This is a genomic window from Rhizobium sp. AP16 (assembly GCF_000281735.1).
Lineage (GTDB): Bacteria > Pseudomonadota > Alphaproteobacteria > Rhizobiales > Rhizobiaceae > Rhizobium > Rhizobium rhizogenes.
In genome coordinates this window covers 286,189-342,110 of sequence record NZ_AJVM01000001.1, presented here as the reverse complement: position 1 = coordinate 342,110, position 55,922 = coordinate 286,189, and the positions used below count along the sequence as shown (strand labels likewise).

At 59.8% G+C, this 55,922-nt stretch carries 57 protein-coding genes (1 of these 57 running past the window's edge); 25 read left to right on the top strand and 32 right to left on the bottom strand.

The features are described from left to right. Positions 1-25: 25 nt before the first annotated feature. The 3 genes from PMI03_RS01565 to PMI03_RS01555 form a co-directional block, all read right to left on the bottom strand. Positions 26-319, bottom strand: a complete 294-nt coding sequence (locus PMI03_RS01565; RefSeq protein ID WP_007689177.1) for a BON domain-containing protein — start codon at positions 317-319, stop codon at positions 26-28. Between the two features lie 51 nt (positions 320-370). Further along, complete coding sequence (locus PMI03_RS01560; protein WP_007689176.1) at positions 371-550, bottom strand: CsbD family protein; 180 nt, start codon at positions 548-550, stop codon at positions 371-373. Between the two features lie 202 nt (positions 551-752). Beyond that, complete coding sequence (locus PMI03_RS01555; protein ID WP_007689175.1) at positions 753-2,255, bottom strand: helix-turn-helix transcriptional regulator; 1,503 nt, start codon at positions 2,253-2,255, stop codon at positions 753-755. 251 nt (positions 2,256-2,506) lie between these two features. Here PMI03_RS01555 and PMI03_RS01550 point away from each other — a divergent pair, with 251 nt between their 5' ends. After that, complete coding sequence (locus PMI03_RS01550; protein ID WP_007689174.1) at positions 2,507-2,875, top strand: response regulator; 369 nt, start codon at positions 2,507-2,509, stop codon at positions 2,873-2,875. A 124-nt stretch (positions 2,876-2,999) separates the two neighbouring features. Here the strand turns inward: PMI03_RS01550 and PMI03_RS01545 are convergent, their stop codons facing one another. The 9 genes from PMI03_RS01545 to PMI03_RS01505 all read right to left on the bottom strand — a co-directional run bounded on the left by PMI03_RS01545 (position 3,000) and on the right by PMI03_RS01505 (position 14,861). Then, the gene (locus PMI03_RS01545; RefSeq protein WP_007689173.1) at positions 3,000-4,052 is read right to left on the bottom strand and encodes a dipeptidase; all 1,053 of its coding nucleotides are present in this window, start codon (positions 4,050-4,052) and stop codon (positions 3,000-3,002) included. 224 nt (positions 4,053-4,276) lie between these two features. Next, positions 4,277-5,815, bottom strand: coding sequence for a hydantoinase/oxoprolinase N-terminal domain-containing protein (locus tag PMI03_RS01540; RefSeq protein WP_007689172.1), 1,539 nt, complete (start codon positions 5,813-5,815; stop codon positions 4,277-4,279). Next, positions 5,812-6,888, bottom strand: a complete 1,077-nt coding sequence (locus PMI03_RS01535) for a DUF917 domain-containing protein (protein WP_007689170.1) — start codon at positions 6,886-6,888, stop codon at positions 5,812-5,814. Before PMI03_RS01535 ends, PMI03_RS01540 begins: the two co-directional genes overlap by 4 nt. Positions 6,889-6,957: 69 nt before the next feature. Continuing rightward, a complete protein-coding gene (locus PMI03_RS01530) occupies positions 6,958-8,553 on the bottom strand; it encodes an ABC transporter substrate-binding protein (RefSeq protein ID WP_007689169.1) in 1,596 nt (531 codons plus the stop codon). A gap of 47 nt (positions 8,554-8,600) precedes the next feature. Further along, positions 8,601-9,734 (bottom strand): DUF917 domain-containing protein, encoded by a 1,134-nt coding sequence (locus PMI03_RS01525; protein ID WP_007689168.1) that lies wholly within the window; start codon positions 9,732-9,734, stop codon positions 8,601-8,603. Then, a complete protein-coding gene (locus PMI03_RS01520; RefSeq protein WP_007689167.1) occupies positions 9,727-11,283 on the bottom strand; it encodes a hydantoinase/oxoprolinase N-terminal domain-containing protein in 1,557 nt (518 codons plus the stop codon). Before PMI03_RS01520 ends, PMI03_RS01525 begins: the two co-directional genes overlap by 8 nt. Before the next feature lie 17 nt (positions 11,284-11,300). Then, positions 11,301-12,947: an ABC transporter ATP-binding protein gene (locus PMI03_RS01515; protein ID WP_007689166.1), complete on the bottom strand. Its 1,647-nt coding sequence runs from the start codon at positions 12,945-12,947 to the stop codon at positions 11,301-11,303. 4 nt (positions 12,948-12,951) lie between these two features. Further along, positions 12,952-13,833 (bottom strand): ABC transporter permease, encoded by an 882-nt coding sequence (locus PMI03_RS01510; protein WP_007689165.1) that lies wholly within the window; start codon positions 13,831-13,833, stop codon positions 12,952-12,954. Beyond that, positions 13,833-14,861, bottom strand: a complete 1,029-nt coding sequence (locus PMI03_RS01505; protein WP_007689164.1) for an ABC transporter permease — start codon at positions 14,859-14,861, stop codon at positions 13,833-13,835. Before PMI03_RS01505 ends, PMI03_RS01510 begins: the two co-directional genes overlap by 1 nt. 137 nt (positions 14,862-14,998) lie before the next feature. On the opposite strand from PMI03_RS01505, the gene PMI03_RS01500 reads away from it, so the two are divergent. Then, entirely contained in the window at positions 14,999-17,353 is a 2,355-nt protein-coding gene (locus PMI03_RS01500) for a LuxR C-terminal-related transcriptional regulator (protein WP_007689163.1), read from the top strand. 20 nt (positions 17,354-17,373) lie between these two features. Here the strand turns inward: PMI03_RS01500 and PMI03_RS01495 are convergent, their stop codons facing one another. After that, entirely contained in the window at positions 17,374-18,129 is a 756-nt protein-coding gene (locus tag PMI03_RS01495; RefSeq protein ID WP_007689162.1) for an SDR family NAD(P)-dependent oxidoreductase, read from the bottom strand. A 198-nt stretch (positions 18,130-18,327) separates the two neighbouring features. Here PMI03_RS01495 and PMI03_RS01490 point away from each other — a divergent pair, with 198 nt between their 5' ends. From PMI03_RS01490 to PMI03_RS01450, 9 genes are all read left to right on the top strand, one after another. Beyond that, positions 18,328-18,834, top strand: a complete 507-nt coding sequence (locus tag PMI03_RS01490) for a flavin reductase family protein (protein ID WP_007689161.1) — start codon at positions 18,328-18,330, stop codon at positions 18,832-18,834. A 27-nt stretch (positions 18,835-18,861) separates the two neighbouring features. Beyond that, entirely contained in the window at positions 18,862-19,953 is a 1,092-nt protein-coding gene (locus PMI03_RS01485) for an LLM class flavin-dependent oxidoreductase (RefSeq protein WP_007689160.1), read from the top strand. Between the two features lie 93 nt (positions 19,954-20,046). After that, a complete protein-coding gene (locus PMI03_RS01480) occupies positions 20,047-20,874 on the top strand; it encodes a transporter substrate-binding domain-containing protein (protein ID WP_007689159.1) in 828 nt (275 codons plus the stop codon). Between the two features lie 56 nt (positions 20,875-20,930). Then, positions 20,931-21,596: an amino acid ABC transporter permease gene (locus PMI03_RS01475; RefSeq protein WP_007689158.1), complete on the top strand. Its 666-nt coding sequence runs from the start codon at positions 20,931-20,933 to the stop codon at positions 21,594-21,596. Beyond that, complete coding sequence (locus PMI03_RS01470; RefSeq protein ID WP_007689157.1) at positions 21,596-22,252, top strand: amino acid ABC transporter permease; 657 nt, start codon at positions 21,596-21,598, stop codon at positions 22,250-22,252. Before PMI03_RS01475 ends, PMI03_RS01470 begins: the two co-directional genes overlap by 1 nt. After that, the gene (locus tag PMI03_RS01465; RefSeq protein ID WP_007689156.1) at positions 22,249-23,010 is read left to right on the top strand and encodes an amino acid ABC transporter ATP-binding protein; all 762 of its coding nucleotides are present in this window, start codon (positions 22,249-22,251) and stop codon (positions 23,008-23,010) included. The genes PMI03_RS01470 and PMI03_RS01465 overlap by 4 nt, the downstream gene beginning before the upstream one ends. A gap of 45 nt (positions 23,011-23,055) precedes the next feature. Further along, on the top strand, positions 23,056-23,817 hold the full coding sequence (locus tag PMI03_RS01460; protein WP_007689154.1) for an SDR family NAD(P)-dependent oxidoreductase: 762 nt from the start codon (positions 23,056-23,058) through the stop codon (positions 23,815-23,817). Positions 23,818-23,947: 130 nt separating this feature from the next. Continuing rightward, positions 23,948-24,373 carry a RidA family protein gene (locus PMI03_RS01455; protein WP_007689152.1) on the top strand — a complete coding sequence of 142 codons (426 nt, stop codon included), beginning with the start codon at positions 23,948-23,950 and terminating at the stop codon, positions 24,371-24,373. Between the two features lie 93 nt (positions 24,374-24,466). Next, positions 24,467-25,189, top strand: a complete 723-nt coding sequence (locus PMI03_RS01450) for a GntR family transcriptional regulator (protein WP_007689150.1) — start codon at positions 24,467-24,469, stop codon at positions 25,187-25,189. Positions 25,190-25,296: 107 nt separating this feature from the next. Here PMI03_RS01450 and PMI03_RS01445 read toward each other — a convergent pair whose 3' ends face one another. The 6 genes from PMI03_RS01445 to PMI03_RS01420 all read right to left on the bottom strand — a co-directional run bounded on the left by PMI03_RS01445 (position 25,297) and on the right by PMI03_RS01420 (position 30,560). Then, complete coding sequence (locus PMI03_RS01445; RefSeq protein ID WP_007689148.1) at positions 25,297-26,091, bottom strand: aspartate/glutamate racemase family protein; 795 nt, start codon at positions 26,089-26,091, stop codon at positions 25,297-25,299. A gap of 44 nt (positions 26,092-26,135) precedes the next feature. Continuing rightward, positions 26,136-26,858 carry an ABC transporter ATP-binding protein gene (locus tag PMI03_RS01440; protein WP_007689147.1) on the bottom strand — a complete coding sequence of 241 codons (723 nt, stop codon included), beginning with the start codon at positions 26,856-26,858 and terminating at the stop codon, positions 26,136-26,138. After that, entirely contained in the window at positions 26,855-27,613 is a 759-nt protein-coding gene (locus tag PMI03_RS01435) for an ABC transporter ATP-binding protein (protein WP_007689145.1), read from the bottom strand. The genes PMI03_RS01440 and PMI03_RS01435 overlap by 4 nt, the downstream gene beginning before the upstream one ends. Continuing rightward, positions 27,606-28,499, bottom strand: a complete 894-nt coding sequence (locus tag PMI03_RS01430; protein ID WP_007689143.1) for a branched-chain amino acid ABC transporter permease — start codon at positions 28,497-28,499, stop codon at positions 27,606-27,608. Before PMI03_RS01430 ends, PMI03_RS01435 begins: the two co-directional genes overlap by 8 nt. Next, positions 28,492-29,385 (bottom strand): branched-chain amino acid ABC transporter permease, encoded by an 894-nt coding sequence (locus PMI03_RS01425; RefSeq protein ID WP_007689141.1) that lies wholly within the window; start codon positions 29,383-29,385, stop codon positions 28,492-28,494. The genes PMI03_RS01430 and PMI03_RS01425 overlap by 8 nt, the downstream gene beginning before the upstream one ends. An 83-nt stretch (positions 29,386-29,468) precedes the next feature. Next, positions 29,469-30,560 (bottom strand): ABC transporter substrate-binding protein, encoded by a 1,092-nt coding sequence (locus PMI03_RS01420; protein WP_007689139.1) that lies wholly within the window; start codon positions 30,558-30,560, stop codon positions 29,469-29,471. Between the two features lie 276 nt (positions 30,561-30,836). Here PMI03_RS01420 and PMI03_RS01415 point away from each other — a divergent pair, with 276 nt between their 5' ends. The 4 genes from PMI03_RS01415 (at position 30,837) to PMI03_RS01400 (ending at position 34,288) form a co-directional block, all read left to right on the top strand. Next, positions 30,837-32,126 carry a D-amino acid dehydrogenase gene (locus PMI03_RS01415; protein WP_007689132.1) on the top strand — a complete coding sequence of 430 codons (1,290 nt, stop codon included), beginning with the start codon at positions 30,837-30,839 and terminating at the stop codon, positions 32,124-32,126. Positions 32,127-32,137: 11 nt separating this feature from the next. Next, positions 32,138-32,491 (top strand): RidA family protein, encoded by a 354-nt coding sequence (locus tag PMI03_RS01410; protein ID WP_007689131.1) that lies wholly within the window; start codon positions 32,138-32,140, stop codon positions 32,489-32,491. A 68-nt stretch (positions 32,492-32,559) separates the two neighbouring features. Beyond that, entirely contained in the window at positions 32,560-33,282 is a 723-nt protein-coding gene (locus tag PMI03_RS01405) for a GntR family transcriptional regulator (RefSeq protein ID WP_007689130.1), read from the top strand. Positions 33,283-33,289: 7 nt separating this feature from the next. Further along, positions 33,290-34,288, top strand: a complete 999-nt coding sequence (locus PMI03_RS01400; protein WP_007689129.1) for a DMT family transporter — start codon at positions 33,290-33,292, stop codon at positions 34,286-34,288. A gap of 40 nt (positions 34,289-34,328) precedes the next feature. Here PMI03_RS01400 and PMI03_RS01395 read toward each other — a convergent pair whose 3' ends face one another. The 3 genes from PMI03_RS01395 to PMI03_RS01385 all read right to left on the bottom strand — a co-directional run bounded on the left by PMI03_RS01395 (position 34,329) and on the right by PMI03_RS01385 (position 38,452). Further along, positions 34,329-35,528, bottom strand: coding sequence for an adenylate/guanylate cyclase domain-containing protein (locus PMI03_RS01395; RefSeq protein ID WP_007689128.1), 1,200 nt, complete (start codon positions 35,526-35,528; stop codon positions 34,329-34,331). A 35-nt stretch (positions 35,529-35,563) separates the two neighbouring features. Continuing rightward, on the bottom strand, positions 35,564-37,183 hold the full coding sequence (locus tag PMI03_RS01390) for an MDR family MFS transporter (RefSeq protein WP_007689127.1): 1,620 nt from the start codon (positions 37,181-37,183) through the stop codon (positions 35,564-35,566). 105 nt (positions 37,184-37,288) lie between these two features. Beyond that, on the bottom strand, positions 37,289-38,452 hold the full coding sequence (locus tag PMI03_RS01385; protein ID WP_007689126.1) for an HlyD family secretion protein: 1,164 nt from the start codon (positions 38,450-38,452) through the stop codon (positions 37,289-37,291). A 146-nt stretch (positions 38,453-38,598) separates the two neighbouring features. On the opposite strand from PMI03_RS01385, the gene PMI03_RS01380 reads away from it, so the two are divergent. Next, positions 38,599-39,501 carry a LysR family transcriptional regulator gene (locus PMI03_RS01380; RefSeq protein ID WP_007689125.1) on the top strand — a complete coding sequence of 301 codons (903 nt, stop codon included), beginning with the start codon at positions 38,599-38,601 and terminating at the stop codon, positions 39,499-39,501. A 47-nt stretch (positions 39,502-39,548) separates the two neighbouring features. On the opposite strand, the gene PMI03_RS01375 is transcribed toward PMI03_RS01380, so the two are convergent. Beyond that, on the bottom strand, positions 39,549-40,454 hold the full coding sequence (locus PMI03_RS01375; RefSeq protein ID WP_012649222.1) for a LysR family transcriptional regulator: 906 nt from the start codon (positions 40,452-40,454) through the stop codon (positions 39,549-39,551). Between the two features lie 112 nt (positions 40,455-40,566). On the opposite strand from PMI03_RS01375, the gene PMI03_RS01370 reads away from it, so the two are divergent. The 3 genes from PMI03_RS01370 (at position 40,567) to PMI03_RS01360 (ending at position 42,911) form a co-directional block, all read left to right on the top strand. Then, a complete protein-coding gene (locus PMI03_RS01370; protein WP_007689121.1) occupies positions 40,567-41,157 on the top strand; it encodes an isochorismatase family protein in 591 nt (196 codons plus the stop codon). Between the two features lie 37 nt (positions 41,158-41,194). Next, on the top strand, positions 41,195-41,959 hold the full coding sequence (locus PMI03_RS01365) for a pirin family protein (RefSeq protein ID WP_007689120.1): 765 nt from the start codon (positions 41,195-41,197) through the stop codon (positions 41,957-41,959). Positions 41,960-42,179: 220 nt separating this feature from the next. Further along, a complete protein-coding gene (locus tag PMI03_RS01360) occupies positions 42,180-42,911 on the top strand; it encodes an SDR family NAD(P)-dependent oxidoreductase (protein WP_007689119.1) in 732 nt (243 codons plus the stop codon). Between the two features lie 62 nt (positions 42,912-42,973). Here the strand turns inward: PMI03_RS01360 and PMI03_RS01355 are convergent, their stop codons facing one another. Further along, the gene (locus PMI03_RS01355; RefSeq protein ID WP_007689118.1) at positions 42,974-43,843 is read right to left on the bottom strand and encodes a LysR family transcriptional regulator; all 870 of its coding nucleotides are present in this window, start codon (positions 43,841-43,843) and stop codon (positions 42,974-42,976) included. A 588-nt stretch (positions 43,844-44,431) separates the two neighbouring features. Between PMI03_RS01355 and PMI03_RS01345 the strand changes: the two genes are divergently transcribed. From PMI03_RS01345 to PMI03_RS01320, 6 genes are all read left to right on the top strand, one after another. Continuing rightward, positions 44,432-45,196, top strand: a complete 765-nt coding sequence (locus tag PMI03_RS01345; protein ID WP_007689116.1) for an SDR family NAD(P)-dependent oxidoreductase — start codon at positions 44,432-44,434, stop codon at positions 45,194-45,196. 18 nt (positions 45,197-45,214) lie between these two features. Continuing rightward, complete coding sequence (locus tag PMI03_RS01340) at positions 45,215-45,670, top strand: SRPBCC family protein (RefSeq protein WP_007689114.1); 456 nt, start codon at positions 45,215-45,217, stop codon at positions 45,668-45,670. Further along, on the top strand, positions 45,667-46,098 hold the full coding sequence (locus PMI03_RS01335) for a nuclear transport factor 2 family protein (RefSeq protein WP_007689112.1): 432 nt from the start codon (positions 45,667-45,669) through the stop codon (positions 46,096-46,098). The genes PMI03_RS01340 and PMI03_RS01335 overlap by 4 nt, the downstream gene beginning before the upstream one ends. Position 46,099: 1 nt before the next feature. Continuing rightward, positions 46,100-46,870, top strand: a complete 771-nt coding sequence (locus PMI03_RS01330) for an SDR family NAD(P)-dependent oxidoreductase (protein ID WP_007689110.1) — start codon at positions 46,100-46,102, stop codon at positions 46,868-46,870. Between the two features lie 160 nt (positions 46,871-47,030). Further along, the gene (locus PMI03_RS01325) at positions 47,031-47,891 is read left to right on the top strand and encodes an alpha/beta fold hydrolase (protein ID WP_007689106.1); all 861 of its coding nucleotides are present in this window, start codon (positions 47,031-47,033) and stop codon (positions 47,889-47,891) included. 94 nt (positions 47,892-47,985) lie between these two features. After that, positions 47,986-48,870: a sugar phosphate isomerase/epimerase gene (locus PMI03_RS01320; protein WP_007689104.1), complete on the top strand. Its 885-nt coding sequence runs from the start codon at positions 47,986-47,988 to the stop codon at positions 48,868-48,870. Between the two features lie 134 nt (positions 48,871-49,004). Here PMI03_RS01320 and PMI03_RS01315 read toward each other — a convergent pair whose 3' ends face one another. From PMI03_RS01315 to PMI03_RS01280, 8 genes are all read right to left on the bottom strand, one after another. Continuing rightward, entirely contained in the window at positions 49,005-50,306 is a 1,302-nt protein-coding gene (locus tag PMI03_RS01315; protein ID WP_007689102.1) for an MFS transporter, read from the bottom strand. Continuing rightward, on the bottom strand, positions 50,303-51,031 hold the full coding sequence (locus tag PMI03_RS01310) for a class II aldolase/adducin family protein (RefSeq protein ID WP_007689099.1): 729 nt from the start codon (positions 51,029-51,031) through the stop codon (positions 50,303-50,305). The genes PMI03_RS01315 and PMI03_RS01310 overlap by 4 nt, the downstream gene beginning before the upstream one ends. Then, entirely contained in the window at positions 51,028-51,882 is an 855-nt protein-coding gene (locus tag PMI03_RS01305) for a VOC family protein (RefSeq protein WP_007689098.1), read from the bottom strand. The genes PMI03_RS01310 and PMI03_RS01305 overlap by 4 nt, the downstream gene beginning before the upstream one ends. A gap of 90 nt (positions 51,883-51,972) precedes the next feature. Continuing rightward, positions 51,973-52,827, bottom strand: coding sequence for a VOC family protein (locus tag PMI03_RS01300; protein ID WP_007689096.1), 855 nt, complete (start codon positions 52,825-52,827; stop codon positions 51,973-51,975). Beyond that, a complete protein-coding gene (locus PMI03_RS31980) occupies positions 52,824-53,051 on the bottom strand; it encodes a 2-hydroxymuconate tautomerase (protein WP_007689094.1) in 228 nt (75 codons plus the stop codon). Before PMI03_RS31980 ends, PMI03_RS01300 begins: the two co-directional genes overlap by 4 nt. Beyond that, complete coding sequence (locus PMI03_RS01290; protein ID WP_007689092.1) at positions 53,051-53,818, bottom strand: 2-keto-4-pentenoate hydratase; 768 nt, start codon at positions 53,816-53,818, stop codon at positions 53,051-53,053. Before PMI03_RS01290 ends, PMI03_RS31980 begins: the two co-directional genes overlap by 1 nt. Position 53,819: 1 nt before the next feature. Further along, positions 53,820-54,626, bottom strand: coding sequence for a 2-keto-4-pentenoate hydratase (locus PMI03_RS01285; RefSeq protein ID WP_007689090.1), 807 nt, complete (start codon positions 54,624-54,626; stop codon positions 53,820-53,822). A gap of 15 nt (positions 54,627-54,641) precedes the next feature. Beyond that, positions 54,642-55,922, bottom strand: the 3' portion of a protein-coding gene (locus tag PMI03_RS01280) for a 2-hydroxymuconic semialdehyde dehydrogenase (protein WP_007689088.1). The gene runs 216 nt beyond the window's last position; only the last 1,281 of its 1,497 coding nucleotides appear in the window; the start codon falls outside the window, past its right edge; its stop codon occupies positions 54,642-54,644.

The window sequence follows — 55,922 nt, the reverse complement described above, 5'->3', positions numbered from 1 at the left end:
GTGTATTTGTTCGCACGACCGTTGCTCATCGGCCGTCACGGCAGATATGGCAGGCCGGAAGACCGGCAATATCTGCCTGCGTGGCGATATTATTGACGACGCGATTGCCGGCATATTCGCCGGCAATCGCAATTGCTGTCTCACGCGCCTGATCGCTCGTCGCGACGCCCGAGAGTACGATAGTGCCTTCTGTCGCGGTCACGTCGATCCTTGAACCCTCGAGCCCATCGGCATAGGCAATCAGGCAGCGGATAGCTGCACAGGTCGCACACCTATCTGACCCGGTCGTGAGCGATGAAAGCTTGGCCAGAAAGAGCATCGAAGGTGCCTCCGTGAGATCGCATGATCGGGAATTCAGGCGGCTATCACCTCATCGAAGAATGTCTTTGACGGCATCCTTGGCCTTGCCAACTTCACTCTGGATCTTTCCTTCGGTCTTCTCGGCGGCACCCTCTGCCTTAAGCCGATCATTGCCGGTCAACTTCCCGGCCGTCTCCTTGATCGATCCCGCTGCTTCCTTGGCTGCGCCTTTGATACGGTTCTTATCCATCGTCTCTTCTCCTTGGGTTGGGTCTAGAACGAAGCGGCGTCGGGCTTTCGACCGAAGCCATGCCCCAAGAATTAGAGCCTCAGAACGACAGTTTGCAGATCAGAAAATACTAGGCAGGCTAGTAGGAAATAGCCTTTTCTCACTCCATCCGCTTCATTTCGCGAATGCAGGCCTTATCGAGCCTGGCGCAAGCATCGAGCCGTCACTTTGACTTAAGGCCCTTGGACGATGCCGAGGCGCCTGTGAAACCACGCTCCCTGGCCCAGATGACAGCGGCGGCTCGCCGGTTTACGCCAATCTTTATGTAAAGCGACGCAACATGGTTGCGGATGGTGTTCTTGGACAGATGAAGCGTCTCACTCATCTCCGCATCGCTTTGACCGCGACATATCAGGGCAAGAATTTCCTTCTCGCGATCGCTGAGATCGAGCAGCTGCGCCGAGGGAGCCTTGCCGCTCGACACCTGCCGCAATGTGGCGAGACGATCGACAACCGAGCGGCTGAACCACGAGGTATCGGCCATGACGCTCTCGATGGCTTCGACCAATTCCGCTTCGCTGCGCTTGCGTTCAGTGATGTCCTGCAACGACCAGATCACGCATTGCTGATCGCCGATTTCGACGCGCTCGGCGGATACGAGACAATCCGCTGTCCCACCGTCCTTTTGCTTCATACGCATCGCTTCATCGCGAACTGCTATGGTGTCCGCAAGCTTCTTTTCCACGGCGCGCCGGGCGGCGATATTGTCCCATAGGCGCAATTCACTTGCCGTCTTTCCAACGATCTCCTCGAGGCTGTAGCCCGAGAGCTGGACGAAAGCATCGTTGACCTCCGTGAAAACGAAATCGTCGAGACGGGAGATCGCCGCGGCAGCAGGCGAGAGCCTGAATGACTTCGAGAACCGCTCTTCGCTCTGGCGAAGTGCGTTCTGTGCCTTTCGCCGCGCATCAAGATCCGCGAATGTGAACAACATGCATGGCTCTTCGCCGACGGCAATCGGTTCGCCGGCAACGATCACCAGGCAATCGCCACCGCCCGGAAGAGGAAGCAGGGCCTCCCGCTGCCGGATCATCTTTCCTTCCATAAGCTTCGCCGTGGCGTCCTCGCCCGTATCACAATTGGCAAAGAGGCCGATCTGATCGACGGTCTTTCCGATGATCTCTTCCCGGGTATAGTTCGTCATCTCCACGAAGCCCGGGTTGACGCGGATGAAACAAAGATCCTCAAGGCGACAAATCAGGCCAGGCGCAGGATTGGCATTAAAGGCGCGTTCGAAGCGCTCTTCCGCCTCGAATAGCGGCGTCTCGTCCCGGATCACGAGCGCGAGTACGTTCGGTCGGTCACCGGCATCAGCGATGATCAGACTGCGGACTGTGTGAACCCAGACGAGATCCGGGGCGCAGGCTGGCGATATTTCGACGGTCACCTCATCGACCGTCTCGCCATCGAGCAGCCGCTCGATCGGATATTGGCCTTCCTCCAGCGGATGGTTGTTACGGTATCTGAGTGCAAATGCTTTCCGGTAGCCTTCAACATCGCCGCCAAGCTCTTCGATTGCGGAGACCCTGTGCATTTGAAGCGCGGCACCGTTTGCCCAGGAAATCCCTCCTTCAGGGTCAAGCAGGACAATGCCATCGCTCAACCCAGCAACGAGTTCCCGTAGTATAGTTCCGTTTACATTTGGCGGCTGCAGCCCGTCGGTCATGCAAATCCTTACATCGCTTCTCTCCGGTTAAATAGAGACGTGTTGCGATAAAGGAAGCGTCGGCAATGCATCGGCTTGCCTGAATCCTCCGATGGTCACTGTGCGCTTACCGTCAATATAATTGAAAGGCACGGATCAATTCCGAGGCACGCCGCGTTACCCATGCTCTGACGCTTGTCTTGAACCGCGCCGATTCATACCTGCTGTCACCAGCTTCACAGGCGGGGTGACCAAAGAGAATTGAGACTGCAATGACCAATGCCCACATTACCGTTCTCGTGGTCGAGGACGAACCACTAATGAGAATGGACATTTCCGATGCACTGGAGGATGGCGGGTTCCTGGTCTTGGAGGCTGCAAACGCCGACGAAGCCATTGTTATCCTGGTAGAACACACGGAAATACAGGCCCTGTTCACCGACATCGACATGCCCGGCAGCATGGACGGGCTCATGCTGGCGATCGCTGTTCGCGATCGCTGGCCGCCCATCAAGATCATCGTAACCTCCGGCCACCAATCCATTCGAGAAGAGAATCTTCCGGTCGATGGGCGGTTTTTCAGCAAACCCTACGATCCCGAGAAAATCGTCAGCACAATACGGGAAATGGTGGCGGCCTGAGCACGGGCGATACTCTGAGGAGACACAATGACGCCGCGGCACTCCTTGGAGCGTCAGCGTTGACGGCTGTCGCCCAGACACGCCTTTTATCCTTCTTTCCAGACATTGGCGCCCATGACATCTACTATGCGGCTTCATCACCCCAGGTGCGTTCCAGCAGTGAAAGCCAGTTGGAATGCGCGATCTTCGTCAGCGCCTCATTGTCGTAACCGGCCGCTTGCAGCGCGCTGAGCAGGCGCGGCAGGCCGGTGACGTCCCCGATCTTGTTCGAGATTAATGTGCCGTCGAAATCTGATCCCAAGGCGACATGATCGATGCCCACCCGTTCGACCAGATAGTCGATGTGGCGCACCATCACCGAAATATCCGTCCCGCTGTCAGCCTTGCCCTCGGGGTGGAGGAACTTGACACCAAAATTCAACCCGATGAGGCCGCCCGTCTCGCGGATCGCATCGAGCTGCCTGTCGGTCGCGTTGCGGCTGTGGGGGCAAATCGCAAAGGCGTTCGAATGCGAGGCGACGAGCGGCGCATCCGAGATTTCCGCGACATCCCAGAACCCGGCATCGTTCATATGCGAAAGGTCGATCATGATCTTCAGCCGGTTGCACAGCCGGATCAGGTCGCGGCCGGCTTCGGTCAATCCGGGGCCGATATCGGGACCATGGCCGAAGCGGAAGGGCACACCATGCGCGAAGATGTTCGGACGACTCCAGACCGGACCAAGCGTCCGCAGGCCCGCCGCGTGGAGCACATGGAGAAGATCGAGATCCGGTCCGACGGCTTCAATCCCCTCGATATGGAAGACTGCGGCGAAACTGCCATACTCGATTGCCGTATGGATTTCCGCGACCGACGTGCAGACCGTGAAAGCGCCTTCCGACTGCGCCTCGATCCGACGCAGGAGAGCGGCTTGCGCGATCGTGTGATCCAGTGCGCTCTGACGATCGACCTGCGGCAGATCGCCGTTGGCATCCGGCACCCTGCCGGTTCCGGGGACATAGACAGCGCAAAGCCCGCCGACGAGGCCGCCTTGCCTTGCCCGGGGAAGGTCGATGTGTACGCCCTCCTGCCCGTTCAGGAAGCGTGTCTCTGCGCCCAGCCGCCCCTCGCTCATCAGGCGCGACAGGATGTCGTTATGCCCATCGAATACGGGGATATGGATCGGATTTTCGCTCATTCTTGCCTCCGTCACAGCGTGACCTCGTAGATTGTCCGTGGGTAGCGACGACCTCGCCGGCGGCATCGATCGCCACCAGCCCCGATGTGATAGGGCGCGAGATCACCATTGACAACACCATCCGCAGCGCTGGCGAGATCCTGCTTCAGATAGGCCAGGCGGGGCGCAATGCCCAACCATATAGCGGATGAAAAACGCGCTCCTGCGGGGCCAGGCTATTTGCGTCAATTGAACGCGATGTCGCCGATCACCCGCACACGCACGCGCCGCGCACCGCCTGGCAGGTAAGCGATCGGGATATCCTCGACCTCGAGGGTCTTGAGGCTTGCACGGCTCGCGCCAGAAGCGACGGCGGCATCTCGCGCCCCTTCCTCGGCTTTTGCGAGCGCCTCATCGCGGCTCAGCCCCGAGAACACCTGATCGACTTCACCGGAGACCTGCGCCATCGCAGCACCCAGCGCGTTCGCCACACCCGCGTTCTCGACGCGAAGAACGTCGGAAGCTCCGGCGATCTTATCCGGGATCAGGAAGGCCCCGCCACCGACCGCAATCAGTGGCACGTCTTCCGCCGAGGTCTTCATCTGATCGAAGCTGTCTGTCACCATATCGCGGATACGGCCGAGGCTTGTCCTGACGAAGGTCGGATCGAGATCTTTCACGCGGTCCCTGTCACCCATCTCGATCAGCCCTGCTGCGACCGCAATATCCGACGTGGTCAACGTGTTGCCGCCGAAGACGCGTGCTTCGGTCAATATGCGATAGCCGACCGAACGCGGGCCTATCTTGCCGGTTTCCGGATCGATGATCGTTCCGCCGCCAAGCGCAATCGGCAGGAGGTCGGGCATGCGGAACAGCGTGCGTACCCCGCCAATATGGACAATATTGTTCGCCTCGCGCGGAAAACCGCCGACAAGGCAGCCGATATCCGAGGTGGTGCCACCGACATCGACGACCATGGAATCCATGAGCCCGGTCAGGAAAGCTGCGCCACGCATCGAGTTCGTCGGTCCGGAGGCGAAACTATGGACCGGGTTTGCCGCCGCCACATCGGCAAGCGCCACCGTGCCGTCATTCTGCGTCAGATAGAAAGGCGCGGCCAAGCCCGCCTCTCGCAGTGCATCCGAAAAAGCCTGCACCGTTGTCTTACCGAGGGATTGCAGCGCCGCATTCAAAAGCGCGACGTTCTCGCGCTCCAGAAGCCCGATCCGGCCGAGCGTGTGCGACAACGTGATCCGCGCATCCGGGATCACCGAACGGACGATCTCGGCCGCCCTGACCTCGCATTCGGTCGTCAGCGGCGAGAAGGTGGCCGAGATCGCGATCGAGGTAATGCCCGCGTCGCGGATCTTCATCGCCGCTTCGCGGATCTCGTCGGGGATCATCGGCACCAGCAAGCTGCCGTCATATTCGTGGCCGCCATGCACCATGAAGACCAGCGGATCGACCGCAGCACGCAGATCCTCCGGCCAGTCGCACATCGGCGGCAGCGATGCGCCGGTGGGCAAGGCGATGCGGATCGCCGCGACGCGCTCCAGGCGCGCACGCTCGACGACGGCGTTCGTGAAATGGGTCGTGCCGATCATCACCGCGTCGATGGGACGGCCGCTTCCTCCGGCATAGCCAGCGACGTGACTCAAAGCCGCCTTCACGCCCGACATCACGTCCTGCGTCGTGGGAACCTTGATCGAGGCGATGATGTTTTCGCCGTCGATCAAGACGGCATCCGTGTTGGTGCCGCCAACGTCAATACCGATGCGCTTCATGCGAATACCGATCTGAAATCAATGTCATAACCAAAGGCACGAGGCCCAACGGCTGCGATCCCCGCGGGTGTCGTCAGAAGTTTCGGGGCAGGCAGAGCCACGACCGTCACGCGCTGGCCGTAGCGCACCGATTCAGTCCCGATCGCGCCGCCCGAAATCGTGTCGAGAAGGCACAGCAGATCCGGCGTCATTGCAACGGGCTCGCCGTCACGGAACGCGACCGCCCATTCGTTCTGGAAGGCCAGCTCCATGCGCGCACCCTTGTCCGCGTCGATGCCTTCAATCACCGTGCGGCCTCGCAGGAAGCCGCCGGTGGTCTCGCGCGCGACGTCGATCACCTTGCCGCGGAACAGCTGCTTGCCGCCCTCGTGGTCGAGGACCGCCTTCACCGGATCGTCGTGGCGCGCACGCGCCTCGATCACGGCCCCGCCGAGTTCGGTTGCCTTGGTGATCGTATAGTGAATGCCCCATTCCTTGACCTCTCGGCCGGTGCGGGGCGCTTTGCAGGTGGCGGCGGTCGAGCCGACCTCGGTGCAGATCTTGCGCGATATCCGCTCCATCCATTTCCACGACGCCGCTCGGGTGACGATGACTTCATTTTCGCGCACGTCGACCAGCGAAAGCGGGAACATCGGCAGATTGCCGATGGCAAAGGAGGTCATCTGCGCCTCCGGATAGGCGCGGCCCATCGCATCGGCGTTGACGACCGGGCGGCCGAGCATGGCGGCGGCGAGGAAGGAGGACAGCGCATTCGAACCGCCAATCTCGACGCTCATGATCGCGCGGAAAGGCTTGCCAAGGTAATCCTCCATGACCTCGACCGCGCGGGCAAGATGAACGGGATCGCCCAGCCGCTCCTGGCCGACCAGCGGCGCGCCCATCTTCGAGACGACGGCAACCATGTCGTCGTCGTCGAGCGCCATCGGGTCCATCACCTGAACACGCCGGCCCTCGGCATAGAGCCGGCGGAGGTTCAGCGTCGAGATATAGGGATTGCCGCCGCCCCCGGTCCCCAGAATCCAGGCACCCGTTGCAAGCGGCTCGATGTCGTCTTCGGAAAATTCCTGAAGCATGTGTCACCTTCGGCAATAGCGTTCCCGACCCCAAAACGGGGCCGGGTCTGCTTGTCTGGAATGCGAGGATCAGTTCGCCTTGCAGTCCCAATGGAAGTTCGAGAAATTCAGGTCCCAGCTTTGCATCGGGATGAACTCGTAGCCCTGCAAGCATTTGTTCGCGGCATAACGGCGGTTCGGCGACACGGCCCAAACGTCTGGCTGCAGATCGACGAGCTTCGCCTGAAGCTCCTTATAGGCCGCATTCTGTTCCTTGACGTCGGTGGTCGCCCGCGCCTTGTCGATCAGCGCATCGACCTCCGGATTCTGCAGCCATTCCATCGACATCCAGGTACCTGAAGCCTTGGAGTGATACTGGTTGTAGAATATCGCATCCGGCGAGGGATAATTGGGCGAGATGTTGACCTGCGTCGAAGCCGGCGTCGTTTCCGGTTTGGAGGAAAGTTCGACGATGCGGTTCCACGGCTCGGGCTTGATGTCGAGCGTGATGCCGATCTGTTCAAGATTTGCCTGCATCAGCAGCGCCACATCCGCCTCGAAGGCAAGCGAGGCGACATAGCTGTTGACCAGCGTGATCTTCTGGCCAGCATACTTCGACTTGGCAAGCTCTTCCTTGGCCTTTTCGAGGTCGAAGACGCCGGGCTGGATATCGTCGCTATGGGCGTCCTTGAACGCGGTCGAAAGCGGGCCGGTCATGTCGAAGCCCGGATAGATCGCCTCCTGAATGGTCTTGTAATCGGTCGCATAGGCGATCGCACGCCGTACATGGACATCATCCGTCGGATAGACCTTGGAGTTCAGCTTGATGACGAAGCCGCCGGCCGTGCCGGTCTGGATCAGCTTGTAGTTCGGCATCTTGCCGATTGTTTCATAGGTGTCGTTGCCCATGCCGTGCGAGGAAAGGCCGAGATCGCCCTTTTCGGCCAGGGCCTTCACCGTGGCATCGTCGCTCGTCTGAATGAAGCGCACCTCGTCGATCGGCGTGCCCTTGGTCCAGCCGAGGAAATAGTCAGCGTTACGCGCTATAACCATGTCGGCCGAACGGTTGTAGCTGACGAGCTTATAAGGGCCGGAGCCCGCCGAATGTTCTCCGACATAGGCTTCGCCCCATTTATCGTCCGGCTTCGTATTGGCCTCGATCAGCTTTTCGTTGAGCGCCATCATCAGTGGCGTCACCGCCATGAAGGGCGAGAACTGACGGTCGAGCTTGATGACAACAGTGGTATCGTCGGGCGCGGTGATGTTTTCGGGCTTCACAAGGCCGACGACAAGGTTCGACGGCCCCTTGTTGATGCCGAGCAGACGCCGGATCGACCAGACAAAGTCCGAAGCCTTGAGCGGCGTGCCGTCCTGGAATTTGGCATCATCACGCAGATGGAAGGTGTAGGTCAGCCCGTCCGGCGCGATGTCCCATGATTTTGCCAGATGGGGGACGATGTCGCCCGAAGGGCTTACCGTCGTCAGGCCGTCATACATGTTCACGATGGCCATGTAGCCGGTATAGTCGGTGACCTTCGCCGGGTCGAGCGAGCTAAAGATCTGCATTGTATTGACGGCAATCGACACCTTGTCGGCCGCCGAAGCCGCAACCGAGGTCAGCGGCAGCGCCATGGCCGTGCCGAGGAACAGCGCTGCGAGGCGCAAACTATTGGAACCCATCTTCATTCACGTTCTCCTCTTGGATGCGGGAACTGGAACTGCCCCGCTTATGGTTATGCCGCCGTCCCCGCGGGAGTAGGCAGTGGCAGGTAAGTGATGTCGCGATAGCCGAAAGCCGCCGGGCCGACGACATCGAGCGCGCGCGCACTGCGCAGCAGCTCTTGACAGGGGATGGCGATCACGGCGACGCGCTGGCCGTAGCGCAGCATTTCGGTGGTGATCGGATAACCCGTATCGACATCGAGCAGGACGATCAGATCGGGCACGCAGACCTCGACCTCGCCGTCCCGGCGGAAGATCAGAAATTCGTTCTGGATCGCCACGCTCGCCGTCTGACCGACGCAATCGTCAAAGCCCGCAAGCTCCATGTCACCAACGGCAAAGCCGCCACGCAAATGGCGCTTCAGATCGGTGATCTTGCCGTTGAAGATGCGTCGCCCGCCCTCAAGCGCACAGACCGCCGCGATCGGATCTTCCTGCGCTTTGCGCGCGCGGATCACCGCTTCGCCGAGCGCGATCGCCTTGGTATAGCTTTTCGGAATGCCGTATTGGTGGACGTAGTGCGCCTGCATCGGCGCCGTCGCCAGCATGGCGCCGCCGCCCTGGGCCACGACGCAGGCGCGCGCCATGCGCTCGTGCCAGACCTCGGACACGGCATGGCTGAAGATCACGGCGTTGCCATGCAGATCGCACATCACCGAGGGTGTCGAGCTGTGGCCATAGATCGAGAATGTCGTCATCTGCATTTCGGGAAAGGCCCGGCCCATGCCGTCGCAATCCAGGACGGGCAACCCACCAAGCGCCGCCGTGACCAGAGGGTTCATCGCATTCGAGCCGCCGATTTCCTCGCAGACGATGGCATCGATCGGCGTGCGGATCAGCTCTTCCATCGCGCGCAGGCAGCGAAGCCCCTCGCGCCCCTCGCGGATGCGTTCCACGCCGACAACAGGTGCCCCGATGCCGCCGATGGACATGCACAGCGCGTCCGGCTCGATACTGTCGGTCGCGAGAACCTTCATCTCGTAACCGGCCTTCATCGCCTCAAGCGCGAGAAGCTTGCCCTGATACGGATTGCCGCCGCCGCCGGTGCCGAGAATGCCGGCGCCGATCTCCAGCGCGTCGAGGTCTTCCGGCGTCAGCGTGCGCAGGACGGCTTCGTCATATTTCAGCTTGCGCGTCTCAGGCATGCTCGCCTCCCATTTCTCCGACGACTTTGACGTGAATGCGCGTGGCGTTGCCCGGCAGATAGGCAAGCGGCATGTCCTCTCGCTCGATGACTTCGAGCGTTTCGGCCAGCGCGCCGGCAGCGATCGCTTTCTCACGCGCTTCCGCTTCCGCTTCCGCGAGCGCACTTTCGCGCGTGCGTCCGTCGATCAACGAGAAGACGCGGTCCGTCTCGCCGCTGATCTGCGCGATGGCGGCGCCGACGGCATTTGCCACGGCGAAATTCTCAGGCCGGATCACCTCCAATTCACCGATACGGTCGGGCATGAGGATGGACCCGCCACCGACCGCTATCACCGGTACAGGCGTCGACGAGATGCGGCTGCGCTCGACGCAGGCTTCGAGCATCGCATCGATCTTCGCGACGGCCGCATCGACCAGCACCTTGTCGAGGTTTTCGACCAGCGCCCTGTCACCCACATCGGCCTTGCCAGAGGCGACGGCGATATCGGTCGCGGTCAGCGTCGTGCCGCCGAAGCACAGGGCTTCCTTGCGAACGCGGTAGCCCACCGACTTTGGTCCCACGGTCAGGCCAGCATCACCTCTGACGACCAGCGAGCCGCCGCCCAGGCCAATGGAAAACACATCGGGCATTCGGAAATTCGTACGCACGCCGCCGATATCGACCGTGGTCGAGGCTTGGCGCGGGAAGCCGTGCGAAAGGGAGCCGACATCCGAGGTGGTGCCGCCGACATCGACGACAACGGCATCCTTGATGCCGGTCAGGAATGCCGCGCCCCGCATCGAGTTGGTCGGGCCGGAGGCGAAGGTCAGGACAGGGAAGGAGCGCACGACATCGGCGGCCATCAGAGTGCCGTCGTTCTGGGTGATATAGAACGGGCATGGTATCCCGGCAGCCGTCAGGGCCTTGCCGAATGCCGCAACGGTGCGATCCGCCAGAGACAAGAGGCTGGCGTTCATGATCGTCGCACTCTCGCGGGCAATCAGGCCATGGCGACCGATGTCCTTCGACATCACGACCGGCAGACCCGGGCAATGCTGTTGCAAAATCTCCTTGGCGCGGAGTTCCATGGCGTCGTTGATGCCACTGAAGACACAGGTGACCGCCGCTGCCTTCAGCCCCTTGGCGCGGATGTCGCCCGCGATCCGGACGATGGCGTCCTCATCGAGCGGCGAGAGTTCGCGCCCGTCGAATTCATAGCCGCCCTTTACCTGATACCCATGATTTCCGACGATCTCGCGAAGGTCGTCGGGCCAGTCGACCATCGGCGGCAGGCCAGCGCCCGACGGCAGGCTCAGGCGGATCGCCGCGACTTCGTCCATGTGACGCCGCTCGATCACCGCATTGGTAAAATGCGTCGTGCCGATCATGACAGCCGCGATCCGCGCCCGGTCGATGCCGGACGCTTCGATCACCTTTTCGAGTGCTTCGATCACGCCCGACGTCACGTCTTCGGTCGTCGAGGCCTTAACCCCCGCCAGCACGGTCTTTCCATTCAGTACGACAGCGTCCGTATTGGTGCCGCCGACGTCAATTCCAACGCGGTACACGTCAGGCTCCTCTTCGATCAATCTATGGTTTTCACGAGGAAGCGCATGCGCTCTTCCTGGGTCACGACGGGTTTCAGGCGCTCCTCCTCGTCGGTGACGACGGGGATCGCGGCGATCAACGCGCGGGTGTAGGGATGGTTGGGCTCAGCAAAGACCTCGGGCGTCGGCCCCTCTTCGACGATCTCGCCACGCAGCATGATCGCAATGCGCGAGCAGAAATTCCGCATCAGCGAAAGATCATGCGAGATCATCAGGTAGGTGAGACCGAGATCCCGGCGCAATTGCAGGAGCAGTTCGATCACCGTCTTCTGCACCGAGACATCAAGGGCGGCGGTGGGCTCGTCCAGGATCAGGATCTTCGGCTCGGCCGCAAGCGCACGGGCGATGGCCACGCGCTGCTTCTGGCCGCCTGAAAGTTCGTGCGGATACTTCGCAAGATAGGATTGCGGCAGACGGACGAGATCCATCAGCTCGCTCATTCGCGCCTCCCGCGTCGGCCCATCCATGCCGATGGATTTCAGCGGCAGGGCAAGCGTTTGCTTCACCGTTCGCTTCGGGTTCAGCGAGGTGCCGGGGTTCTGATAGACGATCTGGGTCAGTCGCTTGCCATGCCCCGGCGCGGGGGCATCAATGGTGACGCTTCCCGAGGTCGGGCGCGACAGGCCCATGATGATGCGAGCCACCGAGGTTTTGCCCGAACCGGACTCGCCGGCAAGTCCGAAAATCTCGCCCTTACGTAATGTCAGGTTCACGTCGCGCACGGCATGGAAGCCGGGCCGCCTGCCATAGACCTTGTTCAATGCCTCGACCTTGACGATGGGAGCGCGATCGCTTTGCGGCAGGTCGGTGACGCGCCGGCCATAAAGCGGCGGCACCGCCTCGAGGAGCGCCTTGGTATAGGGCTGCTTCGGCCTGTGCAGAATCTCGGTGCAAGGACCGGCCTCGATGATATCACCATGATGCATGACCACGACCCGGTCCGCGACCTTGCGCACGACGCCGAGATTATGAGTGATCATCAGGAGAGCCATGTTCTCTTCGACGACCAGCTGGTTGATAAGGTTCAGGATCTCGTCCTGTGTCGTCACGTCGAGCGCCGTGCCGGGTTCGTCGGCGATCAAGAGCGTCGGCTGATGCAGCAGCGCAAGCCCGATCAGCACGCGCTGACGCATACCGCCCGACAGTTCCGACGGATAGGCGTTCATCACGCGCTCGACATCAGCAAGTTGAACCCGACGCAGCACCGCCGCAATGCGCCGGCGGCGATCCGCCCTGGACGAGACCACGCCATCGCGCTTGTCTGCAAAGCGCATGACGTCATCGAGATGCGTGCCGATCTTGAACACGGGATTGAACGACGAAAGCGGGTCCTGCATGATCAGCGAGAAAGCCGTGCCCTTTAGCGCTTCGCGCTCGGTTCGAGGCATGGTGAGTACGTTACGCCCCGCAACCGCGATCGTGCCCGAGCCGATCGTCGCATTCTTCGGCAGAGTGCCGATGATCGCCTTCGCCGTCACCGACTTGCCCGATCCGGTTTCGCCGATCAGCGCGACGCGCTCTCCGGCGGCCACGGTGAAGCCCACATCGCGCAGCACCCGCCGGGTGCGGCCGTAGGTCGTGAAAGAGACATTAAGGGCCTCGACCTTCAGAAGCGGTTCGGCCATGGGCTCAGCTCTCCACATCGAACATGTCGCGCAAGCCGTCGCCGAGGAGGTTGAACCCGAGCGTCACGTAAAATACGGCCGCGCCTGGGCAGAGCACCTCCCACCAGTAATCGGGCATGAACTGCCGCCCGTCGGCGACCATGGAGCCAAGGTCGGGTGTCGGTGGCTTGACGCCGAAACCGAGGAAGCTGAGCGTCGCGCCGAACAGGATCACGAAGGCCGCATCCAGCGTCGTCTTCACCGAAATCACCGCGACGCAATTCGGCAGGATCTCGCGAAACAGGATGTGCATCGGACCGGCGCCGGCAAGCCGGGCGGCCTCGATGAAGTCCTCGGAGGCAACCGATTTGGAGACCGAATAGATCAGCCGCGCGTGCCAGGTCCACCACAGAAGCGTGATTGCGATCATCGCGTTCATCAGCGTTGGCTCGAGCAGGTTCGACACGGCAAGCGCCATCACGAGAGGCGGCATCGCCAACATCACATTTGTTAGCCCGGTGATGATCTTCTCGACCCAGCTGCCGAAATAGCCCGCGATCAGGCCGAGTACCGTGCCCACCGGCACCGAAATACCAAGCACGCCGATCACGAGAAGAAGCGAGACGCGCAGGCCAAAGACCGTCCGCGAGAAGATATCGCGGCCCGCCTTGTCCGTGCCGAACCAATGCGTCAGGTCCGGCGGCATATGCCGCGCACGGAAATCGACGACCGCACCCACATGCTTCGGATAGGGCGTCAGCCACGGCGCGAAAACCGCCAGTATGACGACCGAAATCAGCATCAACGTGCCGATCACCGCAGCCGGATTGCGGCTGAAGCGATACCACATCATGTAACCGTCGCTCAGTCCCCGATCGGAAGCGTCGAGCATATTCATATCGGCCATCAGCGTGCCTCCTTGCGGCGCAGGCGCGGATCAATGATCGAGATCAGGACGTCAACGATCAGGTTCGCAACGATGAAAAACAGCCCGGCCACCAGCACCACGGCGGTGATGGCATTGAGATCCTTCTGCAGGATCGCGGTCAGCCCATAGGAGGCAAAGCCACCCCAGGCGAAAACCATTTCGATGACGAAGGCATTGCCGATCAGCGATGCGAATTCGAGGCCCATGATCGTCAGCGGCGCAATGGAGGAGAGCTTGAGCAAATAGCGAAAGATGATGACGCGTTCCGGCACGCCGAAGCTTTGCAGCGTCAGGACGTGATCCTTGCGCTGGTTCTCGATCATCGAGGACCGGGTGATCCGGGTGATCTGCCCGATACCCGCCATGGAGAGCGCGAAGGCCGGCAGCACCAGGTGTTGCAGCGCGTTCAGCATGACATCGAAACGTCCCGCCAGCAGCCCGTCAAGCAACAGGAAACCCGTGGGACCGCCTTGCCAGTTCAACGCATGATCGATCCTGCCGATGATCGGCCAACCGGGAAGGTAGCGCGCCGCCAGCAGTTGCAGGCTGATCGCAAACAGAAAACTTGGAATCGTCACGCCCGTCAGGGACAGGACCCGCCCGATATGATCCCAGGCGCGATCGCGGTAATGCGCGGTGATGACACCCAGCGGAATGGCGACCACAAACATGAAGATCACGGAGACAAGCACCAGCTCCACGGTTGCCGGAACAGTCTGGGCGAGGTCTGTCGTGACCGGACGCTGCGAAACGAGCGACATTCCGAGATCGCCGTGCAGGGCGTTGCGCACATAGTCGAGATATTGCAGCACCATCGGCTGATCGAGGCCCATCTGAAGACGCAGCGTATCGACCTGTTCCTGCGTCGCTGCCGGGCCGAGTGCCATACGCGCGGGATCGCCTGGCACGACGCGCGCCAGCAGAAAGATCATGATGGACAGGGCGATCATGACCAGCACGAACGTGCCGATCCGGGTGAGGATCGCGACCAACGGATGTTGCTGCATCGCTAGGGGTGCCTTGTTGACCAGCTGCGTAGGGACACAAACATTTCCCTCAACGTCTCTGTAGGCAATCTCACAAAGGTATAGTTTCTTGGCAGATTGGTATAGGTTTTTGCGTGACTGTGATCTATCGGACCATCATGAGCCTATTTCTGCCGCGCCCTCATCTCTGCAGCCGTATTGCCGGTGAAACCGCGGGCGTGATCTTCCTGCGCGCGCCCGCCGGTGCCGGAAAAACAGTCCTGTTGCGCATGGTTGCGGAGATGTTGGGCAAGCACGTCTGCACATTGCAGCAGCCTCGGCTGGATGACGTCGAGGACGGATGGCTTTTCTGGGATGTGCCGGTCTCCACGCGATCGGCACGGCTTTCCGCTCAGGTTCTGGACGCTGCCCAATCCGTCGTGATCGCATGCCGTCCGGATCAGCGCATCAGTGGGTTGGCGCGGCAGATCCTCTACCGCCGCTCCGCAACATTCGGTGCGACCGACCTGACTTTAACCGAGGACGAATTGCGCGCGCTGCCTTCAGAGCAGGCAAGCCTCATGCGCGACGGATATGCGGGTTGGCCCGCCTTTCTGCCTCTGGCATCCGCCTCAAATGAAAGACTGTGTATCGACTACCTGCGAGAGACCTTTCTCAGCCACCTATCGCCCGGGCAGACGACCACCCTATCGATCTGGCTTGAGGCCCCCTTGCCCACCCCGACCGGAGACTGGACCGAGATGCTGTCGCCGTTTCTGACGGCGGACCCGGAAAGACATCCGGACCTTTTGCGGCTTCTTACCATCGCCGTGCACGAACGCCTGGCGACATTCGAGACCCAGGGAGCGGTGACAGAGATCGCATCGGCATATGAGCGGGCGGGACGATCGCTTGCGGCCATGGCGCTCCTCATCGACCACGGGCGCGAGGCCCACGCGGCGCAGATCCTCGAACGCGCTCACGGCCGGGACCTGATCTACCGCAGCAGCCTGAACAGGTTTCAGGACATTGTCCTGCGCTTCTCACAGGAGATGATCGCAACCAACGAGACGGTGCTCTTCGCCGTCACGCGCACGCTTCTGAAACAAGGCGAGTTGCAACGCGTGCGCCATCTGCTGAGCCGGCATCTCGGCTCTGATTATATGGACCCCTTGAAGGTTCTGGCACGCGGATCACGATTTTCCTTCGCCGCCCGGACATTCAGGCTCAATCTGATGATTACCGAGGACCTGACGCCGAGCGATGCGATGATCAGCCGTCTTGGTGAATTCATGGCGGATTATCCGATGGGCGACCACGGCAAATGGGCGGCATATTACAATGCGCTTCTCGAGTTCGAGATCCGCCGCCGCAACTTCCGCGAGGCCGAGGCCGCAGCCGCCCGCGCCCTGATCTATCTGCGCCAACCAAGTGGGCAGCCGCTGCTCGAATTCTTCATTCATCTGCATCAGATCGTGCTGCGCCTGATGAGCGGCGACGCATTGTTCGCCAGGCAAGCCGCACGGGAAGCGCGGAGCAAGCTGGAACAGGTTCCACATGAAGCGGAAGCGGAATTCCGTATGCTACGTCTGGCGGAAGCCTGCGTCGCCTATGAAGCAGGGCGCCCGCGCGATCTTCTGGATTTTGTCCAGACGGAATTCGAACAGTTCGCCGTCGCGGAGATATGGCCGAGCCTGATGCAGTTTGCACTTCACTACGCCTCGCAGGTTCTCGCCGATCACTTCCCGATGGCGATCCGGCCGGGCTTCTTGGACGGGCTATGGATCCATCTGTCGGAGGGGCTGCAGTTTCACGCGATGATGGAGATCCGCACCGCCATCGCCTATCAGAACGTCAATCGCTGGGGCGATGCGGCGGCCACGCTTTCAGCCGTACGCATGCGGATCGGGCGCAACTGGGTCGAAAGCGCGACCGAGGAACTGACACGCCTGAGCCGGCGCGATGAGATTTCCTATGCCATGGCGTGGTTACGTGACGCCGTGCGCCTCTCAACACCCCGCGCCTATCTCTCGCGCCAGATCGACGCTCTTATCGCCAACCCGCAGGTTACGAACCGGGAAAAAGTGGCGCTGCAGCTGTGGCGGAGTTACGCCGCCCACCAGCGCCGCGACAACGCCGCGGCGCGCGCGCATATCCTGTCTGCGCTCGAAAGTGCCACCCGGCTTGGATGCAACGGCGTATTGTCCGAGGAGCGGATCTTCCTGGCGCCTCTTTTGAAAAACCGGCGCATCCGAAGCTTCATCGAAACCTCCTCCGATGTCCGAACCGCACTTTCGATCTTCTCTGCCTCGGTGAATTCACCACAGGCCCGCGCATTGCAGGGCGGCCTGTCGCAGCGCGAGGCGCAGATGCTGCAACTGATCGCGGGTGGACTGTCGAACAAACGCATCGCCCAAACGCTCAACATTTCCGAGGTGACGGTGAAATTCCATCTCGGCAATCTTTTCAGAAAGCTGGGGTGCAACCGTCGCGCCGAAGCGCTTCGCGCTGCGACCGCTCTTGGCTGGCTTTAAGGTTCTTGGCTATCCGCCGATCACCGTGCCGTGTATCCGCCGTCAACCATCAGAATCTGACCGGTGACAAATGAGCTCGCGGAACCGGAGAGATAGACGATCGCATCCGCAATCTCTTCGGGCTCGGCCCATCGTCCAAGCGGATGCGCCGATTTGATATCCGCTTCGCCGGCGGCTGGATCCTCCAGACCTTGCAGATATTTCGTCAGGAACGGGGTGTTGATCGAGCCGGGACCGACGGCATTGATCCTGATGCCTGCGGAGGCATAGTCGACAGCCATTTGCCGAACCAGCTGCAGCAGGGCACCCTTGCTGGCGCAATAGGCTGCCTGCGAGGGAAGTCCTACGACGCTGGAAATTGATCCGGTCGCGACGATCGTCCCGGCGCGACGCTCCATCATCGATGGCAGGGCTCGCTTGGCCATCAGAAAGAAGGACTTGGCGTTTGCGTTCATGACGCTGTCCCACTCGTCCTCGGAGGTTTCGTGGACGGACTTCGAAATGATGAAACCTGCATTGCTGACAAGGCCGTCGACAGGCCCCAATTTGCTTTCCGCAAATTCATAAATGGCGTTCACATGATCCGATTTCGTGACATCGCCAACGATCGAAACCACTTTGCCCGCGCAGTTTGCGGCGAGCTCCAGAACGCTGGGCGTCAGATCCGTTGCACAGACGCGCGCGCCCATAGCCGCAAGCTTACCAACGACTGAGCGGCCCACACCGCCGGCAGCGCCCGAGACGATGATTGTCCTACCAACTAGATCTAACGACATGATGCCTCCATCTCCCACTTAGATGCCTATGCTTTGCCACGGCCAGTCGCCGCGGATCGAAGCTGCCATATTGCAGATCATCTACAATTTATCAATCCCACTCTTGTCACCTCGAGCAAACTGACAATCGGAAAAATGACGATTGACAGATTGTAGATAATCCGCAATCATCCAGCCATCAAATTGGAGATGGCTTTGATGAGCGACCAGCACGAAGAGAATTTCCGGCAATCCATGCGGCGTCTCGCAGCAACGGTCTGCGTCATTTCATGCCGGCACGAAGGCGTTCGTTTTGGCATCACGGTGACGTCGGTCACCTCGCTGTGCTTCAAGCCGCTGTCGATCTTGGCGTGCATCAACAACGGCACGTCGATCATCCATCCGCTGCTTGCGGAGGGCCGGTATTGCATCAACGTTCTGCAAAAATCGCAGGTCGAAATCTCGAAGCGCTTCAGCGGCGGCGTGCCGCCAAGCGAACGGTTTCTGGTCGGCGGCTGGGCGGAAGATGCCCAAGGTATTCCCTACCTGCCGGATGCCCAAGCCAACCTCTTTTGTGAGGTCGATCAGACCGTTGCCTATTCCACCCATCAAATCGTGATCGGGCGCGCCATCGCCTCAGGCTTTGCCGAGCGCGTCGATCCGTTGATTTACCAAAACGGCGGTTACGTGGCGTGTGCGCCATTGCTGCTGAATGACGCCGCTTAGGCGCTACAGATAGCCAGGAGAATTGTAATGCAGCTCGGTCTGTTCAACTTGATGACGTTGCGGGATCATCCCGATGGCGCACTCGGCGTCATGCGTGACACCAGAAAAATGGTCGAAACCGCCGAAGAGCTCGATTTCGACATTGCGTGGTTCGCCGAACATCATTTCGCAAACTATTCGAGCTCCCCCTCGCCCCTGATGATGTGCTCCTACGCCGCGGGCTGGACAAAGAAGATCAAGCTCGGGCCTGGCGTCATCGTTCTTCCGCTCTACAACCCGCTCAGGGTTGCCCAGGAGATCGCCGTCGCGGATACGCAATCAGGCGGGCGTTTGGTGATCGGGATGGGAACCGGATACCAGCAGTACGAATTCGACCGCTACAGTGTCGTCCTCGACGACAAGGTCGATATCTTTCTCGAATATTGGGACATTATCGAGCAGGCCCTCGTCAACGGAACGGTGGAATACAACGGCAAATTCATCTCGGTTCCCAAGACATCCTTTGCGATCAAGACCGAACAAAAGCCATTACCGTCGATCTTCGTGACGTCCTCCCATCCCAAGCTTCTCAGCCGCTTCAAGAAATGGGGCGCTACCCCTTTCATCGCCGCAAGCACGCTTGGATCGCCGGCTCTCTACAAGATGGGCGACGGGCTGAACAAGGCCTGGGAATCAATCGGGGACGATCCTGCGACAAAGCCTCTGGCCATCATGCAGTATGTCAACATCACCGACAGTCGAGCCGAAGCGCTGGAGGCCGGTGAGCGTGCCCGTTACGTCGGGCGCATGGCACATTTTCTGCGCCAGCCGGAGCTGCCGTTGGATCAAGCCGGATTTATCCGCAACGAGCCCTATCCCGGCGAATTCACGCTTGAGCAATATGCCGACAACATGGTCGTCGGTGATCCGCACACGGTCGCCGAGAAAATCGTCGACAACATCAAGCGCCTCAATCCGTCCAACTACACCTGCAACTTTTCCTTTGGCTGCATGCCGTTGGAACGGGCGCAAAAGTCGATCTACCGCTTCAAGAAGGAAGTTCTTCCGCTGGTCGAGCAAGCGGTCGGCCCGATCGCGAACATCGGTGCTCAAGAGATAGCTCAACGCAAAGCCGGTTGAGCTCGGGGGAATCGGCCCTCAAAGGGAGTGGGCCGGAGGCTTATAAAAGTCGAAAACTAAGCAGCTAATATACAATATCAAAAGGGGAATGACATGAAGAACACCATACTCAAGACTGCAATGATTGCTACGGCTTTCAGCCTGACGCTGTCGGCACATTCCTACGCACAGTCCGCGCTCGACACGATTGTTCAGAGCAAGAAACTGCGCTGCGGCATTATGTTGGACAGCCCTCCCGCCGGCTTTCGCAATACGAATAACGAGCCGGAGGGCTTCGACGTGGTCTATTGCAAGGACATGGCCGCAGCTCTCGGAGCGGAGCCTGAGATCGTCGAAACTCCCTCGCCGGATCGCATTCCAGCGCTGGTATCCAATCGTATCGACGTGTTGATTGCATCGACGACGCCGACGCCGAAGCGCGCGCTGACCGTCGCTTTCACGCAGCCTTACATGAACAACACGATGGGCGTGGTCACGCGCAAGGACACCGGCATCAAGGCCTATGCGGATCTGAGCAGCAAGAAGCTCGGCGGCGTGGTGGGCAGCACGCCCGAGCAGTTGCTGAATAAAGAGCTGGCAAATGGCTGGAAGGACAAAGGCGCTACCTACACCGGCTATTCGACCGATGCTGAAGCCTATCTTGCCTTGCAACAGGGGAAGGTCGACGCCATCCTCGTTTCCTTCGGTGTCTTCAACGCTCTTGCGCAGAGCGGGCAGTTCCCCGAGTTCGTCATCGCCGGAGAAGCGCCGCTTTCCGACATGGTCTCCATCGCTGTGCGCCGCGATGACCAGCAGATGCTGAACTGGGCTAAAATGTTCGTCTGGCAGCAGGGCGTCAGCGGGCGCTTCGCTGAAGTATACAAGCAGTATTTCGGCAATGGGCCGGTGCCGTCGCTGCATGCTGACGGCGTCGATTTCTAGTTCAACCGAACCTCCATTGGCAGGCGACCCCTGCCAATGGATATTGGGACACTGCCATGCTTGGTTATCAATTCTACTGGTCCATCGTTTGGGATGCTTTGCCGCAGCTCCTGGCCGGCGCCTGGGTGACCGTTCAGATCACCATACTGTCGTTCGTCATCGGAACACTGATCGCGATGCCGATGGCGGTCGCACGTCAAAGGGAAACGGGCCTCGGCTATCGACTAGCAACGGCGTGGGTTGAGCTCTCCCGCAACACGCCGGTGCTCTTCCAGGTCTTCATGATCTATTTCGGCCTCGGCGCGCTCGGCATCAACATATCGAGCTACATCTCGGTGCTGGCGGCGATCTCGTTCAACAATGCCGGTTATCTCGCCGAGATATTCCGGGGCGGCATTGCGGCGATCCCGCGCCAGCAATTTTCCGCCGCCCGGTCACTCGGAATGACCAGCTTCCAGAGCTTCATGCATGTCGTCTTCCCGCAGGTCTTCCAGGTCATTTTCCTCGCCTTCGTCACCCAGGGTATCTGGGGAATGCTCAACACATCGCTCGGCATGCTCGTTGGCCTGCGGGAACTGGCGGGGGCGGCCCAATATGCGCAATCCGTGTCGTTCCGCACATTCGAATTCTTCATCGTGACGGCCGGATTTTACTACGTCATCGCAAAGGCTCTGCAGCTTTCGGCGCATCTCGTTTTCAAGCTCATGTACGGGAGGACCTGATGCAGTTTCAATTTGCAAATCAGGGCTTGCATTGGTCCGACGCCTACTTCCTGCTGCTGGGCGCCATCAATACCATCAAGATCGCCGTCGCGGCGGGTCTGCTCGGCACAGTCCTTGGTATCGTCCTTGGATGGTTGCGGTCGATCTCGCTCGTCATCCGCCTGCTGACGACGCCGATCATCGACATTCTTCGCAGCGTGCCGATGGTCATTCAGCTGATCCTGGCCAATAGTATCCTGTCGCTCATGGGCTTCAGCGCCTCGCCATTCTGGTTCGGCACCATCGCACTCGGCGCCTGGATGGCAGCCGTTACGGCCGAAGTCGCGCGCGACGCCCTGCGATCCGTGCCGTTTCAATACCGCCGGGGCGCTCGCTCCCTGGGGATGAACTACTTCCAGGAGCTCTTCCATATCTCGGCACCCCTTGGTTTTCGTGCCGGGCTTCCGTCCTGGATCGGCCTGGTCCTGAGCCTGATCAAGGATAGCTCGCTGGCAGGGGTCATCGGCTATCTGGAATTCACCCGCAGCGCCCAGATGCTCATGACCCGAACCCACGAAACCTGGCTCATGCTGCTGGGGACCGGGCTATTCTATTTCCTCATTTGCTATCCGGTTTCCAAGTACAGTCGCCAACTTGAAAGAAGGGTCCTCGTATGATCGAGATCAAAAACGTCCGCAAGATCTTCGGTCCGTTGACGGTTCTCAAGGGCATCAACCTGACGGTCGAGAAAGGTGAGCTTCTTTGCCTGATCGGCGCAAGCGGCTCGGGGAAATCGACGCTCCTGCAATGCATCAACGGTCTGGAACCGATTCAGGGCGGTGAGATCATTGTCGACGGCATCAGTGTCCATGACCCGAAGACCAACATCAACACCTTGCGCCGGAAGCTCGGCATCGTCTTTCAACAATACAATGCCTTTCCGCATCTGACCGCCCTGGAAAATGTGGCGCTGGCACCGCGCGTGGTCGCAAAGCGCAGTCGTTCGGAGGCGCGCAAACTTGCCCAGAAGCATCTCGAGCATGTCGGTCTCGGGGACAAGGCCAACGCATTGCCCTCCAGGCTTTCCGGCGGCCAGCAGCAGCGTCTGGCCATCGCAAGGGCACTGGCGATGGAGCCTTCCTACATGCTGTTTGACGAAGTCACCTCGGCTCTCGATCCGGAACTCGTCGGCGAGGTCCTTGAAACCATGCGGCTGCTGAAGTCGGAGGGAATGACCATGGTCGTCGTCACCCACGATATCGGCTTTGCGCGCGAATCCGCGGACCGGGTCGCCTTTCTGCATCAAGGCGAGGTTTGTGAACTCGGGACAGCAGCCCAGGTGATCGACAATCCCTCCCAAGAGCAGACCCAACGCTTCCTGAGGCGCGAGAACCGCATCTCGACTGACTGCGGCCGCAAAATATCGGCGGCTTAAGCACTTTCATGTAACGCAACGTTAGAATTTGATCGGATTTGCACGATGATTTCATTTGATCTTAAAGGCCGCACCGCGCTCGTAACGGGTGGCGCATCCGGGATCGGCTTTGAGACCGCACGGATGTTAAGCCGAGGCGGCGCCCGCGTGGCGATCAACTACCTTCCGGATGATCCACGCGGCGAAGAAGCGCTCGCGGCATTGCGCAAGGAAGGCTATGATCCCGTCGCCGCTCCGGGCGATGTGGGCGACGCCGACAAGGCCGAGGCGATGGTCGAGAAGGCGATCAGCGATCTCGGGCATCTCGATCTGCTGGTCAACAATGCAGGCACCCCTGGCGTCAAGCTTCCCGTGCCGATCCAGGATCTCGAGTCGATCACCGAGGAGCTGTGGGCCAACCTGTTGAACGTCAATCTGATGAGCGTCTTTCGCTGCTCCAAGGCTGCCGCATCTGCCTTGAAGGAAAGCAAGGGCGCTATCGTCAACACGGCCTCGATCGCCGGCTTCGGTTCGGTGGCAAGCACCATCGCCTATAGCGGATCCAAGGCCGCCGTTATCAATCTGACGAAAAACCTGGCGCGGTCGCTCGCCCCGGATGTCCGCGTCAACGCCGTGGCGCCGGGATCGGTGGACAGTTCCTGGGCGATCGAGTGGTCGAAAGAGCGGCATGACGGCACAATCGCTGCAACACCGCTGAAGAAGCTCTGCACCCCGGATGAAGTCGCGGAACTGATCGTCTACCTCGGTTTCGCGGGCCGCATGATAACCGGCCATACCGTCGTGATCGACGGCGGAATCTCCATCTAACTTTCTATCGGGCTTGCCGCAGGCCCGCCAACACCTCCAGCTCCTAAACAGCGCATTTCCGCACCGGGAACCGTCAGCAATGCTGTGCGCTCCCGGCTCGGATATGCACATCCCTATCCAAGGAAGAAACATGGTCAGCGAAATCGTCAAAGTGAAGTCGGGCAGCATCCTCGAGGACAAGGAGGGCTATTCGCGGATCGTCGCGCTCGACAACTGGATTTTCATGTCGCTCACAGCCGGGCGGGACTACAAGACCCGGGCCATGCCTGACACTGCCGTCGAACAGGCCAAGCAGGCGATGAAGAATGTCGAAGGCGCATTGGCGTCGGTCGGTGCCAGCCTTGCAGATGTCGTCCGTCGGCGGATCTTCATTCCACGCCAGGAAGATGTTGCGGACGTCATGGCCTTCATGGGCGAGACATTCAAAGGCATCGATCCTGCAAGCTGCGTAAGCTGCGGCCCTCTCGGCGGGCCTGAATATCTGTTCGAGATCGAGATCACCGCATATCGAGGTGCCGGAACCCTCCCCCAGAAGCACCTTGTCATTTCGCTCTAGCAGGGTTTCGAAACATCAGGATTACGTTTGTATATAATCGACAAGTTGCTGACGTTATAATACATAGCCTCATGATAATGAGGAGAGCGAATCTTGGCTAAATCGGACGGTTCTGCGAACGTGCTGGCGGCGATGACCATCATGGAAAGTGCGGAGTTCGCCGCAGAACAGATCAGAAAAGCAATCATCGCCGGGGCCTTGAAGCCCGGCGATCGTCTGGTCGAACAGCAGCTTACCGACATGATCAATGTGTCGCGTCATCCGGTCAGGGAGGCCTTGCGGCTGCTAGCCCGCGAAGGCTTTGTCGAGCTTCGGCGAAATCGCGGCGCGGTGGTCAGCGCCCTGGATGCCGCCAGCGTCGTCGAGGTTTACGATATCCGGATGGCGCTCGGAAAAATCGCCCTCACCTATCTCCTGTCGGAAGAAGGGCGCCTACAGCCTGATGACCTCAAGCGAATCGAGAAGCTGGCTAACAATGCCGTCAAATTCGCTGATTTGAAGGATCAGTCCGATACCGTCAGCAACGACCTGGAGTTTCAGCAGGCGATTATCGACGCGACGGGATTGCAACGCACCATTCGCTATTTTTCCGAGCTGACCGGCGATGTGCGGCGCTTCAACAATTTGCTTGGTATTGTTTACACAGACCGTCGCGGCGATGCCGAAAAATATGTTGTCTCGCTTTATGAGGCAATCAGGGATCGCAACCTTCCTCTAGCCGAAAGCGTCTGGGACGCGAAATTCAGGAAGGCGATGGAGCGCTACCTTTCGCTTATCACCAACAGCCCGTCGGATGGCGCGAGCAAACAGGCTTAAATCTCAACGGCATGTCGTCAACGAGCGAGCAAGGTGCGCGCAGGGATAATCGCACAGGCGCGTTTAGCGCAAACGCGGCGAGCCGACGTGGGCAACATCCGAGAGCTTCATCTTCGTCTTCGAAACAACTCGCCTTTACCTTCAAGGCTTGATTCCATCCCGGCCAGGCGCAGCATGTGCCATGCGAGCGCGTGATTGCTCGATGTTACCGGCTTGCCGAGCGTCTTCTCCACAGCCTCGACAATTCGAGCAACACGCAGGCTGGTACAGGATACGAAGACTGCGTCGCATTCGTCGGAGGCGCCAATATCGAGAATGGCGCGTTCAATCGATTCCGGCGTGATGCGCGCAACGATATTGTCATCAGCCTCGTTGAACGAACCCATGACCGGTATTTCCATCCCCCGCGCCATCAGCGAGGTACGCAGCGAATGGTTGATGGCGGGAAGATATGGTGTCAGGAGCGCGATGCGGGAGGCGCCAAGCGCCTTGAACGCTGCGCGAGCTGCGGTGACGGGATCCGTCACCTGAACGCCGGGAAGAACCTCATGCACACGCTCGGCGATCCGGCCTTCGCCGATGACCAGAGCGCCGGACGTGCAGGCAAAGCCGATGACATCAAATTCGACGTCTGGAAGCAGGCCGACCGTACCGGGGATTTCATCCGACATCTTGATCAGATTTTCAGGGGTAATTTGCACGTCGCTATAGAGCCGCGCACCATAAAGTGCGACGTCGCGAGGCGGCAGAGCAAAGCGAAACTCGTCCTCGATCGTCTGGTCTGTTCGCAGAACGAGCAGGCCAAGGTTTGCATGGGTCCCGATCCCGTCATTGGTGGTAAACCCGATACGCTCCTTGTTGAGGACGAGGGCGTCTGAGATTTCAGCTGCGTTTGCCGACATGGGGTCTCTCCCGTTTAGGTGTATTTTCGTTGAATTGTGATCTGTTAGTGAGGGGCGTCGCCACCGAGATAGAGCGATCGCATGGCGGGGTCAGCGAGCAGATCCGCCGCGTTGCCATGCAGCGCGACATTACCGAGCGACAGCACATAGGCCGTGTCGGAAATGTGCAGTGCTTCGAAGGCATTCTGCTCGACCATCAGAATGCAGATCCCGTCGCGGGTGCGGATGGTTCTGATGGCCTCGAAAACCTCGTGCATCATTCGCGGCGACAGTCCTGCAGAGGGTTCGTCGAGCAACAGAATACTGGGGTTGGCAATCAGGGCTCTCGCCAAGGACAGTAACTGCCGCTCGCCGCCCGACAAGGCCGAGGCGCGCTTGTTTTTCTTGGCGGCAAGGGAGGGATACTGGACCATCAGCTCGTCGAAGCGATGGCTCCTGTCGGCCTTTTGCATCTGGCGTGCGCCAAGCAATATATTCTCGGAGACGGATAGGGTCGCAAACACATTGTCGGTCTGAGGAACAAAGCCGACGCGGTGATGGCGGATCTTGTCGTGGGTTGGCAGGTGGGTGACGATTTCGCCCGACATTTTCACCTGGCCCGCGCGCGGACGAACAAAGCCCGCAACGCATTTGAGGAGCGTCGACTTTCCGCAGCCGTTCGGGCCGAGGATCGTGACGATGCGCTGGGGGTCGGCGCGAAGGCTGATGCCGTTCAGAATATCCGGGCCGTCGCCGTAGCCGGCCCTGATGTTGTCGACCTCAATCATGCATAGGCCCTCTTGTCGCGGGCGCCGCCGAGATAGGCTTCGACGACACTGGAGTTGAGCGTGAGGTCGGCAGGCGCGCAGTCTGCGATGACCTTGCCACGATCAAGGACCACGCAGCGGCCGCAGAGTTCGCGGATGAAGTGCATGTCGTGCTCGATGATTAGCAGTGTTACGCCTTGGGCGTTGACCCTGCGGAGCAGTTGCACCATGTGCTGACGCAATGACGGGTGCACGCCCGCGGTCGGCTCATCCAGGCAAATGAGCCTTGGGTTCGTGCGCAGGGCGAGCGCGATAGACAGAAGCTTCTTCTGGCCACCCGACAAGGATCCGGCCGGCAGATCGCGAACGTGATCCAGTGCGAGTTCGCCGAGCAATCTTTCGACGTCGCGGGCATCGAAGCAGCTCCTTTTAAAAAGGCTGCGAAAACCCGATCCGTCCGCCTTGCCGGCCTGCAGCACGTCCGCAACTGTCATTCGTCGCGGCATGGACGGCAGTTGGAATGTCCGCACCAGACCCTTGCGCGCGATCCTATCGACCGCTGTCGAGGTTATCTCCTCGCCTGCGAAGATTACAGAACCGGCGCTGGCTCTAGAAAAGCCCGAGATCACGTTGAGCAAGGTGCTTTTTCCGCAACCGTTCGGTCCAAGAAGGCCAACAACTTCGCCTGCTGTCACCTTGATATCGATGCCTTTCAGAACCTGGTTCTCGCCGAACGATTTCGAAACATCTGCAATATGGAGAAGGTTCTCAGGCAAGTTTCGGCCCTCCGATCCTTTCGGGAACGAGGCCGGACTGGCGCCACAGCATGAAGGCGATCAGCCCACCGCCGATCATGACAAGGCGTGCCGCCGCGACGAATTCCGTCGGCAGGCCGACGAGGTCCTTGAAGAAGGGAATGAAGGAGAAAATGAACTGAAGGAGACATGCGCCGACAATCGCACCGCGATGATTTCCGATGCCACCGATGATGACCATCGCCCAAATCAGAAATGTCTCAGAACTCACAAGCTGTTCGGGTGCCACGAACGAGATGTAGTGGGCAAAGACGAAGCCAGCGCTGGCGGCCACCAGTCCCGACAGGATCATGCATTCGCGTCGCAGCGCCGCCACATTGTAGCCGAGCGAGAGGGCCAACTGCGGCTCCTCTCTGCTCATTTTCAGGCCGAGGCCATATCGTCCATCGGTAAGCCATCGGCACAGAATGTACGCGACAGTGAGAAGTGCGGCGCACGAACACAGAATTGCAACCTGCTGCATTCGGCCGGCGAGGCTCGGAAATAGTGGCGACACCGGGCTGATCCCCTGGGCACCGCCGGTGAACCATCCTTCGTTGTTGACGATGATGCGGATGACCTCGGCGAGCGCGAGTGTCGCCATGCCCCAATAGTCCTCCTGGAGGTTGCGCCCGATTGCCGCGAAAGCCCACCCGACGAAGACTGCGAAAGCTGCCGCGATGACAATCCCCGATGCGAAGCCGAGGTCGTATTTATAGGCGATCCCAGCGCCATAGGTGCCGCAGCCGAAGAGCGCGACCTGGCCGAAATTCATCAGGCCGCCGAAACCTGACTGCAGATTGAGGCTGAGCGCCACCAGACTGTAGAGGCAGGCAAGGATCGTGACATGGATCAGGAAATCAAACACGCTTCACCTCGCTGACAAAGAGGCCGCGCGGCCGCCAGATCAATGTGACCACCAGGAGGACGAAAGATCCTGCCGTGGCATAGGCGGCGGGCATGAAGAGCAGGTCTCGCCCGAAGGCAGTACCGAAATTGATACCGGTGATAAGCGTCTCCGCCAACGCGATGACGACGGCTCCGGCGGCAGCTCCGAGCGGATTGCCCAAGCCACCAAGAATTGCTGCGGAAAATACCGGTAGCAGAAGATCGAGACCTGTTTGAATGTTGATCTCGCCCTTCAGGGTCAGGCAGATGCCGCCAAGAGCTGCCAGCATGCCGCTGATCAGAACAACGGCATTTCTGGTACGCCGCGTGTCGATCCCGGTTGCCTCGGCAAGAAGCCCGTTGGTGGCGGTCGCCCGCATGCATCGTCCAAGGTCCGTGCGAAAAAGCAAAAGGGCAAAGCAGAGGATCGCGCCCGTCGTGATCGAAAGCGAGGCAAGCTGGTTCTCCGTCATGCGGGCACCGAGAACCCGGAATGGGCGCGTGATCGGAAGGCTGAAGCGCGTCGGGTTTGGACCGATGGCCAGCAGGAATACCGCCGATACAAGCATGCTGACGGCAAGCGATCCGATCATCGCGGTCGACGAACTGATCTTCAGCATGCGATTGAAGAGAAGCTCGTTGAGGGCGACGGCGGCAACGCCGACACAGAGGACGGCAATGATGGCAGCAACGACGATCGGGATCCCGCTCCTTTGCAGAACCAGGGCGATAAAGGCGCCCGAGGCGGCGTACTGTGCCACCGCAATGTTCGGAAATTTCATCAGGGAGTAGATCGCGCTCATTCCAACCGCGATCAGAACCAGGTCGCTCGCCCGCAACAGGACATCGACGACAAATTGAACCATGTGCTTGACCCCTGTCACGTTTGCAAAAGTAGAAGGTCGGATGCGGCGGCCGCGCAATCGATCGGCCGCTGCATCGCTTCAAATCAGTTGGTGACGGGTTTGCCTGCTGCGATCTTGAGCTTCAGGTAAGGTTGAGCGGAACGCTGGTTGTGGTCGTCGAAGGTGATCGGGCCGGTGACGCCTTGATAATTCTTGCCGATCTCGGCCAGCGCGACATTGATTTTGGCTGGTTCTGTGGACTTCGCTTTGTCGATTGCCGCGGCCACCATCATGACGCCGTCATAGGCAAAACCGTTGTAGGTCGAGGTGAAGTCGCTTTTGAATGTCGCCTTGTAGGACTTCTGATAGTCCGCACCGCCGGTGCCGATATAGTTCAGGTCCATGCCGATCTGGCCCTCGACATATTGCGGATCGCTGTCGGCGGTGCACATCGTCAGGTAAAGCGCATACCAGGGCGTCTCATTGAGGCCGAGCTCGAAGGACTCGCGGTTGATGGTCGCCGACTCCTTGCCGTAGGCCGAATAGACATAGACATCGGGCTTGCTCTTTTCGAGCTGCTGAAGCTCAGGCCGGTACGTGGTCTGACCTTCGGTGTAGAGGATCGACGACGTTACCGTTCCGCCGAGCGCCTTGAACTTGGTGGAGAAGGCATCAACGATGCCTTGGCCGTAGGCGTTGTTCGGCGCAATGATCGCAACCTTCTTCGCGCCGGACTTGATGACGTCGTCGGCTCCGAAGGCTCCCGACACGTTGTCGAGACCGATGACGCTGAACGAACCCTTGCCCAGGTCGCGGATCTTGATGCTGGAGCTGCCGATGTTGATATGCGTGCGGCCCTGTTGCAGAAGATAGTCGGCGACCGGGATGGTGATGCCTGACGAGAATTCACCAAGGACGACGGGCACGTTGTCGACGGTGACCAGCTTCTTCGCAGCAGTCAGCGCAGTGACGGCGTTGCCAGCCGAATCCTCGGTGACGATCTTCAAGGGCTGCCCCATGACACCGCCCGCCGCATTGATCTTGTCGACCGCAAGCTCCATGCCACGGCGCTGATCCTCACCCTGCGTTGCGCTTGCGCCCGACAGAGGAAGAATGGCGCCGATCACAATATCCTGCGCGGCGGCTGGCCCCGCCAGCGCGGCCAGGACAACAACAAAACTCAGCAGTTTCTTCATTGCAATTCCCCATTTTTGTTACAGCCTCTTAATTGTCGACAATACAAACGACAATAATGATACCTGTCAAGTGCGGCTGAGTATTTTTTATGCATGCCTATAATTTGCTCGTATCGCTTGAGAAAGTGTGAAAAATCACCGATTTTAGGGAATTCAGCTCTTTAAAGTCGAGTGCGATTGCACGCCGGCCACTTTTTTTGACAGAGAGTAGCATTGACAAATCGGCGAGCCTCTTCGTAATTGTCGACAATATAAACGACAGACGCAGAGGCGAAAATGAGAGCTTTGATATTGGGCGGTGGCGTCGCCGGCATCAGTGCGGCCTATCAACTTCAGCAGGATGGCTACGACGTCACGGTACTGGAGAGGGCCGAGAGGGTGGCCGAGGGCGCAAGCTTTGGAAATGCGGGAATGATCGCGCCTGGCCATTCCTTCGTCTGGTCGTCGCCGAAGGCCCCGATGACCCTGCTGAAATCGCTCTACCTCAAGGATCAGGCGCTACGTTTTAAACTGTCGGCCGATCCGCATCTCTGGGTCTGGTCGTGGAAGTTTCTGATGCAGTGCACGGCGGAAAAGGCGCGGCGCAATACGCTGCTCAAGCATCGCCTTGCCGTCCACTCCCAGGCCGTACTTCAGTCGGTGGTGGCGAAAGAAGGCATTGAGTACGATCGCACCTCGAACGGTATCCTCTATTTCCATCGTAGTCAGTCCGCCTTGGATCAAGGTGTCAGGAACATGGAACTGCTGGCCTCCGACGGCCAAGACATCCGTGTGATCGATGGGGATGAAATCGAGCGGCGAGAGCCGGCGCTGGCATCGTCGCGGGGAAAGATTGCCGGCGGCATCCTGTGCCCCAGCGACGAGACGGGCGATTCGGCGAAGTTCACCCGCGCCCTTGCCGGCTTGGTGCAGACTCGCGGCGGTAAAATTCTGACCGGCACGACGATCACCGCCATTGAGAAGGCCGGCGATGCCATCACGCGCGTATTGACGGACAGGGGCGACTACAAAGCGGACATCTATGTGCTGTGTCTTGGGTCCGAAAGTCCGATTCTTGCACGCAGCATCGGGCTTGATCTGCCGATCTATCCGATCAAGGGATATTCGTTGACCATTCCGATCACAGACCCGGACCTTGCTCCCAAGCTGCCGGTTCTCGACGAGCACAATCTTGTCGGGATCACGCCGATGGGAGACCGTATTCGCGTGACGGCGACCGCTGAATTTGCCGGCTACGACCGAAGCCACAAGCCTTCGGATTTCGCCTTCATGAAGAAGGTCACCCAGGAGCTCTTTCCCAAGGGCATCGCCTATGACCGGGCCGAGATGTGGGCCGGTTTGCGGCCGATGACACCCGACAATTTGCCTGTTCTCGGGCGGCGCATATTCAAGAATCTCTGGCTGAATACGGGGCACGGCCATATCGGCTGGACGATGTCGCATGGTTCGGCCGCCATCATTGCCGATCTTGTCGCCGGCCGGCCGGCCCCCATTCCGCTCGACGGAATCATCGAGGCTGAGCACCGTGCGCCGCTGCAGCTCTCCGAAATCTCCTACCAGTTATAAAGGAAACGAACATGACCGCTATTCAACGCATTGGCACCGCGCAACGGATGTCTCAGGCCGTCGCCTATGGAAACATGGTCTTTCTCGCCGGACAGGTGGCGCTGCGTGCACCCGGCGCGTCCGTGAGCGAACAGACCAGGGATATTCTGGCAAAGGCCGACGAATTGCTGGCTGAAGCCGGCACCGACAAGACGAAGCTTTTGTCCGCATCGATCTGGCTTTCAGACATCGCCACCTTCGGTGAAATGAACGAAATCTGGGACGCATGGGTCGCCCCCGGCGGAGCGCCAGCACGCGCCTGCGTCGAATCCAAGCTTGCCGCTCCCCAGTTCACGGTCGAGATTTCCGTGATCGCCGCCATCTGACCAAATGCGGTGTGTCGCAGAATGATGCACCGCCCCATCCTGTTGACTTTAAAGGATTGCTTGGCCCAATGATCCAACACGAAAAGCATATCGATCAGGAGGAGCATTCCGTGTTGGAAGCCAAGGCGATCAAGACCGGGCCGCGGATCTATGAGGAGATCCGGCGCATGGCGATGGAGTACCGCTTCAAGCCGAACGAACGCATCAACGAGGTCGAACTTGCCGCGCGCCTGAATGTCAGCCGCAGCCCCATTCGCGAAGCCTTGCAGCGTCTTGTCACGGAAGGCCTGATCACGTTCCAGCCGAACCGCGGCTTCTTTTGCCGGGGCTTCGATGTCGACGAGGTCGTCAATCTTTCGGATGTGCGATGCCTACTGGAAGAGCGCGCCGTAGTTCTTGCGATCAAGCGGGCCAGCGATGAGGAACTCAGGGCTCTTGTGGATTGGTGGCGGGCAACGGCCGCCCGCGCAGACGCGCTTTCCAGCGCGGATCTGACAAGCAAGGACGAGGAATTCCACATGCGTATCGCGAAGATGTCCGGCAACCCGGAGCTTGCGCGGATGATCGAGGGGATCAACACGCGCATCCATTTTGTCCGACAAATCGAAGTGGAGAAACACCGGAGACTGTCGACGACCTATACGGAGCATACCGACATCGCACAGGCGATGGCAGCCCGCGATGCGGATCGCGCCGCGCGCATCATGCGCGATCACATCAGCATCAGCGTCGCCGATGCCGTGTCCTCGGTCAAGGAAGGTCTCGCCCGAATATTCATGCGGGTGGATTGAGTAGCCAATGAGCGTATCCGATGCAGTGGCGCCAGAGCATAGCTGGCATCGATACGGTCATCTCGCCGTGGTCTACCTCGTGTGGGGCAGCACCTATCTGGCGGTCAAGATATGCGTGAGCGGCCCATCCGCATTGTCTCCCCTTCAGCTTCAGACCTGGCGCATGTGGATGGCAGGCATCCTGCTGATCGGCCTGTCGTTTTTCTCTGGCAATCTGCCATCGAAGATCAGAATCCGAGACCTGCCGACCTGCTGCGTCACCGGCGCGCTGATGTGGGTTTCTGGAAACGGGTTGGCGACATTGGCGTCGCGTCACGCCACGTCCGGCTTCATCGTGATGGCAATGGGGATGATCCCCGTCTGGACAACGCTGATCACCAGCATCATGAACAGGGCGCTTCCATCGCGCACCATGATCCTGGGATTGTTTACGGGCATGATCGGGCTGAGTTTCGTCATAGTGCCGCCGGCCCTATCCTCAGAGGTTTCGTCGGTCGCACAAGGCTACGCTGTCTCGACCGCCCTGATCCTGTGCGCGGCCGGCCTGACGTGGTCGCTCGGCTCCGTCCTGCAGCAGCCCTTGATTGGTCGACTGGCGCCGACGACGGCCGCAGGCATCCAGATGCTATCGGCCGCACTCATCTTGACGACGATCGGCAAACTGCAGGCGGCCCCCCTTCTTCCTCAGTTCGGTTTAGCGACGAACCAGATCGCAGCCTTCCTGTTTCTGGTCGTCTTCGGATCGGCGATATGCCTTGTCTCCTATATCAAGGTGATCAAGTCCTTCAATCCGACGATCGCTTCGACCTTCGCCTACGTCAATCCCCTCGTCGGTGTCGCATTGGGGTGGGCATTACTGGGAGAGCTTCCGGAAACGGCTGCGTCGCTCGGCATGGCACTGATCTTGTTCGGCGTTTTCCTTGTCGTTGCACGGCCTTCGAAGCGTTCCGCAGCCTATGAAGGCCAGTCGAAGTTATCTCGATTTTCAGAGGAAAATGGCAAATAGCAAAATCACTTCGGCCCGTTTTTGCCGCCGAGGACGGATGTCAGGGTTCGGCCGTGAACAACTCGATTGGATCCTCTAACCCTTTGAGCTGGTGGAAGCCGGCCGTCCGGATTTCCTCGGCTCCGATCCTGCGGCGGAACGAATCTGACATGAGAACGGACGTCCCAAGCACGACGCATGCGCTCTGGATCTGGGTGAGGAGGTTCACGTCGGAGCCGATGAAAGCGAGATCCTGACGGCCACCGGAGCCTACATTGCCGTAGCTGACTCCGCCGTAGTGCAGCGCAATACTGGCCTCGATATCGGCGCCATCGAATTCGAAGTGTCTCAGCTCCTCAAGGATCGCGTCCGCTGCGGCGAATGCTGAACTGCTGGCGGCCTCGGCATCGGAGCTTGGAAAGAATGCCAGCACCGCATCGCCCATAGATCTAAGCAGCTTCCCGCCTCGATGCGTGATGGCCGACACCACGATCTCGAAATATGCGTTCAGCAACTCCAATGCGCGATCCCCCGACAGTCTGTTCGAGAGTTCAGTGAAATCGCGGAGGCTACAAAGCAAAAGGGCTGCCTCCATGGTTTCGACCTCGCCTTGCCGAATACGCCCGGCAAGAATGCGCTGCACGGTCATCGGGCCGGTGTAGGTGTCGAGGAGACTGAGCTCCGCCTGGCGCATGACACGGAGTTCGCAGGTGTTGCGCAGGGCTGGAAGAATCCGCTCGATGACGCAAATGTCCGGCAGCGTGAAGCCGCCTGGATGTCGCGTACCGAAGATGACGGCGCTGACAGGACCGTCAACATTGCAGAGCGGGGCGACGAGGAGCTGCGCAAGACCTCGGCCGGCATGGACATCCATCTCCTGCCACGGCCAATTCCGCTCGTCCATCCCCACGATCATCGGCTCACGGGAGCCCAGTAGCTTGCGCAACGGGCTGCCGGCGAATGAGTGTCCGGTGCTATGCTCGTGATCGTGTATCTCGACAGGTTCGCCAGGCGCCCAGGCCACAGTACGCCCCGGAAACTCCGGGTGGAGCGTCATCAGATGCAGTGTCAGCCTATCGATCGGGAGGCCCATGCCCTGCAGCCGTCGGCCAAGTCCGGCAATCAAACCGGCCTCATCGATGGCGTGACATTCGTCGCCCGACAACCATTCCAGCACGGAGAGCATGGAGTTCGGATCGACGCTGCGGCGGCGAATGGTCCGTTGACCGACGGAGACCGGATCTTTGAGCAAGGTGTTCATGGCTTTGCCTTTCGGGATCTGGAAAACGCGAATGCTCAGTGGGCTCCTCCACCCGACAACTGACCGGGCTTCTTGAAAAACAGCGTCGCGACAAGAGCAACGAGCAGCGCCGCGCCAAGCAGGAAAAACGTATCGCTGAAGGCCATGATATTGGCCTGCTTTCGCAGACCCGACGCGACGGCGACAACAGCCTTGTGCGTGGCGGTAGCCTGATCGCTGACGCCATGGCTCATGAAGTACGCCGTCAGCTTCGCGATGCGCTCGCGGGTGGCTTCCTCGAACATGGAGACCGAGTTGGTCATGATGTTCGAATGGAATTGTTCGCGCTTCGACAAGAAGGTCTGCAACGAGGCAATGCCGACAGCGCCGCCGAGGTTTCGCATCATGTTGAACAGCGCGGAGGCCGAACCGGCATTCTCCTGCTCTATGCCTGCGGTCGCGATCGCCGAAAGCGGCGTGAAGACAAGGGCCTGTCCAATGGCACGGACAACGTTAGGCCAGAACAGCTGGTCGGTCGCATAATCCCCGGTCATGTGGACGTTCATGAAGTTCGAGGCGGCAAAGAGCGCGAAGCCAACGATGATCAGCAAGCGGACGTCGAAGCGTTTCATCATCTGCGGAACCAGCGGGATCAGCAGAAGCTGAGGGATGCCTGTCCAGGCCAGCACCATGCCGATCTGCTCGGAGTTATATCCCTGAATGCGGGACAGATAGATCGGCAGAATGAAGGCGGAGCCATAGAGCGCGATGCCGAGCAGGATGTTGGCGACGATACCGAAGCCGAAGTTTCTCCGCACCAGCAGGCGCAAGTTCAGCAGCGGATGCGCGGTCTTCAGTTCGATGATCAGGAAGAGCGTCAGCGATACGACGGCGATGACTGACAGGCGGACAATGAAGTCCGATCCGAACCAGTCGTCCTTGTTGCCTTCCTCGAGCACGGTCTGAAGCGCTGCAAGACCCACCGACATGGTGAGGATGCCGGGCCAGTCACCCTTCGAAAGCAGGCTAAGGTTCATCGGCGCCCGCTCGAGCGAGAGCCAGAGCATGCCGACCATCAGCGAGCCTGGGACCAGATTGACGTAGAAGATATACTCCCATCCGAAATTTTCGGTGAGATAACCGCCGATGGTCGGGCCGATCGCGGGTGCGAAGGTGGCGGAGAGCGCGAAGAGTGCCAGGCCGATGGGCTGCTTTGCCTTGGGAAGCAGCGTGATGATGATGGTGAAGGCCATCGGGATCAGTACGCCACCGGAAAAGCCCTGGATGGCGCGAATGACGATCATCTGCTGCAGGTTGGCTGCGAATGCACAAGCGATCGAGAAGATGATGAACAGGATGGCGTTGACCAGCAGATAGGTGCGGACCGAGAAAACCCTGGCCAGCCATCCGCTGAGTGGAATGACGACGATCTCTGCAATGAGATAGGAGGTCGATATCCAGCCCCCGTCATCTGTTCCGGCACCGATCGCACCCTGGATATCGGCAAGCGATGCATTGACGATCTGGATGTTGAGCACCGCCATGAAAGCACCGAGCGTGGAGCCGATGACTGCACACCACATGCGAAGCGGGCTCATAGCCGGCTTGGCGGGTGCTGATACCGCTGTCGGACTAAGAGGCTGACTGTTGTTTGCTACGACCTGGAGCGTGGCCATGACTTGTCTCCTTCCGGCTCTGCCGAAAACGTTCTCATGACAATGGTTGGGTGATAATCGGGAAAGAAACGGGAGGATCATCCGGCCCAGCCGGATAATCGCTTCCTACTTCTGAAGTGCGACGTCCCTCGTATCGATCTCAGGTTCGACCGACATGCCGGACCGAAGCAGGCCGACCAGCCCCTCGTCGTCGATGAGGATTTTCACGGGAATACGCTGCACGATCTTGGTGAAATTGCCCGTCGCATTGTCCGGGGGCAGCAGGGAGAATTCCAGGCCGCTCGCGGGCGATATGCTGTCAACGTGCCCCTTGATCGCAACATCCGGGAAGCTGTCGATCTTGATTTCGACGGGCTGGCGCGGACGAACATTGGTGAGCTGCGTTTCCTTGAAATTCGCAACGACGTAGACGGCGTGGAGCGGCACGACCGCCATAAGCTGCGTTCCGGCGGTGACAAACTGGCCGACACGGATCGAGCGGGCGCCGACGGTTCCATCCACAGCCGCAACGATATCGGTATATGAAAGGTTCAATTCGGCCTGGTGGACGGCGGCATCGGCGTGGTCGCGCTGGGCAACGGCCTGATCACGCTCAGTCTGAAGGACGGGAACCTTGTTCTGTGCGGCAACGAAAGCGGCCTGATCCCGTTCGACCGCTGCTACGGCCTGATCATTCAGGGACTGGGTTTGTTCGGCGCGAGACTGCGTGCCTGCACCATTCGCTATCAGTCTCGCGTTACGTGCCGCATCCGACTGAGCGTAGACGAGGGAGGCGCGCGACGCATCAAGCGAGGCCTTCGCCTGGTCGATGACCGACTGCTGCAATCGAATTTGTGCATCGATATTGGTGATCGCAGCATCGGCTGCGTTGAAATCCGCTTTCGCCTGCGACAATGCGGCCTGGAAGTCACGATCATCGATCCGGGCGAGGACTTGTCCTGCTTTGGCCGTATCATTGTCGTTTACGAGGACTTCCTTGATATAGCCGGTAACTTTAGGGGCGATCGTGGTGTAGTCCGCCTTCACATAGGCGTCGTCCGTCGACTCCATGAAGCGGCCGACGGTCCAGTAATGATATCCGAAGTTCGCGGCATATGCGGCGCCCGCGAGAAGGGCCACGACGAGCACACCGCGTTTGACAGCACTTCCTTTGGTCTTCGGGGCCTTGGCTGCGACAGCTTCCGCGGTGGTAGGCGCTGGGACATCGGCGACTTTAGCTGTCTCTGCCTTGGCGCTTTCGAATGCTTCCTTGCGGGGGAGCTCAACCATCGTACTTCTCCTATGGTCCGCCCCGTTGATGATGCGGGGCACGATTGCGTTCTATGGACCGCATAAATGCCCCGCTGGTCGCCTTTTGATAATCCGCGTATATCGGTAAGGATCATACGCTGAGAGCGGATAATCAGGAGGTGTGCATGGATCGTCTGACAAGTCTTTCGGTCTTCGGAAAGGTGGTCGAGCATGGTGGTTTCTCGGCGGCGGCACGGCGGCTCAACATGTCGGTGACAATGGTTGCCACCCATGTGCAATCACTTGAGGAGAGGCTCGGCGTTCGCCTGCTCAATCGCACGACGCGCAAGGTGAGCCTGACGGAAACGGGCAAGTTCTATTACGACCGCTCGTCTCAGATACTGGCCGAACTCGAAGAAGCGGACCGGGCCGCGGGCGCGCTGACCACGACGCCCCGTGGCACGCTCAAGATCTATTCAAGCGCCGCCATTGTCCGCTTTCTGCTTCCCGTCATCGATGAATATCTCCAGCTCTACCCCTCAGTCTCCATGGACGTAGACATCGGCGAACGGACGATCGACATGATCGAGGATGGCCACGATCTCGTGATCCGCACCGTGCCGTCCCCGGATTCCAGCCTCATGGTTCGAAAGCTGACGTCATGGCGGCACGTCCTCGTATGCTCCCCGTCCTATCTCGAGGAACATGCGGAGCCGAAGACACCGGCCGAGCTCGCAGCCCACAACTGCCTTCAATACAGCTACTATCCGTATGGCGACGAATGGCATTTTGAAGCGGACAACGGGGAGCCGGCAAGTGTAAGAGTACAAGGCAACGCCCGTTCCAACAGCGCCGAGACGTTGCGCCACCTTGCAGTCAACGGTCGTGCGGTCTGGCTCGCGCCAAGCTTCATTGTATCCGAGGACCTTGCCGAAGGCCGGTTGATCCGGATGATGCCTGAGTTCCGCGGTGTGGAATTTACAATCAATGCCATCTATCCCAACCGCAGCCATCTGCCGACGAAGGTGAGGCTCTTCATCGACTTGCTGGTCGAGCGCTTCGCCGAGCACCGCAAATGGATGACGTGATAAAGTCGAAGGATCTAAGACGAGGATAGATGGGCGGAAGACGAGCGCTAAATCTCGGCCAGCTTGGCACGCAACGCCTCTTCGAAATCACTGACGATGGCCTTGATGAGGCGCGCCGTGATCCTGTCCTTCTGCCACAACGCTGTCATTTCGACCGGTGACGGCTCCCAATCAGGCAGGACGGGAACGAGCGCACCGGCTGTTATAGCGTCCTTGATCATGAATTTGGGCAGATTGGCAATGCCAAGACCGGCACAGGCCGCCTCGACAAGAATGGTCTGGCGGTTTGCGGCAAAGCCGATTCTGGGACGCACGGTTTCGCGCACGCCCTGGGCATTTTGCAGATCCCATTCGATCCGATCGCGACGGATCGCCAGGGCCGGCAGCATTTCCACGTCGCCTGGAGCGCTCAGATCAGGATGTCCCGAGAGGAACGCGGGACTGGCAACGAGCGTTCGCGGCAAGGTCGCTATCCTCTTGAACATCAGTTCGGAGTCGGCAACCGGCCCCATGCGGACGACAAGATCATATCCCTCCTCGATCAACGAGACCCGGCGATCCGCAAGCGTCATCTCTATCGTGACGTCGGGATATCTCGTCTTGAAGTCGATGAGGGTCGGGGCAAGAACCGCAGTCGCCATGTCGGGAGGGAGCGACAGGCGCACCGTACCCGACAGTGCGACGCGCTCATCCTGAACCTCGGCTACCGCTTGTTCGGCCAACATGAACGCCGTTTGGCTTCGATCGAAGAGTTGCTGCCCCTGCTCCGTGAGCACCACTCCCTTCTTCGTTCGACGCACAAGCCTGACGTTCAAGCTTTCCTCTAGCACCGATAGCCGGCGGGAGAGTGTGGCCTTCGGGATGCCCGTCGCGCGTTCGGCCGAGGCCAGTCCGCCGGCCTGCGCAATACGAATGAACAGCGCCAACCCATCAAAATCGTCGAATGTTTTCATGTTCCATTTATGGAGCATAAGCACCGCAAAAATCAAGTCTAGCTAGCATTCCGTTCCATCCATATTTTCCACGGCGAGCAACAAAGCTCACAACGCACCGAGGAGATTAATTATGACCACAAAATTCACAGCCGAGAATTCCGCACTTCTGCTGATCGATCATCAGGTCGGCACGATGAAGCTCATCAAGAACATCGATGTCGAGCAGGCCAAGCGCATGTCGCTGGCGCTCGCCAAGGCCGCCAGCATTCTTGGCATCCCGACCGTGCTCACCTCCAGCCAGGAAGATCGCCTGCAGGGGCCGCTTCTGCCGGAACTGCAGGAAATCCTGCCCGAGGCTTTCGAAAAGCGCGTCAAACGCGAAGGCATCGTCAATGCCTGGACCGACTCTAACTTCAAGGCCGCGGTGGAAGCGACGGGACGCAAGAACCTGATCATGGCTGGCGTCACAACCGACGTCTGCCTCGTCTTCCCGGCAATCGATGCCGTCGCCGAAGGTTACGAAGTACAGGCCGTCATGGACGCTTCGGGTTCGCCTTACGAACTGTCCGAAGACATGTCCCGCCGGCGTATGCAGGACGGCGGCGTCATCCTGACCGCAACCAACACCATGATCGCGGAACTTGCCCAGAACTGGGGCACGCCGAACGGCCAGAAGCTCATCCAGCTGCTGTTCACCGAAGTGCTTCCGCCGATCTCGTAACCTATATCCAGCCCGCCCAAAGCAAGGAGTAAAGAACATGACCTTAGAAGTAGCTCCCATCAAGGGGATTGGCGTCGTATCACCCGAAACGCATCTGGTGAGAGCGCAAGGCCCGTTCCAACTTCGCCGAATCCGCCCAGGCATTTCCCTGCGGCAACGGGATGACGCAGGCTTTGGCGGGCTTGGAATTGTCGACCATGCTCGGCTGCAGCCCGGCCTCGTCGTCAGGATGCATGAGCATCGCAACGACGAGATCATCAGCTATCTGCGCTCAGGCAACATGGAGCACACGGACTCGGCTGGCCAGAGCGAGGTCATCTCGCCCGGTCGGCTGATGGTCATGAATGCCGGCAGCGGCTTTTCTCACGAGGAAGAGGTCGTCGGCAAGGATCAGATTGAAATGCTGCAGATCTTCGTTCGACCCGAGACGGCGGACATGGAGCCTGGAGTTCAGTTTGTCAGCCTGGACGAGACAGCGCGGACCGATCAATGGCGGCTTCTGACCGGGCCTGTCGGATCGGCAGCACCGAGTTTCGTTCGCCAGGCCATCTATCTCTACGATACGCACCTGTCGGCCGGCAAAAGCATCAGCCTGCCATCAATGCCCGGGTTCGATCGTTGGCTCTATGTCTTTCGCGGCAGCGTGCTGGTGGGCCATCAGGAGGCCGAAACCCATACGGCGCTGACGATCAGCGCGGATGAAGCCGCGCCCGATGTGACCGCGACCACAGAAACGGATCTCGTTCTCTTTCTCATTGACCGGCGCGCCGCGTTTTCGCGCGAAGGAACCATAAGCGGTTGAGCACTTGCCGGACGTCCCCTCACCCGTAACCGTCTCTACCTCCTTAGCCTGGGAATAACTGCTCCAAATATGGAGCAGTTATTCCCAATGATGGCTCTTTAATCCGCACCGGCAGCAGCCAATCTTTTGTATCATGGGCCAAAGACTTCCACCGACGAAACCATGATGTCGTTGCCTGGAAGGCTAGTTTGAACCTCGATCTGCAAATGGAGACTGTAGCATGTCCAAGGGAACCGCCGTCGTCACCGGAGCCGCCAACGGCATCGGTCAAGCCTATGCCCGGAGGCTTGCCGCCGATGGCTTCGATATCGCGGTCGCCGACGTCGGCGATGCATCGGAAACAAAGGCGATGGTAGAGGCCGCGGGACGCAAGTTCTTTTCGGCCAAGGTCGACGTGACCTCGCCCATCTCGACGGCGGAATTCGCCACCGAGGTCGCAAAGACCCTCCCGCCCGTTACCGCCCTCGTCAACAACGCGGGAATCTATCCATGGAAGTCGTTCGCCGAAACGGATTATGATCTCTGGCGCAAGGTCATCAGCGTCAACCTCGACGGACCGTTCCTGATGTGCAAGGCGTTCGTGCCGGGCATGGTTGAGCGCGGCTTCGGTCGGATCGTCAACGTCGCCAGCACGACCTACTGGCTCAATACCACCCAGATGTCCTCTTACGTCGCAAGTAAGGGCGGCGTCATCGGCTTTACGCGGGCTCTGGCTGGCGAAGTCGGCGCATCCGGCATCACCGTCAACGTGATCGCGCCAGGGCTGACCAACACGAAGTCGATGCGCGGCGAGAACGAGGAAATCTTCGACTACCTGCCCAAAGTCCAGGCTATCCCGCGGGTCATCGAACCCTCAGACATCGTCGGTGTCGTTTCGTTCCTATGCTCGCAGGATTCGGCGTTCGTGACGGGCCAGACGATCGTGGCGGACGGCGGCAACGTCCGCAACTAATTTCGAAAAACTCCCGAACAATTTATCCGCCCCGCTCGCTGCCAATCGCGAGCGGGGCGATTCTATTTCAGCCGCTCTTTCAGGAACTCGATAAATCGCTGTGTCTTTGCAGGGAGCAATCTGGTCTCGGTGATCGCATAGACGGGCGTGGGCGCGCCGCACCAGCCGGGAAGAACGCGCCGCAGCCTGTTGCTGGCCAATTCATCGGAGACGATCTCGTCCGGAAGCATCGCAATGCCCATGTCGAGCGAAGCGAGACGTCGGATCATTCCTATGCTGTTCAGCCGGAACCGACCGCCAATGGTGGCCTCATCGGTGTCAGTCCCATTGCTCAACGTCCACACCTTGGTTTTTAGCATGCACAGGCATTGATGGTTGAGGAGATCCGAGGGCTTCTTCGGTTCTCCGTTAAGCTCCAGATATCGCGGGGACGCGAAGAGATGCGGAGAAAGACGGGCAAGTGGCCGTGCGATCATATGGGATGGCTCGGGTTCTCCCATGCGAATGGCAACGTCGAAAGGTTCCGAAACCAGATCGACCCTTCTCGGCGTCAGATCGAACTCGAAGTTGATCCCCGGATAAAGGTCGGCGAATTCGGCGATCAGCGGTGCTAGATAGGTGTTTGCAAAATCCACCGGCAGGGAGACCCGAAGCAAGCCGCTCGGCTGAGCCAGTATCTCGCCGAGTTGCTCGTGCGCCAGCCGTGCTTCGTCAACGATACGCTTGCAGCGTTCGAAGTAAATCAGGCCGGCCTCCGTCAGCTCGATCCGCCGGGTTGTCCTATGCAACAGCCGCAGTCCGATCGCTTTCTCCAGGGCACTGATGCGACGCGACAAAGTGGAGTTCGGGACACTGGTGACTTCCGCAGCTCCACGAAAGCTCTTTGCTTTCACGACTTCGACGAACAGAGCCATGTCATTCAGAAATTCCACCTTATTACCTCACAAATGGATCAATCATTTCCCATTTAGTCTATTTATTCCGATCTGTGCAGGTCCCGACCGGCAGCCGAATACGTTCAATCTCGCCTATCTGGATGTTGCCCTGTTCAAAACGACGGCCGACTACCATTCACTGCCGAGCCCACACGGCAGCCGGATCGCTCTCCTGGGAGCATCCCTTGAATGCAGAGATCCAGCTTCGCGATCGTCATCGCTATTACGAAAAAAATCGATAAAAACTAAAATATACTAATTACGTTGACAATCGATAAAGTCACTTTTACAGTTATTATCTGCCAGCGTGAATTCACTCGGGACGCTATTTGTGGCGCCGTCATGTGGGTTTTACGTTCGCAAAAGGGAGGAGAATATGACTGATTTGGATCGGCGCTTCGCCGTCGCCATTCGTGTTGCGCGTGGGATTCTGGAGCCGCGAAACGCCGCTGCGGAGACAATCCTGGCATTGATCAGCCCCGACGGCTGGCAGCATAACCTTACCAACAGAGCTTCTGTAACAGCGCCTATCTTTCCAGTTGCGCGATACTTCGCCGGCGCCCAAGCTGCGAATGGGAGGCTCTGATGGGCATCCTTGATGGCAAGTCGATTATAGTGACCGGTGCGGGTGGAGGTATCGGACGGGCGACATGTTCGGTGCTGGCCGCTGCAGGAGCGCGCTTGATCGTCAGCGACGTGGCTCAGGAAAGCGGCGAGGAGACCGCTCGGATAGCTAGAGAAGCCGGTGGCGAGGCCGTCTTCGTTGCCGCTGATCTAGCCTCCGAGGACGCGATTGCCGCCCTGGTGGCCAAGGCGATCGCCATCTATGGCCGCCTTGACGGTGCATTCAACAATGCCGGCGTCGAGCAGCGCAACAAGCCACTCGCCGACCTCAGCCTGGCGGAATGGCAGCGCGCCATCGACATCGATCTCACCGCGGTCTTCCTTTGCGTAAAACATCAGGTCAAGGCGATGCTGGAGACGGGAGGTGGCTCGATCGTCAACACCGCCTCCTCCCTCGGCCAGATCGGTATGGCCGGAGCCTCGGAATATTGCGCGGCAAAGCATGGCGTCATCGGCCTGACACGCGCCGCGGGAGCGGATTACGGCTTTCATGGTATTCGCGTGAACGCGGTACTGCCCGGCGTCACCCGTACCCCGATGATCGCACGCCTGAGCGAAGATCCGAACTTCACGGCCATGTTCGAGCGACTGCGCACGCGCCACTCGATGGGTCGTTTCGGAGAGCCGTCCGAAATCGGCGAGAGCGTCAAATGGCTACTCTCCGACGATGCATCCTTCATGAACGGCGCCGCCGTCGCGGTTGATGGTGGTTATCTATCGATCTGACCGAAGCGAGGAGGCTTCATGTACACATTATCCTACGCCATGGAAGTGAACCCCCAGGGAGCATCTCCCATCTTGAACGCCGAACAGGCCTGGAGGGGCCTGGAGATGAAGGCGGAGAACGCACTCCCGTTCGTACCCGGCATGTCCCGATGTGAGGTGGTCGAGCGCAAGGGCAACACCCTCTTGCGAGAGGTCACCTTCGCCGGAGACAACTTCAAGGAGTTCATCACGCTCCATGCGCCCGTGCAGGTGCAGTTTGAACGGGTTGGCACTGGCGGCTTTATCCAGAACACGATCAGCGAGAGCGACAAGGGCCTGCTGCTCACCTTCACTTTCAGTCTCCCCTACCCTGGGACCGAACCCGGTTCGCCCGAAGAACGCGCAAAAGGAGAGAGCATGCGGCAAGCCTATGTCAACGCTGTCAACGCAACGCTCCAAAAGGTGCGCGAACTGGTGAAGGAGGGCAAGCTATGAGACCGGGAGATAGCAGTGCAGCGACAGAAGCGCTTAACCCCGTGGCGGCCGTTGCCGCTCGACACGACGACTGGGTCGCTGATTTCTTTCGAGATGCCGACAGCTTTCAGATCGAAAAACTGGCTGGCTGGTTCTCGAACGACGTCGAGATTCGTTTCGGAAACGCGCCGCCGGTCATCGGCAAGTCGACTGCGGAAGAGCTGTTTCGAAACTTCTGGTCGACTATCCGCGGCATGCGCCACAGGCGGGAGGAATTGGTGCAGCTTGATGACATGGCTGTGCAGGTCGGCGTGATCACCTACATCCACCATGATGGGAGTGAGACGGCGCTGCCGGTCGCGAGCCATCTGCGCCGGGTCGCGCCGGGCAAGATCGATCGGCTGTGGATCTACATCGACATGGCACCAATGTACGAGAAGGGCGCCTGACATGGTGGACCTGACCAAACGGCTAGCTGGCAAGACCTGCATCGTAACCGGCTCTGGCGGCAGTATCGGCCGCGCCACCTGTCTGCGCTTCGCATCCGAGGGTGCCAACATCGTCGGCTGCGACATCGCGCCGGTCGGTGCCGAAGAAACTGTGCGTCTGGTGCAGGAGGCCGGAGGCACCATGATCTCCGTTCATCCGGCCGACCTCACCAAGAAAGAGGAATGCGAGCGGCTGGTGAAAACGGCAGTCGAGCGTTTCGGCGGGATCGACGTGCTATTCAACAATGGCGCCATGGCCTACTTCGCCTGGATCGAGGAGATGGACGACGACACTTGGTATAAGACGATCAACCAAGAGCTCGATCTCGTCTTCCTGCTCACCCGCGCAGCCTGGCCCGAACTCACAAAGCGCAAAGGCGCGATTATCAACACAGCCTCGCTCTCCGCCTGGGCGGGGATAGAGCTGCTCCCCGGCCTTGCCCATTCCGCAGCCAAAGGCGGCGTGCTCTCGATGACACGTCACCTGGCGATGGAAGGCCGCAAACACGGCATTCGCGCCAATTCGGTGTCGCCCGGCACGATCGAGACGAACCAGACGCGCTTCATCCTGGAAAATCCGGAATGGTGCCGCGTTCAGCTCGGCCGCGCGATGATGAATCGCATGGGTCAGCCCGAAGAGATCGCAAGCGTGGTCGCGTTCCTGGCGAGCGATGATGCGAGCTACGTCACAGGTGCCGACATCGCGGTCGACGGCGGCGTTCGCGCCTGGTGAGATCAGGGAGGCGGAAGATCATGGTCCTCCGCCTCCTTGCAATTCTCACGATGCGCACCGGAAAGGAAAACACGCTTGCTGATGCAGCAGGCGTTCCCAAGAACAGGAACGGAATGCGCGGGCGGCATCGTCAGCTTTGACACCCAGGGAGGATTGAAGCATGAGCACCTCATTCGAACACCATACAGTGAGGGTCAAGGATATCCGGATGCACTATGTCCGCGCCGGCAAGGGTGAGCCGCTGGTGCTACTGCACGGTTGGCCCCAGAACTGGGCCAGCTGGAAGCGGATCATCCCGGTACTGTCCGACCATTTCACCGTGATAGCTCCTGATATGCGTGGGTTTGGCGCCACCTCGAAAGCCGAGGCGGGCTATGACACCAACAATGTTGCCGATGATATCCGTGAACTGGTTGGATCGCTCGGATTCGAGCGCATCTTTTTGGCCGGGCATGACTGGGGCGCAGCGGTCGCCTATTCCTATGCTGCACAGTTCCAACAACAGGTGCGCAAGCTCGCCATATTCGAGATGGTGTTGCCTGGCTTTGGCATTATGGAGGAGGCGATGACGCCCCAGCCGAATGGCAATTTCCTTTGGCACATGGGCTTCCAGTCGGTTCCGGACATTCCTTTCACACTGATCTCGGGCCGGGAAGACCTCTATCTTCGTTGGTTCTTCCAGACCTACGCCTACGATCCCTCAGCAATCACCTCCACGGAAACGGAGGAATATGTGCAGGCAATGACCAATGTCGGGGCCCTCCGGGCCGGTCTGCAATATTACCAGAGCTATTTCACATCGGCGGCACAAAACGCGCAGCACAAGCAGCACAAATTGACGATCCCGGTCTCTGCCTGGGCGGGAGAGGCTTGTCTCGGTCCGCTAACCAAACAATGCCTCGATATGGCAGCGACCGATGTCACAGGAGGCGTCATCGAACGCTGTGGTCATTGGATCGGGGAGGAAAGACCGGATTTTGTCGCGTCGCAGCTGGTCGAGTTTTTCGGTAGCGGCGGTTGAACTGCGCCTTCACTCGCCGCACTAAACCTGTCCGTCAAGCGCGCTTTGCATACGCTGCTGGCGGGATCTGCAACCAAGGTCCTGGAGATTACACATGACGGCATTTCCTGAAACGATAATGTGGGAAGGCACTGTGCGATCCCTGTCTCTCCGGGAACAGATCCGCGCCACCAAGACCGCCGGCTTCGACAAGCTCTCCACGACACCGCTCAAATACATTCAAAGCCTGCTGGAGGGTTTTTCCAGCGAAGACATGTTGCAGCTCGCCGCCGACTCCGGCATCGGTATTTCACACTTGGACCCTTTATGTAGATGGTGTCGGCAATGGAAGCCGGAGAACATCATCGGTGGAGGGATGCCGCTCGCGTTCTTCAGCTTTTCGGTCGATGACTTTCTTCGCATAGCAAGCACACTCAAGGTGGAGTCGCTGACGGCGATGACCGTCGCTCCACATGGCAGCATGTCGGTTGACGAAATGACGGGGGATTTTGCAGCGCTCTGCGACCGCGCGGCAGACTATGGAATACGATGTGATCTTGAGTTCATTCCACTGGACTGGGCCATTCCCGATCTCGCCACCGCATGGACCATCGTGCGCAATGCCGATCGAAAGAACAGTGGACTGACCTTTGATTTCTGGCACTTCGTGCGAAGCGGTTTGCCATTTGAGCTGCTGCGGACCATTCCTGGTGACAAGATTTCGTGCGTCCAGCTCGCAGACGGTCTGGCGCATGTGCCGGCGCACCGATCCAAATTTCAGGATTGCCTTGAGGACCGCGTTCCTCCGGGAGCGGGTGAATTTCCGATTTCCGCGATCCTGCAAACGCTGAAAGATATCGGCGGTCTTCGCCGGGTTGGGCCTGAAGTCTTCTCTTGTGAGTTTGATGCGATGTCCGCGGACGACATCGCGGTGAGGTGCCGGGAGACGCTTGTCCAGGCACTCGATTCGGTTGGGATAAGACGCACCATTCCTCAATGAAGTGCGGATGGGACCGCACCGCAGTAGCTGCAACAATCACCGAGAGCGTGTGAGAGCCTGTTCAAAGCTGTTCCACACGCAAGCCGCCGTGGCGCATTTTTGGCAGGAGACCTGAGTGCAGGTCCGTCAGGCAATTATGCGACCTTTTGCTCGCTGTTGCTCAGAAGAGCGGACTGCTGACGGCCCAGCAGGGCTGCGAGCACGGCTGCAGCCATTAGGCTGGCAGACATGCACAGCAGAGCGGCCGAGAAGCTGGGCGTGATCCCACGCAGGAGGCCGATCCCGTATGGCGCGACAAAACCGGAGATCCCGCCAATGGCATTGATGAGCGCGAGACCAGCGGCCGCCGCAGCGCCTGTCAGCAAATTTGCCGGAAGCGCCCAGAACACACCGATCGCGCTCCAGAGGCCGGCAGCGGCGAGGCACAGCAGGGCGAATGCGGACAGCGGCTCGGGCACAAGAGCGCTCCCACCGAGACCGATTGCTCCCACCAGCAACGGAATGACAAGATGCCATCGGCGCTCTCCGGTTCGGTCGGAATGGCGCGCATTCAGAACCATCCCGGCCGCAGCGAAAGCGAAGGGAATGGTCGTGACCAGACTGACCTCGATGTTCGACAGACCTGAGAGTTGCTTGACGATCTGAGGCAACCAGATCGTCACGCCGAAGAAGCCGATGCCCATGCAAAAGAACACCAATGACAGGGACCAGACCATCGGGCTCCGCAGCCCAGCTACCAAGCCAGAGACCTTGTGCGAAGCGGCCTGCCCCTGTCCGGCGGTCAAACTTGCGGCAAGGGCCGTCCGTTCTTCGGGCTCGAGCCATGCCGCCGTTTCGGGCGAATTGGTCAGGACACGGAACCCGAGGATGCCAAGCAGGACGGCGGGGGCGCCCTCGATCAGGAAGATCCACTTCCAGCCCGGCAGACCCAATACGCCGTCCAGCGTCATCAGTGCGGCCGACAAAGGTGAACCAAGCACGATGGCAGCGGCCGTCGCAAGCCAGACACGGGCAATCGCCTGCGCCCGTTGCTCCGGCGGATACCAAAGGGAGAGATAGTACAGTAGCCCCGGGACGAACCCCGCCTCCGCCACACCCAACAGGAAACGCAGGACATAGAACGACAATGGCCCCTGCACCAGCGCCGTGGCCATCGCCACCAGTCCCCAGGACAGGGAGATGCGCGAGAGCCAGAGCCGTGCTCCAACGCGCCGCAGCACGATATTGCTTGGCACCTCCAGCACGGTGTAGCCCAGGAAGAATATCCCTGCGCCGAAACCGAACACCTGCGGACTGAAGCCGAGTTGCTGGTTCATCTGCAAGGCGGCGAAGCCGACGTTCACGCGGTCGAGGAAGTTGACCAGGAACAACAGGAACAGGAAGGGAAGCAGGCGGCGCGACACCTTCGCCATGATCGGTGCTGGAATGGTGCTCACGAAGTGACCCCCGGATGCGTCTTGCTGGCCGGAGCATCAAGTGTCGTCAGCTCAGGATCGCCGGCGGAAAGATAGTCCCACATGCGCTCGAGGATCCGTCCGGACCATGATGCTCGCTGGAGTGCCTCTTCGCGGGTGAGGAGCCTGTGATGCTCCTCGGGCAAAGCCTTGAGGCAATCGAGCTCCACCCGCGCCGCATCCTCGGCATACCAGGTCAGCACCACCGCCTGCGCAAGGCTTTGACCCACGGCGACAAAGCCGTTGCCCCGCATTGCGATGCCGGGGGCCGAACCCAGTTGTTCCGCAAGCGCTGCAGCCTGCTCATCCGACCGCAAGAGTTGCGGATCGTTCCAAAGCGGCGGGGCCGGATAGAAGTAGCTGCCGAACCCGTGTCTCGCCCTTGCTGTGCGAGCCAAGGTGCCGAGGCTCATGACATTCGGCGGCATCGACCGCACCACACCGTTTACATCGACCCTTCGCCGATAGATCTCGCGGTGGATCCGGACTTCCCCGAGAATATGGTCTGGTAGCGGGCCTTCGAGGGCGACGATGGAGCACTCCTCACCAGCGGCAACGAGGCCGAGCGGTTTTGCCGGCGACACCATGATGGTGCCCGTATCGAGGCGGACGCTGCAATGGCCGTAGGCGTGGACCAGGCCGCTTCGCGCGAGAGCCCTGCCCGCCACCCTGATCCAGGCAGCCGCGATCGCTGGGTCCACGGTCATTTGAACTCCCGGATTTCGGGCTTGGCGCCCCATTGGCAAAAGCCCTTGGCTTCGAACGGGAACTGCCGTTCCCGGTAAAGCAACTCATCGGCGATGGAGCGGACGCCCGAGGAGTATTCGAACACCATGCCATCAGGCCCTTCGAAGTACAGGAACTTGGCGGACGATGTCGGATGCTTCCCTGGCCCGAATACCATGTTCACCTGGCGATCGCGCAGGAAATGGAAGGACCGCATGATGTCGTCGCCGGTCTCCACCTGGTGGTTGATGTGCTGGATCCCCGACCGGTTTGTTGGGAACAGGGCGATCGAGTGATGAACCTCATCGATGCGCAGGAGTGGGGCATCCCCGATCCGGTCACTGACGCGAGCATTGCAGACCTGCGTCCAGAATAGCTCGTCGCGCGCGGGATCGGTGGTGCACAAGCCGATGTGGCTGAAGCTTGTAATGCCGGCGTCGCGGGTACCATGATAGCGCTTGCCGCTATAGGCGGGCCGCCAGACGAGTTCTATGGGATTGCCGGTGGGATCGCGGAACGCGATGAAATCGGAGGCCTTGCGCAACTCCGCTTCCTCGCTCGTTCCACGCCGCACCTCATGCCCCAGGCGCTCCAAGATCGTGCCTGCCTCGTCAAGATCGGATCGGTCGCGCACTTCGAAAGCCGCTGCCTGTTCTGCGGGATCGCCCTCTGTGTAGCAGAGCGTATGCTCCCGTTCGTCCGACTTGAAGTAGACCGACTTGGCGGTTCGCTCAGCCACTTCCAAGCCGAGAAACTTGGTCGCAAAGGTGGTGGCTCCCTCAAGATCGCGCGTTCCGAGCCGGACGTAGGCGACATCCTGTAGATTGATCATCGGTTGATCCTCCTGGTTGCAGCGGCTTTGCTCCGGCCGCTCTCCTCATTGCTCCTCCGCCTCTCCCGTATAGACACGGGTTCAGGCGCTTCAGTTGAACTCAGGCACTTCGCTGTGGCTTCCCCAGGCACAGAAGGAAAGTGGTTGTCGTGGAAACTGACGCGGCCGGTGGCGGTCCTCATCCTCGATACGGTCGCCTTCCGCCACATAGGAGAAGTAGACTCCATCCGGTCCCTGGAAGGTCACGAAGACCTGGTTGGAGGTCGGACGCCGACCGGGGCCATGCATGATCCTCACCTGGTTGGCCTGCAGATAGTAGGAGTTCTGCATGATCAAATCGACGTTCTCGACACCGAACTCGATCGCCAGGATGCCCGGCGTGTCGGTAGGGTACACGGCGAGCCGGTGGTGAGCATCGTCGAAACGGATATAGGCCGTATCGCCTACCCGGTCGCTGACGCGGCCTGAAAACAGCTCGGTCCACAGTCGCTCGCCGGTGCCATCGGCAACACCCCGCAAAGCGACCTCCGCAAGACCGGTCACGCCCGCGTCCCGTGGTGCGTGATAACGCCAGCCGGAGTGAAGCGGTCTCACCACAAGTTCGATCAGATTGCCGCTCGCATCACGGAACGATCCATAGGCCTTGACCTTGCGCAGGAGGCATCCCTCTGCCGTTCCCTCTTCGGCCTCAAGGCCGCGATCCTTCAACACAGCCAACGCTTGCTCAAGGGTCTCCGTATCCCGCACCTCAAAGCCAATGGCCTGTTCGGCGGGATCGCCATGGTGATAGACGAGAGTATGATCGCGGTAGTCGGAGCGGAAATAAGCCGCCTCGGATGTGCGCTCGACCAATTGCAGGCCGAGAATGCGCTGGGCGAAGTCGGCGGCTCCAGCGAGATCCCGCGTTCCAAGGCGGACGTATCTAAGTTGCTCTATGGCTATCATCGCACATCTCCTGTTGGAGGGGTGACCCCGCCACCGGATACGGGCTCGGCCTTGCTGATGCCGCCGACACTCCAGTGCTCCGGCGAAACTTCCTCAAGGAGGACGCGGACAGCTGGCGGGGCCACACCCAGGCTGTTCACGACCGCAGCTGTAACCTCCCGCATGAGAGCAGTCTTCTGCTCTCGCGAGCGCCCTTCCAATAGTTTTATCGTGACGATCGGCATTACTTGGCCCCCCTGACGCGGAATGACACGGATCCAAGCCGTTCGACGGCTAGGGAGACCCGAACTCCGGGGCGCAGCGGCTCCGCCGCAGTAGCGCCGCCCGCGAGGACGATAAATCCGGGCTCAAGTGTGATGCCGGCTTCTCCCGCCATGGCAGCAGCAGCCACGAGCGAGCGGATCGGATGCCCGAGGATGGCGGCGGAAGAACCGATCGCGACGGCCTGACCATTGAAGCTCATGACCATCCCGAGCGTTGACACGTCAGTATCCGGCGGGCTCCAGGGACCGACCACGAAACCGGAAGACGAACTATTGTCGGCGATCACATTGGGCAGCGAAAAGCGGAAATCAGCATAGCGGCTGTCAATAATTTCCAAAGCAGGCGCCACACCGGACAGTGCCGCTTGCGCCTCGGCGGGCGTGACGTGTCCTGTCAGCGGCTTGCCAATCAAAAAGGCGACCTCCGGCTCGACGCGGGGATGAACGTAGCGTGCCAGATCCACATCTCCTCCCTCCTCCACCAGCATGCCCGAGGTCAGACGGCCCCAGATCATCTGATCGATGCCCATCTGGGCCATCTTGGCGCGGCTGGTAAATCCCATCTTTACCCCCACCAGTCTCTCTCCGCGTTCGAGGCGGTTTGCGACGGAGGAGGCCTGGATCGCGTAGGCCGTCTCGGTATCGAAGGAGCCCTCGGGAAATTGCGCTATGGCGCGGGCCTCGCGGGCTGCGGTGTCGACACGTTCTGCATGTTCTGCAACCGACATATTATGCTCTCCTGTCAGACGAGGTAAAGGTGACCGCCACCGTTCCAAGCCCGGAGACGCGCGCCTCGAATACGCTATCGGGCGTTGCCGGAACCATTGGACCGAGAGCGCCCGAAAGCACGATATCTCCCTCCTGCAGCGGTCTGCCGACGTCGAACATCTTGCGCGCCAGCCACTGCAGGGCCACCAAGGGATGTCCAAGGCAGGCAGCGCCAGCGCCAGTCGATGCCGGTTCGCCGTTATGCTCCAGCACCATGCCGGCAAGGCGAAGGTCGAGCCCCGCCAGAAGCCTGGGCACGGATCCGAGAACAAAGCGTCCCGACGACGCGTTATCGGCAACCGTATCGACGATCCGGATGTCCCAGTTCGCGATCCTGCTATCCACGATCTCCAGGGCCGGCAGGACGAACTCCACGGCGCGTATCACATCGGCGACGGTCGGTTGTGGAATGGCCAGATTTCGACCGATGACGAAGGCCACCTCGGCTTCGACTTTCGGCGCGATCAGCCTGGCGTGCGGGAGTTCGCCGCCATTCTCCACTTCCATATCGGCGAACAACATGCCGAAATCAGGTTGATCGACACCCAACTGCCGCTGCACGGACTTGGCGGTCAGGCCGATCTTGCGTCCGACGAGGCGCCGACCGGACACAAGAGCCCGCTCTGTGTTGATATCCTGCACCGCATAGGCAGCTTCGATATCGCCAGCGGCGAGGATCGGTCGGATCGGCTCGATAGGCGACGTCTCGGTCTCCGCAAGATGGAGCGCATCAGCGATCCTCTGAATTGAGGCGTTCTCAGCCAGCATGGTGTCCTCCTATTTTCAAAGCCTGATGCAGACGTTCTTCAGTTCTGTGTAGAATTCGAGTGAGTGCAGGCCGCCTTCGCGTCCGATCCCGGAATGCTTCGAGCCGCCAAACGCGGTGCGAAGATCCCGCAGGAACCAGCTGTTGACCCAGACGATCCCGGCTTCCAGTCGCTTGGCGACGCGATGCGCGCGGCTGAGATCGCGCGTCCAGACCATGGCCGCGAGCCCATACTCCGTGTCATTCGCGCGCATGACCGCCTCTTCCTCGGTGTCGAAAGGCTCAACATGAACGCAGGGACCAAAGATTTCTTCGCGTATGACGGATGACGTGTGCGGCAGGTCCGTCCAAATGGTCGGAGCAACCCAGGCTCCACCGTTTAACGAACCCGGCATATCGAGCGCGGTGCCGCCGGTCACGATCGTGGCGCCGTCCCGCCGCGCCGCCTCATAATAGGATAGCACCTTATCCCGGTGTCCAAGGCTGATCAGCGGCCCGAAGGTCGTCTTCGGATCATGTGGGTCGCCCGCGACAAGGTTTTGAGCGGCTTGCGCTAACCCCGCCACGAACCTGTCGAATATCGGGCGCTCGACGTAGACACGTTCGGTTTGCAGGCAGATCTGCCCGGCATTGAGGAATGTTGCGCGCGCCGTCTGCTCCACCGCCTTATCGAGATCGCAGTCAGCGAAGATCAGTCCGGCATTTTTACCGCCGAGCTCAAACGATACCGGCCGCACTCCGTCAGCTGCGGCTTTCATGATGGCCGAGCCCGTTCGCGTCTCGCCCGTGAAGGTGATCGCATCCACGCCTGGATGTCGGGTCAACCATTCGCCAGCGGAGTCCGGCCCGAACCCGTGCACCACATTGTAGACACCGTCCGGCACGCCGGCCTCCCGCATGACTTCGCCAAGCAAGGCAGCGGTACTCGGGGTTTCCTCCGAGGGCTTGACGACGACCGTGTTGCCGCAAGCCAGCGCCGGCGCGACCTTCCAGGTCATCAGCAGAAATGGTAGGTTCCAGGGACATACGACCGCGATGACGCCTTTGGGCGCCCGGATGGTGTAGTTGATCGCCTCGCCGCCATCGGGGGTCGCCATCGTGAAAAACTCGCCTGCGTGATGATGCAGGATGTCTGCGAAAGCTCTGAAATTTGCGGCACCTCGTGGAATGTCCAAATGCGATGCCATCCCGACGGGTTTGCCAGTGTCTGCCACCTCCGCATCCAGAAAAGCCTGGAACCTGGCTTCTATGCCGTCGGCAACGCGATGCAGGAGCTTTGCCCGCTCGTGATGGGTTAG

What these genes read in the sequence shown, in the direction of transcription:
- PMI03_RS01330 (WP_007689110.1), top strand. Translation starts at nt 46,100, where the DNA reads ATGGTGGACCTGACCAAACGGCTAGCTGGCAAGACCTGCATCGTAACC.
- PMI03_RS01340 (WP_007689114.1), top strand. Translation starts at nt 45,215, where the DNA reads ATGTACACATTATCCTACGCCATGGAAGTGAACCCCCAGGGAGCATCT.
- PMI03_RS01395 (WP_007689128.1), bottom strand. Translation starts at nt 35,528, where the DNA reads ATGAACACCTTGCTCAAAGATCCGGTCTCCGTCGGTCAACGGACCATT.
- PMI03_RS01445 (WP_007689148.1), bottom strand. Translation starts at nt 26,091, where the DNA reads ATGTCGGCAAACGCAGCTGAAATCTCAGACGCCCTCGTCCTCAACAAG.
- PMI03_RS01475 (WP_007689158.1), top strand. Translation starts at nt 20,931, where the DNA reads ATGCTTGGTTATCAATTCTACTGGTCCATCGTTTGGGATGCTTTGCCG.
- PMI03_RS01465 (WP_007689156.1), top strand. Translation starts at nt 22,249, where the DNA reads ATGATCGAGATCAAAAACGTCCGCAAGATCTTCGGTCCGTTGACGGTT.
- PMI03_RS01360 (WP_007689119.1), top strand. Translation starts at nt 42,180, where the DNA reads ATGTCCAAGGGAACCGCCGTCGTCACCGGAGCCGCCAACGGCATCGGT.
- PMI03_RS01375 (WP_012649222.1), bottom strand. Translation starts at nt 40,454, where the DNA reads ATGAAAACATTCGACGATTTTGATGGGTTGGCGCTGTTCATTCGTATT.
- PMI03_RS01415 (WP_007689132.1), top strand. Translation starts at nt 30,837, where the DNA reads ATGAGAGCTTTGATATTGGGCGGTGGCGTCGCCGGCATCAGTGCGGCC.
- PMI03_RS01335 (WP_007689112.1), top strand. Translation starts at nt 45,667, where the DNA reads ATGAGACCGGGAGATAGCAGTGCAGCGACAGAAGCGCTTAACCCCGTG.
- PMI03_RS01365 (WP_007689120.1), top strand. Translation starts at nt 41,195, where the DNA reads ATGACCTTAGAAGTAGCTCCCATCAAGGGGATTGGCGTCGTATCACCC.
- PMI03_RS01440 (WP_007689147.1), bottom strand. Translation starts at nt 26,858, where the DNA reads ATGATTGAGGTCGACAACATCAGGGCCGGCTACGGCGACGGCCCGGAT.
- PMI03_RS01325 (WP_007689106.1), top strand. Translation starts at nt 47,031, where the DNA reads ATGAGCACCTCATTCGAACACCATACAGTGAGGGTCAAGGATATCCGG.
- PMI03_RS01285 (WP_007689090.1), bottom strand. Translation starts at nt 54,626, where the DNA reads ATGCTGGCTGAGAACGCCTCAATTCAGAGGATCGCTGATGCGCTCCAT.
- PMI03_RS01480 (WP_007689159.1), top strand. Translation starts at nt 20,047, where the DNA reads ATGAAGAACACCATACTCAAGACTGCAATGATTGCTACGGCTTTCAGC.
- PMI03_RS01515 (WP_007689166.1), bottom strand. Translation starts at nt 12,947, where the DNA reads ATGGCCGAACCGCTTCTGAAGGTCGAGGCCCTTAATGTCTCTTTCACG.
- PMI03_RS01310 (WP_007689099.1), bottom strand. Translation starts at nt 51,031, where the DNA reads ATGACCGTGGACCCAGCGATCGCGGCTGCCTGGATCAGGGTGGCGGGC.
- PMI03_RS01535 (WP_007689170.1), bottom strand. Translation starts at nt 6,888, where the DNA reads ATGCTTCAGGAATTTTCCGAAGACGACATCGAGCCGCTTGCAACGGGT.
- PMI03_RS01345 (WP_007689116.1), top strand. Translation starts at nt 44,432, where the DNA reads ATGGGCATCCTTGATGGCAAGTCGATTATAGTGACCGGTGCGGGTGGA.
- PMI03_RS01420 (WP_007689139.1), bottom strand. Translation starts at nt 30,560, where the DNA reads ATGAAGAAACTGCTGAGTTTTGTTGTTGTCCTGGCCGCGCTGGCGGGG.
- PMI03_RS01455 (WP_007689152.1), top strand. Translation starts at nt 23,948, where the DNA reads ATGGTCAGCGAAATCGTCAAAGTGAAGTCGGGCAGCATCCTCGAGGAC.
- PMI03_RS01390 (WP_007689127.1), bottom strand. Translation starts at nt 37,183, where the DNA reads ATGGCCACGCTCCAGGTCGTAGCAAACAACAGTCAGCCTCTTAGTCCG.
- PMI03_RS01410 (WP_007689131.1), top strand. Translation starts at nt 32,138, where the DNA reads ATGACCGCTATTCAACGCATTGGCACCGCGCAACGGATGTCTCAGGCC.
- PMI03_RS01485 (WP_007689160.1), top strand. Translation starts at nt 18,862, where the DNA reads ATGCAGCTCGGTCTGTTCAACTTGATGACGTTGCGGGATCATCCCGAT.
- PMI03_RS01565 (WP_007689177.1), bottom strand. Translation starts at nt 319, where the DNA reads ATGCTCTTTCTGGCCAAGCTTTCATCGCTCACGACCGGGTCAGATAGG.
- PMI03_RS31980 (WP_007689094.1), bottom strand. Translation starts at nt 53,051, where the DNA reads ATGCCGATCGTCACGATAAAACTATTGGAAGGGCGCTCGCGAGAGCAG.
- PMI03_RS01530 (WP_007689169.1), bottom strand. Translation starts at nt 8,553, where the DNA reads ATGAAGATGGGTTCCAATAGTTTGCGCCTCGCAGCGCTGTTCCTCGGC.
- PMI03_RS01320 (WP_007689104.1), top strand. Translation starts at nt 47,986, where the DNA reads ATGACGGCATTTCCTGAAACGATAATGTGGGAAGGCACTGTGCGATCC.
- PMI03_RS01550 (WP_007689174.1), top strand. Translation starts at nt 2,507, where the DNA reads ATGACCAATGCCCACATTACCGTTCTCGTGGTCGAGGACGAACCACTA.
- PMI03_RS01300 (WP_007689096.1), bottom strand. Translation starts at nt 52,827, where the DNA reads ATGATAGCCATAGAGCAACTTAGATACGTCCGCCTTGGAACGCGGGAT.
- PMI03_RS01495 (WP_007689162.1), bottom strand. Translation starts at nt 18,129, where the DNA reads ATGTCGTTAGATCTAGTTGGTAGGACAATCATCGTCTCGGGCGCTGCC.
- PMI03_RS01525 (WP_007689168.1), bottom strand. Translation starts at nt 9,734, where the DNA reads ATGCCTGAGACGCGCAAGCTGAAATATGACGAAGCCGTCCTGCGCACG.
- PMI03_RS01500 (WP_007689163.1), top strand. Translation starts at nt 14,999, where the DNA reads ATGAGCCTATTTCTGCCGCGCCCTCATCTCTGCAGCCGTATTGCCGGT.
- PMI03_RS01460 (WP_007689154.1), top strand. Translation starts at nt 23,056, where the DNA reads ATGATTTCATTTGATCTTAAAGGCCGCACCGCGCTCGTAACGGGTGGC.
- PMI03_RS01370 (WP_007689121.1), top strand. Translation starts at nt 40,567, where the DNA reads ATGACCACAAAATTCACAGCCGAGAATTCCGCACTTCTGCTGATCGAT.
- PMI03_RS01470 (WP_007689157.1), top strand. Translation starts at nt 21,596, where the DNA reads ATGCAGTTTCAATTTGCAAATCAGGGCTTGCATTGGTCCGACGCCTAC.
- PMI03_RS01510 (WP_007689165.1), bottom strand. Translation starts at nt 13,833, where the DNA reads ATGGCCGATATGAATATGCTCGACGCTTCCGATCGGGGACTGAGCGAC.
- PMI03_RS01425 (WP_007689141.1), bottom strand. Translation starts at nt 29,385, where the DNA reads ATGGTTCAATTTGTCGTCGATGTCCTGTTGCGGGCGAGCGACCTGGTT.
- PMI03_RS01305 (WP_007689098.1), bottom strand. Translation starts at nt 51,882, where the DNA reads ATGATCAATCTACAGGATGTCGCCTACGTCCGGCTCGGAACGCGCGAT.
- PMI03_RS01490 (WP_007689161.1), top strand. Translation starts at nt 18,328, where the DNA reads ATGAGCGACCAGCACGAAGAGAATTTCCGGCAATCCATGCGGCGTCTC.
- PMI03_RS01405 (WP_007689130.1), top strand. Translation starts at nt 32,560, where the DNA reads ATGATCCAACACGAAAAGCATATCGATCAGGAGGAGCATTCCGTGTTG.
- PMI03_RS01545 (WP_007689173.1), bottom strand. Translation starts at nt 4,052, where the DNA reads ATGAGCGAAAATCCGATCCATATCCCCGTATTCGATGGGCATAACGAC.
- PMI03_RS01400 (WP_007689129.1), top strand. Translation starts at nt 33,290, where the DNA reads ATGAGCGTATCCGATGCAGTGGCGCCAGAGCATAGCTGGCATCGATAC.
- PMI03_RS01290 (WP_007689092.1), bottom strand. Translation starts at nt 53,818, where the DNA reads ATGTCGGTTGCAGAACATGCAGAACGTGTCGACACCGCAGCCCGCGAG.
- PMI03_RS01380 (WP_007689125.1), top strand. Translation starts at nt 38,599, where the DNA reads ATGGATCGTCTGACAAGTCTTTCGGTCTTCGGAAAGGTGGTCGAGCAT.
- PMI03_RS01505 (WP_007689164.1), bottom strand. Translation starts at nt 14,861, where the DNA reads ATGCAGCAACATCCGTTGGTCGCGATCCTCACCCGGATCGGCACGTTC.
- PMI03_RS01385 (WP_007689126.1), bottom strand. Translation starts at nt 38,452, where the DNA reads ATGGTTGAGCTCCCCCGCAAGGAAGCATTCGAAAGCGCCAAGGCAGAG.
- PMI03_RS01540 (WP_007689172.1), bottom strand. Translation starts at nt 5,815, where the DNA reads ATGAAGCGCATCGGTATTGACGTTGGCGGCACCAACACGGATGCCGTC.
- PMI03_RS01555 (WP_007689175.1), bottom strand. Translation starts at nt 2,255, where the DNA reads ATGACCGACGGGCTGCAGCCGCCAAATGTAAACGGAACTATACTACGG.
- PMI03_RS01560 (WP_007689176.1), bottom strand. Translation starts at nt 550, where the DNA reads ATGGATAAGAACCGTATCAAAGGCGCAGCCAAGGAAGCAGCGGGATCG.